Here is a 51499-nt window from a genome sequence, read left to right as displayed (position 1 = left end):
CCCCATGCCGAACTCAGAAGTGAAACAAAACAGCGTCGATGATAGTGTGGATTACCCATGTGAAAGTAGAACATCGCCAGGGCCAAATAAGAGAAACCCGTTGCAGAAATGCGACGGGTTTTTTGCTGTTTGGGGTATAGAGATTTGAGAGATATAAAACCTCGCAAGCCAATCAACACATCGCGAGGTTTTCTAAACCTAAGTAAATGCGCTCCTACTCCCACCACAGTATAAGCACAGTGCAACATGGTAGGAGGTTTACCCACCGATGGCTTGCAATTAAGGTTTCCAGTCGATGATAGTGTGGATTACCCATGTGACTCTCTATTTAAAAAATGAGAACATCCCACTTCGTAGCGAGCCAGGGCCAAATAAGAGGTTGATGAAAAGCGTTCATCCATGAACTTCATCGACATTCGAACATCCATGTACATCAAAACCCGTTGCAGTAATGCGACGGGTTTTTAGCTATTTGAGGTATAGAGATTTGAGATATAAAACCTCGCAAGCCAATCAACACATCGCGAGGTTTTCTAAACCTAAGTAAATGCGCTTATATGGACTCCTCCAATTGTACAAGCCACTTTTAGCATTATTAGTGTGATTGCGTGCTTATATCCGGGCTCTTGATGAGGTGCTACCTCGGCCTCTTTGATGTATTCGCGCCCTTGTGCCTTCTCTCCCACGCGGTATTTGTATACACCTGCGGTTTAACAGGCTCTCAAGGGTGGGTCTCACCGCTTAATGCTCTACCTTGGCTTGTTCAATACTGGGGGTAATCTCAGTATGCTTTATGCTTTATGCTTTATGCTTTATGCTTTTACGTTCTATTTATCTTGATTTTCTCTTTTGTTACTCAGTGCTATGCCGCTAAGATTTTTGGCTCGTATGTTGAGCCGTTTTTAAGTAAGGCATAGGCTGTTCTAACCGTTTTGTTGGCCAATGCAATGGCAACACATTTCACGCTTTTCTTGGCGAGTAGGTTTTTTATCCAGCGTTCTTTCTCTGTGGTCGCTTCTTTATGTTTTAGCCTGCTGACTACCGTTCTTGCACCGAGAAACAGGTTTTTCCTTAATGTATTGCCTCGTCTTTTGGGGATATGGCCTATCTTGGCTTTTCCGCCTGATGAGTGCTGGGTCGGTGTAACACCTGCACATGCCGCCGCCCCTCTGGCATCACTAAATTGTGAGGTATTGCCTAAAAAGGATAGCAGCTCTATCGCGGTAATAGGGCCAACACCTTCTAATGCCATTAAACGCTGGCAACTGTCATTTTGCTTGGTTATCGCTTCAACTTGTTTATGTAGCTGTGCTTTAGCGGCACATTGTGTTTTATATAGGTCATAACTCACCGCGAGTGCTTGTTTTAATGCGATGGGGAGCGCATTTTCAGCATCTTCTAAAATATCTGGAACGACTTGTGTTAACGCTGCATCGCCTTGATTAATGACAACACCAAACTCTAATAGCAAGCCACGTATTTGATTTGAAAGCTGAGTCTTTTGTTTATCTACTAAGGTTCTCGCTTGGTTCAATGATTGCAATGTTTGCTCTTCAACTGTCATGATTTTACAGGGCTTCACGTTGTATGCTTGGCTTGCACTGGCAATGGCGAGGACATCGTTCGCATCGGTTTTTTGGCCTTGCCTAAACGCTTTAACAAATTTAGGGGGAAGTAACATGACATCATGCCCCAGCGACAGCGCTTTGCGAGCAATATGCTGGGCACTACCACAAGCTTCCATCACAACCTTTGAACCCTCGGCTTTTGCTAGCAACTCAAGCATAGGTTCGCGTTTCATTGGCTTATTAAACTTGAGTTTATTGCCTTTCAACTGTGCTACTTGGAAAATGTTTTTTGCCAAGTCGATAGCAATTAAATTAGACTGTGTCATGTATGGACTCCTTATTTGGTAAAAGTGTTTTGCAATATCTTTATACCGTACTCTCCCGTTAAGGGGGAGGAGTCCATACATCTCCCACAAAACTATTTACACTGTGAATTATGAGGCACACTACGCAGATTGTTTTTGCAATACTTGCAAGCAGTTTAACTGCTAAAACCGTAGAAGATTTCATAAGCAGCTAATACCAATTGAATTAATTCTCTAATCAATTTGAAGGGTGAAATAGCATATTAGCTTCGTTAAAAATTTCTCATTTAGAACAACTAAATAGCAAAATTTTTGCCTTGCTACTAAAGCTATTTCCCCGCTTCAAGATAGATCATTTACTTAATACAACTGGTATAATTCCCCTTTCATCACACCTGAGAAGCATAAGCCGATATGCAATGCGCCGGCGGGATGTCGGTTGCTTTCCTATCCGTTTTTTGGGTTTAGGATTCAGTATGATGTCGGGGCGACGTTTTCTTGATTCGCTCAATTGCGTCGTTTCAAAAGAATGAACGAGGAGCGCATGGATGCGCTTTGATACTAACTGTGGAAGGCAGCTACAAAATACCTAGTAAATAAACGGGGATAAACAAGCAACCCCCACAAAAAACGCGCGTTGGGTAAATCCTAAAGTCTCACCCAACGCTTGTTAACACGCTTTATTTTAAGGACGGTACACCTTGACGTTAGCATAGCCATTTTCATGCAGAATAAGTGCTTGTAACTGGCTCATTACGCCTTTCGAACAGTACAAGTAGTATTCTTTGTCCTGTGGTAAGTCACCAAACTTAGTGGCTAATCTAAAGAAAGGTAAGTGGATCACTTGTGCACCATCTAGCTCTAGAGGGTTGGCATCTTCCTCTTCTGGAGAACGAATATCTAGTACCACCGCGTTGTCAGGTAATTCACTTACCGATTCCGCTTCTTTCACTTCTTCTTTTGCTTCAGCTTCAATATCACGAATATCTTTTACCGTCGCGTTCGCTACAACTGTGTTCAATACATCAAAGTCAAACTTTTCTTCTTCAGCTAATATCTTGTGAAGCTGTGCTTTTACCGTTGGTTTTTGAGAGATCACACCACAATATTCAGGCATTGCTTCTGCCATTTCATTGGTGCCAATCGCTCTGGCAATACGAATGATCTCTTCTTTATCGTGTTGAATAAGCGGTCGTAAGATCAGCATCTCTGTAACACGGTCAATCACGTTAAGGTTAGCCAAGGTTTGGCTTGATACCTGACCAATACTCTCACCAGTTACCAGTGCAGGGATCCCCAAACGCTCTGCGACCACAGCACCTGCACGCATCATCATGCGTTTTAGTACCACGCCCATTTGTCCGCTTTCGATATTCTCAAGAATTTCAGCGACAACTGGCTCAAAGTCAATCGTAATAAATTTAACTTTGTGGGTAGAGCTAAATTGTTTCCACAAGTAGTGGCTTACTTGCTTAACGCCAATTTCGTGGGCTGCGCCACCTAAGTTAAAGAACAAAAAGTGCGTACGCGCGCCTTTTCGCATCATTTGATAAGTCGCAACACCCGAGTCGAATCCGCCAGAAACCAAAGACAGCACGTCTTCTTGCGTTGGTAGTGGGAAGCCACCTAGACCAAAGTGCTGGTGACGAACGATGTAAGCTTTATTGTCTTTGACTTCGATTTTAACCGTCACATCAGGTTTTTTCAGCCTTACGCTGGCACCCTCTACATTTTGGTTTAAACCGCCACCAACATAACGCTCCACGTCGCTTGAAGTAAACTCATGCTTACCTTGGCGCTTTACGCGTACACAAAACGTTTTGCCCTTGAGCAATGGCTCAACCAAAGCAATCGTTTGTTGGTAGATATCATCAAGCGTATCGAACTGTGTTTCTTGCACCTCAATAAACTGCACAATACCTGGCGTGCGTTTAAGGTGGTCGATTAGACCAAGGCGGGTTTTCTCGTCACTTAGCTCGCTCGTCACTGAGATATTGTCCCAGTTATTTTTAACTTTTACGTTTTCGTCAACGCGAACCAACAGCATTTTGATGTTCTTCTCTAATACTTTGGTAAAACGCTTACGGACGGATTTGCTCTTAATAGCAATTTCGGGATGTAATTTGACGATAAATTTAAGCATAAAAGTCACTCTACTACAGATCGATTATCGGTTGCGATGACGCACTGATTTGACCTAAGCGGACTTTATCGTGGCGCACACTGACCGAGGACAGTTCGGGCGCGCGAGTATATCAAACTCAGAGCCGATTAGGAAATAAACAAACCTTTTCCCTTCGTGCTCTACAAAGCCTTTTGCCGTGCCCACCAAGGCAAAAGGCCGGCTTAATTATTTAAGGCTAAGCAATACTCGGTAAGCTCGCCTCTGCTAGTGCTTGATAATGCTGCTGAAGTTGTGCCACTTTCGGTGCGCTCATGGGCGTCGCGTAAGGTTTAAAAATCATCAGTACTTTAACAATGCCATTGTATATATCTTGTTGCTCAAGGACGCCAGTCATTCTTCTGGCTTTAACATAAGGAGTCCAGAAACTAACAGTCATTTTCAACATATGCGCAAGCTCTTTAGCATCGTCATCATCTATGGTGATCACGCCTGTATCTCTTAGGCCAATTACTACCGCTTTTACTTGCTCAAGTAAGCGTGACTGAAAAGCAATGTAGTTTTTTTTCAATTCATCATCACGAGCCAAAATGTCTGTCAGATTGTCGTAGAAAAAGTGATAACGCCACATCAGGTCGAACAAGGAGTCTAAATATTGAGTTAGCTGCTCAAGCGGTTCGTTGTGCTGCTCCAGTGGCTTAAAATGCGTATTTAAATGCTCGCTATAAAGCGCGAATATTTGCCGAATGATGTCTTCTTTATTTTTAAAATGATAGTACAAATTGCCAGGACTAATCCCCAAACTGGACGCTATATGGTTTGTCGTAATCGCGCGCTCTCCATGCAAATTAAATAACGCGATGCTGGTACGTATTATTTTTTCCTTGGTATTCATTACGATTCTCTATCTTTGTTGATAACGTGGTCGCGCTATTGCTAGTGTTACTAGGCTATTGCGCGCTCCATGTGAAAAAATAGCACTAATTTTACCTCTAGATAAGCTTAGATCCGACAAAGCTGACCAGTGTTTTTTCAAAAAAACCTTGTTACCATACAAAAAAATTCAACATAGTTACGCTTATGAAAGTCATCGCCCTCTACCCTGGCACATTTGATCCCCTCACTAATGGACATGAAGACTTAATCAAACGTGCAGCAAAAATGTTTGATACCGTGATCTTGGCAATTGCCCATAACCCAAATAAACAACCTTGTTTCTCACTAGAGCAACGTGTTGCTTTGGCTGAAGAAATTTTAAAGTCACATAAAAATGTAAAGGTGATTGGGTTTTCAGGATTACTCGTTGATTTAGCGAAAGAACAAAAAGCCAACGTGCTGATCCGCGGTATTCGCGCGGTGTCTGACTTTGACTATGAGTTCCAACTGGCCAATATGAATCGCCGTTTACATCCCGATTTGGAAAGCGTATTTTTAACGCCATCTGAAAAGAATTCATTTATCTCGTCAACTTTAGTAAAAGAAGTTGCGCTTCATAAAGGCAATGTCAGTGAATTTGTTCATCCGCTGGTTGCCAAAGCTTTAGAGGAAAAACTACACGGATGAAAAAGTGCCTATTATCCCTAGCCGTATTGGTTGGTACTTATGCGCACGCTTCACCTTGGATAGAGGTGTCGCAAAGTGAGCTTAAACACAGCATAGATTTACTGGTTGCAGAAGGCGTGATAAATCGCCCAGTTAATCAATATCCTCTGCTATGGAGCGGCATTGTTAATGACCTCGCCGCTATTGATGAAAGAAATCTCTCTGAAACCGCAGGCTTTGCATTGGCACATTTACGCCATGCGCTAAAACAAGCAAAAAGAGAAAGATACAGTAGTGTAAAAGCACATTTTAACGGTGCTGAAGAGCGCTCCACTGGCTTTGGTGAACGTCAAAATGAACGTTCAGGCTTGCGTACTTATGGCGTTATTACAGGTGGTGCTGTTAGCGCTAAAGTTGCGGTTAACTACGCAGATGAAGGCCAAGATGGAAAATACGTGAATCACCACGGCAGCCACCTCGCAGTGCTGTTTGGTAATTGGTCTCTCAGCGCTGAGCGGCTAAGCTACTGGTGGGGACCGAGCAACGAAAACGCGCTGATGCTTTCAAACAACGCAGCCCCAATGAAAGCGGTTCGTTTGAGTCGTGCCAATAACAACTACATTGGACCGAGCTTTCTCTCTTTCGTTGGTCCTTGGCAAGTGACGGCCATTATGGCAAAACAACGCCCAAGTATAGCCAGTAAAAAGGATGGTGATTTTTGGGGGTTTAGAGCGGCAGCTTTTCCAATTCAAGGGTTAGAACTTGGCTTTAGTACAACATCCAGCGACTTTGTTTATCAACAACAAAACCTTGAAAGCGAAAAGCAAACGCAACGCCTCACCAGCGTTGACTTCAAATATTCCACTAGGCTAGCTAATCAACCGCTCGCTTTATACGGTGAGTTTGCAGGCAATAACGACAGTGGTGCGTTACCAAGCAATCCAATGTACACCCTAGGTATTGAAAGTTATTGGGGTGGTAAAGACTATCGTCTTAAAAGCTTTATTGAATACTCAGATACAAGCATTGATTGTAAAGACGAGCTAAAGCTCGCGCTTTGCCCAAGAGACAATACCCTAGATTCAGCGAACTACAGTGAACGCGACCTTTGGCTTGGAGCAAGCTCGGGATTAGACGCTAAAAACCTCACTCTCGCGTTAGATTACTTCAGCACAGATGGCATTGGTACTTATGCCAAACTAAAACGAGTTGAATTTGACACACTAGACGTTGAACGAAATCAGCTCGAGCTCGGTTACCAACAAGGTGTGTTTGGCGCGCTTGCTAAAATTGGCCTAAAGGCATGGCAAGATAAGTCTCAGGAAGAAGACGAAAGCCACGCAGCACTCACGTTGAGCGTGGAATATCAGTTTTAACGAGCGGCCATCGCCGCTCTTTTATTATGGCGTATAATCCAAGAAAGTCCTTAGGAATAAGCAAAACGACAATTAAAAGCCAATCGGTTATATACATTCCGATAGTGTATAACCAGTAAACCCAATCACGATACTCTTTATCCACTCGGTGATTAGTAATAATATCCTCACTTATAATTAAAACAAAAAGAAATGAGTTTACTGTTAAAAAACCTATCACATAGGACTTCACTACTCTTGTCAGTCTAAATTCTGGAAACTTAAATAGCTTAACTAGCAAAAGTATTATAGAAATATCTAAGAATAAAAATATAAAGTAAATTGAAAGATCATAGAACCCCGCTGTACCAGTTAACCAGCCTTTTGACTCGCAAAAATAAAATGTAGGTATTGTGAGAAAATATGAACCTGCGAGGAGAAATGAAATGCCACTGAGCTGCTTAAATTTAGGGTTTTTAGTTGCTCGAACAAAGTTAAAGAGTGCAACAAACAGTAGAATCCATGAGTGCAAACTACTAAGAAACAAGTAAAACAAATAGTGAAAATCGACCACAACTTCAAGCTACCCTAGCTCTCACCTTACTTATAGCCCATTTAATACCTAACCAATCTTTATTGACTAATAGAGAAGTAACCATAATAAAGTCCACAGAAATCACTAAATATGAGTACAAATACCATAACAGCCAGCGCGTTACATTTTCATAAATATATGTATCAATATACATAAAGAAGAACATAACAGTATTAATAGCCAAACCTATCATAGTATATAAAACGCCCACTTCAAGCTTTTCATCTTTAAAAAAAGTATAAGTGGCAAGAAAAAGAGCTAATAAAGTAAAGAGATCAAATAAAGCAAATATGCCGTGAATAGCTGTGTTATAGCTATCAGAAACAATGATAAAATCGCTTACAAAGTAGGAGATAAATAACAGAGTAGAAGCAAGGAGTAGCTGTAAATTTTTCTGGACTTTTAGTATATAAAAAAATAGATGTAGCAGTGTGGCCATCAAGAAGCCCCATATAACAAGGGCTCCTATACTCATACCAAAAAAGTCATAAATTAACATTAATCATTAGTACGGTTCTTTAGACCCAGGCGGAGTAATTACACTTCCACGTGCGCCAGATACCATCTCAAGTTTACTTCCAGATTGAATTACCTTATCAGAAAGCGACTTTGTTTGACCAGCTGTTTTAGCTTGATTTTTTCTCGCTAGAATCATCTTTAGCATTGAATTTCCCTCAATATTTACAAATTAGTCTTAACTCTAAAAGTGAGTCACCTAAAAATTATCGAGATTTACATAGCACGAGACATGCCAACATTTATTAAATTAATTTCAATCGGTTGATTTACATACAGAAAGAGCGCTTACTAGCGCTCTTTTTGATTCTATAAAAGTTGGATGTTAAGCCACAAATTTACATGGAATACTTAAGCTAGATGTTTGTTTTATAATGAAATCCATCGCAATTTCATCACAGTTATCTTTACGCAAGCACAACTCACAGTCTTTCATCACTTTTTCAGGCAAGCTATCTTTGGTACAGTTGTTAAAGCCTTGTTTCATAAAGAAGCCTGGCACTCTAGTTAGCACAATAATACGATTGAGTGCCAATTTTTTGGCTTTCACCAGTAAATGCTCAACTAAAAGTTGCCCTTGTCCCTTTATTTCGCTTTCGGGATTTACACCCAAAGAGCGAATTTCCGCAAGCCCAGTGTCGTAAATATATAAAGATGCACATCCTGTCACTTTGCCATCGACCTCTGTCACCGCAAACTCGTTGATACTATGGATCATGTCACTTTTCGCTCGCGGTAGGTTCTCACCTACTTTAGCCCAATACTGGATCAGTCCGGCAATGGCTTCAACATCATCTAAATTGGCATCACGCACTAGGATTTTTTGCTTTTTTTTTGCCGTTTTAATGGCATTGGTCACTTGTGGCAATGAGGTGCCGCCTAATGCTTTACGAGCGGCAATACAAGCGTCAATTTCGAGTACCGGGTAGACATCCTCTGCAATTACTGCGCTGACTTGCTGGAATTCCTCTAAGCTCAGATCCTCGAGGTTTTGCCCCTTACTAATTGCTAACTGCACTAATTCACCGACGATGTGATGGCCTTCCCTAAACGGTATTCCCTTAGCAACGAGATAATCAGCAAGCTCTGTTGCATTGGCGTGACCACCTTTTGCCGCCGCTAACGTTTTATCATCATTAACCTTAATGCCTTTAACGCATGCTTCAGCCATATGAATACACGCAAGCCAAGTTGGCATGGCATCAAATAGGCCTTCTTTGTCTTCCTGCATGTCTTTGTTGTAGGCCAAAGGCAAAGCTTTAAGCGTCATCATCATGCCGCTAAAGGCGCCAAAAACTCGACCTGTTTTGCCACGGATCAACTCTAAGGCGTCAGGGTTCTTTTTCTGTGGCATCAAGGATGAACCGGATGTCACACTGTCGGCCAAATCAATAAATCCAGATTCACCAGAATTGTAAAAGATCAAATCTTCAGCAAAACGAGATAAATGCATCATAGAAATAGACGCACAACTGAGTAGCTCAACAACAAAGTCACGATCAGAGACCGCATCTAAACTATTACGAGAGGCTTCTCTAAAGCCAAGGTTAACGGCCAACACTTCACGATCGATAGGATAGGCAGTCCCCGCTAGCGCACCTGAGCCAAGTGGACACACATTTAACCTTTCAAGCGCATCATTTAAGCGCGACTCATCGCGCTCAATCATCTCAACGTAAGCCATACACCAATGACTAAAAAGTACAGGCTGAGCACGCTGTAAATGGGTGTAGCCTGGTAAAATAGTACCAAGCTCCTGCTCTGCAAGTGTCACTAGAGCTTGCTTTAGTGAGCTCAATGCCACAAGCAGTTGCTGCGCCGTTTTTCGACTCCACAGTCTAAAATCAGTGGCTACTTGGTCGTTACGGCTTCGACCTGTGTGCAGCTTTTTACCTAAGTCACCCACTTTGTCGATAAGTTTAGCTTCAACATAAGAATGAATATCCTCATGTCCCGCGGTTGCTACACTACGCGGATCAGCAATCACTTCATCCAAAAGCTGTTTCAGCGCTGAAATGATCTGCTGATGTTCGCTTTCAGTTAATACATCTACTTGCTTTAGCGCACCCGCCCAAGCGATAGAGCCAACAATATCTTGCTCTGCCAATTGATAATCAAATGGCAGAGAATCATTAAATTGCTTAAATGCCTCATCAGGACCTGATGAAAAACGGCCGCCCCATAATGCCATCTCGCTCTCCTACCTTAAGACTGCTTTTGCTTGTTTAACGCCGCTATCCGGCTAGATAATGAGAATAGACGAATGAATCCCTCCGCATGAGATTGGTCATATACGTCATCTTCACCAAATGTGGCAAAATCTTCGCTATATAAGCTATTGATTGATTGCTTTTGCACTGCATGTACATGGCCTTTATAAAGCTTAAGCACCACCTCGCCAGTTGCCTGCTGTGCGAAAGACTCTGCGGCAGCTAGAATTGAATCTTTCAGTGGGGTAAACCAGCGACCGTCATAAACTAAGTGCGCAAACTCTTCGCTAAGCGCGGTTTTCCATTTACGACAAGATTTGTCTAAGATCAGCTCATCAATCGCTTGTAACGCAGCCATCATCACAGTGCCTCCCGGCGTTTCATAACAGCCACGAGATTTCATGCCGACTAGGCGGTTTTCAACGATATCCACACGACCAACACCATGCGGTGCTGCAATCTCGTTTAACTTAACTAGACACTGATAAGGACTATAACGCTCACCGTTAACACCGGTGATTTCACCCTTTTCGATTAATACAGACACATATTCAGGCTGATCCGGAGCTGCTTCTGGAGAGTTAGTCATGGTCCAAACCTGATCGCTTGGCTCATTCCATGGATCTTCCAATTCACCACCTTCGTGGGAAATATGCCAAGCATTGGCATCACGACTGTAAATTTTGGTGGCGGAGGCTGCACAAGGGATATTACGCTCAGCCAAATAGTCAAGCAGCGATTCACGACTTGATAACGACCATTCACGCCATGGTGCAATCACTTTAAGATCAGGCGCAAGCGCTGAGAAGCAAGATTCAAAACGAACCTGATCGTTCCCCTTGCCAGTACAACCATGAGAAAGTGCATCCGCGCCAACTTTACGCGCGATTTCAACTTGTGCTTTGGCGATAATAGGACGCGCCATTGAAGTACCCAGTAAATATGTCCCTTCATAGATAGCGCCAGTTTTAAGAGTTGGATAAATGTAGTCGCTAACCATTTCCTCTTTTAAATCGACGATATAGCACTCAGAGGCACCCGATGCGATTGCCTTTTCTTCAACCCCAACCAATTCTTCTTCACCCTGACCTACATCGGCAACAAAGGCGACAACTTCACAACCGTAATTCTCTTTTAACCATGGTACAATCGCTGATGTGTCTAATCCACCAGAGTAAGCCAGTACCACTTTTTTAATCTTGCTCATGTTCTTTAACCTCAAACGTAATCTTTGTTTAACAGCGATACCAGCAATGCGTTTTGGGCATGCATGCGGTTTTCAGCTTGTTGAATAATCTTTGACTTTGGCCCGTCCATCACTTCGGAAGTAATTTCAAACTCACGATGTGCTGGCTGGCAATGCAAAATGGTTTGTGCGCCACACGCTTCAACCAATTGTTGGTTGATTTGATATGGCATAAAGGTGTCTTTCACCTGTTCAAGTGGCGTTTTATTCCCCATCGAAACCCAAGTATCAGCGTAGAGCACATTGGCGCCAGCCGCCGCTTCTACCCGATCACTGACCAGAACTGAGGCACCATTTACCGCTGCAATTTGTTCAGCCTGCTTTACAATTTGTGCATCTGGAGAATGGCCTTTAGGACAAACCGCCACAAAATCAGTGCCTAATGTTGCCGCAAGCAACATTAATGAATGTGTTACGTTATTGCCTTCGCCGAGGTAAGCGATTTTGATCTGGCTGACATCGTCGTAAGTTTCAAATAAGGTGAGAAAATCAGCCAACGCTTGGCAAGGGTGATATAAATCACATAGGCTATTCACAACAGGCACAGACGAAAACTCAGCGAGCGTTTCAAGCGTGCTATGGTGATTTACGCGAGCCACAAGGCCATCGGCCCAAGTCGAAATATTAAGCGCAAAATCTTTTACGGATTCACGCGCACCCATTGCACCGTTTTGCTGATCTAAATACACAGCATGGCCGCCTAATTTATGAATACCGATATCGAACGACAAACGTGTTCTTAAGCTCGGCTTTTCAAATAGCGTGACTATCGACTTGCCAGCTAAGGCTTGGTTGTATTCTTGCGGTTGATTTTTAATATTTTTTGCAAGCTTCAATAAGTTCAAAACTTTAGTTTGGTCTAATTCCAAACCTGTTAAAAAATGCTTAGTCATGATGTTTTCCTACGGCAGAATTTGTGTACCTACGTGCTCACCATTGAGCAACGCAATTAAATTTTCTGGCTTTTGCCAGCTAGAGATGTACACCCCTCGTCGTAAGTGTTGGGCAGCGTGAAGACTGGTCTTAACTTTGACCTCCATCCCGCCCACAATGACCTTTTGCGCGATTAACGTTGAAATCTGTTCCGCGTTAAGTTGATTTAATGGCTGTTTATCGCCATCAAGTACCGCCTCAACGTCAGTCATAAAAATAAGTTCTGCACCAAGTTTACTGGCGATAGCAGCTGCTGCTTCATCCGCATTCACATTGTATAAATGGCCGTCAGCGCCAATACCAACTGAACTAACAACAGGCAACCTATCAAACTCCAACACAGCTTCAAGCATGCCACCCTCACTCGCTTCACAGCTACCTACACGGCCAAGCGCTTTAAGCTTTTGAGTTGTGGAAAACCCAGCATCATATAAGCACAATCCAACGGGCTTGAGCGTGGCGGTAATAGCGTCCGCCATCAGTTGCTTATTAGCACAGCCTGCAAGTGCACCAACAATATAGGGCATTTGCTCTTGTGGACTGATCCGCAATCCTTGATGTTTTGCAGTAGCAAAACCGGCATCGGTCAGCCACTTATCAACCAGCGCCCCGCCACCATGAACAATCACAAACTGCTTGTGTGGTGCATCCTGTTGAATTTGCTTGATAGCTGAAAACAATGCTTGCGCTGCACCCTCTTGATTCAACACCGCACCACCTAGTTTTATCACCCAAGTTTGTTTGCTCATGCTACTACTCCTAAACCTTGATAATGCTCAAGTCCCGCCGCCAAGTTCATACACTGTAATGCTTGGCCTGCAGCCCCTTTAAGCAAGTTATCAATCGCGACCACTACAATCAGTTGATTGCCCTTTTGCTGCCAACCAATATCAACAAAAGGCTGATTTTCAACGGCTTTGATTGATGGGAGTTGACTCCCCTTTAATCTGATCAGCGGCTCATCGGCAAGCACCTGGTAAGCGGCATCAACTTGATTTGGTGTGATATTTTCTTTCAGAGTGACGTAGATCGTTTCCAAGATACCACGCTTAAAGTTCCCTAAATGCGGCGTAAACAACACTGGGTGTTCAAGGTATTTTTCTATTTCTGGACTATGTCTGTGCGTAAACAAACCGTATGGTGCAAGAGATACTTCGCAAAAGTGTGTGGCGACATTCGCTTTTCTACCTGCGCCGGTAACACCAGAAACAGCATTAATGATAACTGGCTGCTCTGTTATCAGATCAGCTTGTTGTAATGGCTTAAGTGCATTGAGTGCCGCAGTCGGATAGCAGCCCGCGACCGCCACTAACTTTGCCGTTTTAATAGCATCGCCATACCATTCAGCTAACCCGTATTGCGCTTGCGCTAACCAGTCTTGATGTGGGTGAGAAAAACCGTAGTAAGTTTCGTAGTCTTCATTGCTAGATAAACGGTAACCTCCAGATAGGTCAAAAACCCGTTTGCCCATCTGTAAAAATACCGGTGCAAGTTCTACGCTAACTTTGTGATCCGTGCATAAACACACATAGTCCGATGATTGCTCTATCAACGAAAAAGCTTGCTCATTTAAGGGTTGCAGCTCAATATCTAGCAAGCCCGAATATTCTGGATATAAATCGCTGATGAATTTGTGTTTGTCTAAGCTTTGCTCAGATACAAAGCAATGCGCAAGTGTGAAGGCAGGATGCTTGGCAACCAGCTTAGCAAGCTCAGCGCCACTGTAGCCGCTCGCTCCGATTATAGATACTTTCAACATAGTGTTCTCAAGATTAAAAAAGTTTGATTAGGATTGGTTCTGCTAGTTGTTGAAGTCAAATCGTCGCATTGCTGTCCCAAAATATATTTATGCTAAAAAAGTGAATTGATATTCACTCTAAACATCTTTATATTTTTATGCAAGAACTTTGAATAAGTATTTTAGGAATTTTTATGAAATTGCCCGCTTTTATGGAAATGTATCAGCAACTGATCGCCGCGCCATCTATCAGTGCATTAGAAGACAGTCTCAACATGAGTAATCAGAATGTGATCCACCTACTCGCACAGTGGTGCGAAACGTTAGGATTTACTGTCGAAGTAACAGAGCTTGAACATGCAAAAGGAAAATATAATCTAATTGCAAGACGAGGTAATGGCGATGGTGGATTAATGTTGGCCGGCCACACGGATACCGTTCCCTTCGACGATAGCCGCTGGCAATTTGATCCTTTTAAATTAAGCGAGCAAGATAATAAATTATATGGTCTTGGAAGTATTGATATGAAAGGTTTTTTTGCTTTCGTATTGAATGCAATCTCAGAGCTTGATGAATTACAGCAAAATGCACCTATCATGATTTTAGCCACCGCCGATGAAGAAACCACTATGGCTGGTGCTCAGGAAATCGCAAAACATCCAAGCTTGAAGCCGGCGCGCTGCATTATTGGTGAACCCACTGATATGGTGCCGGTATTTACCCACAAAGGCCATATGACGACCGCCATCCGCATCGTTGGTCGTTCAGGTCATAGCTCAGATCCAGAGCGCGGCTTAAATGCCATTGAAATCATGCATCAGGTGATTGCAAATTTATTAAAGTTAAGAGAAGAATTAAAGAATAAATATTCAACTCCACATTTTGCTATTCCTTACCCAACCTTAAACCTTGGACACATTCATGGCGGCGACAACGCCAACCGTATTTGTGGCTGTTGTGAACTGCATATTGATATGCGCCCTTTGCCTGGTTTGAGCATCAAAGAACTACAAGCCATGCTCACGGCAGCAATGGCACCCATCAATACACATTATCCGAATAGTGTCTCGGTTATAGATATGCACGAACCCATTCCGGCATTTACCGGCTCAACTGACTCTGCTTTGGTGAAAATGGCTGAACGCCTGTCAGGACAACAAGCAATTGCTGTAAACTACTGTACCGAAGCACCCTTTCTACAACAGCTAGGCTGCGAAACTATCGTTATGGGGCCAGGTTCTATTAATCAAGCTCACCAACCCAACGAGTTTTTAGCAATGGAAAAAATCCAGCCAAGTCAGGATATTATTAAGCAGCTAATAAGAGAAAGTTGCTTTGCTTAATTATAACTAAAAAGGGCGCTCACTCGAGCGCCCTTTTTCAGGCTAGATTGGTGAGCCTGGCGGCATTTCAAGCGCCTTAAAGCTTTCAGGCCACTCTCCTGAATCTAGATAGTGATTAATTTGCTGTGCGAGCATATGTTTAAACGCTTGCTCAAAAGCAACATCGCTAAATACCGACGACTGATTAAAGTCTTTCGCAACTTTTGCTAAATAGAACTTTAACTGCGCTTGCACTTCAGGTGCGACTTTATCGTTGTTACTCAGTTTTACAAGCTGAGTTGCACTTAGGTATTGCACTCGTTGCTGTAGCTTTTGAGCCATACCTTTGCTGCCGGATTGGGCAAATACCTGCAGATATAAAGCCTCTAAAAGTGCCTGTGTACCAAAATATTGGGTATCGCGTGCGTGCTGCTGTGCAAGACGATTTAATCGCTGTGGATTAAGCAGCAAGTCAAGGCTATGCTGTGCGGCGACTTCTGGTAATGCCATCGCATCGAGGGTTAGCCCAGTTCTCCCTTTAATACTTTCGCGAGTTTTGTACTCACCGTAAGCCTTAGGAGGTATTAACGCCAAAATAGAGTCAGGAATAGTCAACGCCGCAGGCGACAGCGTACTCAAAAGCGCATTGGTCGCATTTTGCTGCGTCTCTTTAGCCACGACTTTCGCCCCTTTTATCGCCTCGTCACCGCGAACTTCATAGTCGTAGTCCACGCCACCAATCAATTTTACTGCGGCTTCAACCTGATAACGATGGAAAAGATACAGTGGGACCAGTTTCTCCTCTAGCTGCGACAGAGCAACTCCTTTTTGAATGCTGTGAATACCAAAGCTATTCAACGCCTGCTTGCGAACATCCAGCACACGCAGTAATTCGGCAGCAGGATCCGCACCGTTATCCCAAAGGTGCGCCGTTGGGTGTGCACCACCCTGTGCTCTGGCGTCAGAATCAGAGATAAATTCAAGCCCTAGCGCCTTATTCTCAGCAAGAATAGCTGCAAGCTCAGTGGCTTCATCAGCACCAGCGAAATCACTATAACCATATTTAATCACTTGCGTATCCCACACGCCCATGCCTTTTGCGTAGCCCTTAGTGATATCCAGTTGGCCATTTTCAAATCCCACCAGCGGATGAGGATAGTCCATGACTGACGCGCGATCCTTTACCGACGCTGAGAAGTTGTGTGCAATGCCCAACGTGTGGCCAATTTCATGTGCACTCAACTGACGAATGCGGTCTAGCGCCATAGCATGAAGTCGCTCAGTCACCTCATTACCCTCAACAAATGGCGCAGAAAGTGCTTCGGCGATAAGAATATCTTGACGGACACGCAGCGAACCTAGCGTCACGTGACCTTTTAAAATTTCACCGCTACGTGGATCTATCACCGACGCGCCGTATGACCACCCTCGAGTAGCGCGATGCACCCATTGGATCACGTTATAGCGAATATCCATAGGGTCGGCATTTTCAGGAAGTACTTTGACTTGAAACGCATTTTTGTAGCCAGCAGCTTCAAAAGCTTGATCCCACCATTTAGCACCATCAAGTAATGCAGTTTTGACCGGTTCAGGTACGCCAGGATCAAGATAGTAAATGATTGGATCTACGGCCTCCGAGACTTGTGCAGTTGGGTCTTTTTTCTGTAAACGGTGGCGTGGGATGTAACGCACAAACATTGACTGTCCAAGCGGTGCTGAGTAGTCCTTATGCTCGATACTCCAATAACCCGATTGCGGATGAAATGCACGTGGCTGGTAGTTATCGTCAGGCAGCTCAATTAAAGAATGGTGCTGATGTACCGTAAGCGCATAAGGATCTGCACTCACCTGGCGCACGTATTCACCAGGCTTTGTCCCTTTGAAAGTCAACACGGCTTCAAGTTCTGTGTTTTTAACAAATGCCTTTGAACGCGACATAAACACAGCGCTGCGGCTTGAGTCTAAGCTAAAACTACCTTGATTACGATTTGCCAACGTGCGAGAAACACCATGCACATCGCTGAGTAGATAAGGCGTGTAGTCAATCAAAACACTGTCTTTATCTTCTGCAACCACGTTGAACCCGTGTAGAATGCTTGAAGCAAAAGCCTCTTTAACGCTTTGCTTTTCGGCCATATTATTCGCACTTGCGCGATAATACGTGTTGATAGCACGCAGCATTACCTTATCACCAAAACGTTCAAACTGAACTAAGTGCGTACCGCCTAGCTGACCGCGGTCTAAACCTATATCATTCGAACCTACACCATAAGGTAAACTATGCTGTAACAAGAAAGGGGCGTCTAGTTTGTCGATGTCTAAGTACAATTTGCCGCTCGAATCATCGCTATAGAAGGCGTAAAAACCGGGATGATGATTAAAACTGGCAGTAAATTCATCAATAGACTTAATTGCTGCGTGTGCTTGGGTTATCATACACAGTAGCAAAGCGGATACAGTTTGAGTGAAGCACGTTATTTTTCTCATGGCTGCTCTTTGTTATTTATGGTTTTGAGGCTTAACCCCAGTTGTATATGAAATCGTATACAATTTACAGTCTTTCAAGACGAATTACAGCGCTGTTTATGGCACCTCTCACACTATTTATTGTCATAAACACAAGGTGATCAGGATTTAAAAAATGCGTAGACTCCCTCCGGTGTTAATTGAAGATGGTTGTTCTCGTGAGTTGGTTTCTCTAATCCGAACCATTCTCGCGGCATGTAAAGAAATATCGTTCCGTGTTGGCCAAGGTGCACTTTCAGGTGTATTAGGTTCAACCTTAGATGAGAACATTCAAGGTGAAACGCAAAAGAAGCTCGATGTACTTTCAAACCAGCTATTGAAAGATATTTTACTTGAATCTGGCTATGTCAAAGCCATCGCTTCTGAAGAAGAAGATTACACCGTCGCCGGCAATCCAAAAGCGAACTATATTGTCGCTTTCGATCCGTTGGATGGTTCATCCAATACTGACATTAACTCACTAGTTGGTACTATTTTCTCTATTATGGAAGCCCCTGAAGGTTCAGATCCTAGCGATCCTGCGATCTTTATGCAGCCAGGTCATAAACAAGTAGCAGCGGGCTATGTGTTATATGGCCCATCAACCATGTTAGCACTATCAACAGGCAAGGGAACTCGCTTGTTTACCCTGGACAAAACACACGGTAGCTTCCTACTCACGCAAGACTTTGCTGCCATTCCTGAAGACACCAAAGAGTTTGCCATCAACGCTTCAAACCAACGCCACTGGACCCCAGCAATGCAAAACTACATTGCCGATCTACTTGAAGGTGAAACCGGGCCGCGTGGTAAAAACTTCAATATGCGCTGGATAGCGGCAATGGTTGGCGATGTTCACCGCGTATTATGCCGTGGCGGACTATTCACTTATCCAGAAGACCGTAAAGATCCAAACAAGCCATTTAAACTTCGCCTACTTTACGAAGCCAATCCAATGGCGATGCTTATCGAGCAAGCTGGCGGTATTGCCCACACTGGTCGTGAACGCATTTTGGATATTCAACCTGAAGAAATACATCAACGCGTTGGTGTTATTTTAGGTTCAAAGCACGAAGTTGAAGCGTGCCTTGCTTATCATAAGTGATCTCTTTTGAAGCGAGAAAATAGCTCGCTTCACAAATGAAAAAGGTGCCATTGGCACCTTTTTCACATTAAATAGTGGTATAACTCGTCTCAACGGGCACATCGGGATCAGCGCCCCATTCACTCCACGAGCCGTCATATACCGTCAACTGTTTATAACCTAGCTCGTCAGCCACCAGCGCTAAAATACAAGCTGTGACACCTGAGCCACAAGAGAATATCAGAGGCTTAGTTTTATCCTTTGATAAGTCGCTATACAGCACTTCAAGCTCGGTGAGTGGTTTAAAGCAGCCATCGGCGTTTAACAAACTCGTGTATGGCAGATTTTTACTTTTAGGCACATGGCCGCTGCGCATATCTGCACGAGGCTCTTGCTCTTCACCAGTAAAGCGCTTTGCACCTCTAGCATCAAATAGATAACTCAGTTCGGCGTCAATATTACTAAGCACAGCGGCTTTATCTACAAATGCTGTTTCATCATATGCAGCGACAAAGTTTCCTGCTTGTTGGACTTGCGCGTACGCTTGACTCAAAGGGTATTGTTTTTCACACCAAGCAGGTAATCCGCCATCCAGTACATAGACTTGTTTATGACCCATCATTTTGAGCATATACCAAGCTCTGGCAGCGCTAAACATACCCTTATCATCGTAAGCGACTAACACATCATGTTGGTTGATACCAAGCTGTCGCATTTCTGCTTGAAATTGAGCTGGACTGCAGCACATATTGGGTGATGTAGCATGGGGATTAGCTAGCGCACCACTAATATCAAAACGCAGCGCGTCTTGAATGATTGCTGGGGCGTTATAAGGGCCTGACTGACCCGGTTTCACAATACCAGCATCCAATACTTTCACTTTGCCAAGGTTTGCAAAGAGCCATTCCCTATCGACCACGTGCTTCATGCTATTATTTTCCTTCGGGTCTGCGTACGACCTCTATTATTTCCGTTGTTGAAATTGATGGGGTGCGCTCTAAATAAACCACATCACAGATATCTTTATATATATCGAACTTGTCTTTCCAATCATCACCCATCACCAGAACATCAGCATCAAAGTCTTTGATATATTGCGCTTTTAGCTCCAGAGATTCTTCCACAAACACCTCATCTACAAATCGCAATGAGCTAATAATTTTTAGGCGATCTGCTATTGAGTATATTGGATTTCTACCTTTTTTCGAAAAGTTAAGTTCATCCGACGAGATCCCCACAATGAGATAATCACCCAGTGCTTTCGCTCGCTCTAAAATATTGACATGACCAACGTGGAATACATCAAAGGTTCCAAATGTGATAACTTTTTTCAACTTGGCTCTCTTTCTAATCAGCACGGTTTGAGCTGTAACCCACTATGGCATTTGTTTGTTGCTAAAACCGTGACGAACTTTACGACAATTTGGCTATTAGATTACAGAATTAAGCATCAAAATTCAGCTTATACTTTACTCTTTTGGATTAAGAACAGTAATTCCAATAAACAACACAATTTATCTGCAAGGACAAGTTTACTAACAAAATACAAACAAACCTCTGTGCAAGCTTTTTGCTATCGAGCCTACAACTTGATAACTTCACTTCGCATCGGTGCTAGGCGGGCCAGAACTTGATTTTGTAGAGAGTGAGCAATCCCAACCTCATTCATTGCGTTGATCAAGAGATCAACCACTCGATTAAAGTCAGACTCACTAATGGCCATGCCGGTGTGGATCTGCACCATGCTATCACCTTCATAATCACAAGGGCCATCTAAGGTATCGCACAGATGAGTGATAAACCCTTCACGAAAGTGCCTAACATTGGACTCTCTAAAGTACGGTAAAATAACGTCATCATTGCCAATCTGTTTAATAAACGCGTCTACTAGCTTTTCTGCGCCGGCGTTGCCCCCTATTTGCTCATATAGGGAGGTTTGTGGAGTTGAAGCACTACACGCCACGAGGAAAAGCAAGATTGCCGTTAGTGATAGCCATTTCATTTAAAAATACCCCGTAACAGATAGATACCAACCCGTTTGAGAAGGCTGCCCTGCGATTTTGCCAAGGTCTAGCCATGCCGCCGTCACACTCACTGACTTATTCGGGATCCAAGCGACAAAAACATCTTTCCAATCTGACTCACCAAGTCCAAGGTTGTTGGGTTTTTGGCGGTATTCTGCACCGACAGCCCAATGCCTCGATAAAAACACTGCGCTGCTGGCTTCTAGTTGCCAAGGCGCACTGTCGTTAGCACCACCATAACCTAGTATGCCAAGTTGATTCGCCCGAGAGTGTCTCATCGTAATATTCCAGAACCAGTTATAACCGCCTACAGCACCCAAATGCAGTTTGCTTGCAGCTAAGTAATAATCCGTTCCAGAGTTATCTTCAGCGCCGAGCAAATTGGCAACCGTAGCATCATCCAAGGACTTATGCTGAATGCCAAAGCTCAATTGTGGATATTTACTGTAGACGATATCGCCATATAGCCGCACCTTGGCACCGACAATATCTTGCTCAATATCAAGATTAAGCGCATCCACATCGAAGTTTTGTCGAGCGAAACTTAACTCTACGCGATTGAATAAGTTGGCTTGAACGCCACACACATCGAGCTGGTAGTCTTTTAGGCTAGCTCGGCTACAAAACCCGCTGGCGGACCATTCATCTTCCGATGCATATCCAGCAAGCTGCGCCCACGGCACAATGCCACCACCTGCACTTCCCTCAACCTGTGACACTCCGGGAGTCGCTAGTAACTTTCCTGTTGCGGCGTAAGTTGGTCCGCATACCATTAAGCACACAGCAAAAACATTAGCCCACTTCATTATATCTCCCCAGCCACAGGTCAAAGTCTGCGGCTTTGAGTGGCTTACTTAGATAGTAACCTTGTGCATAATCACACTGCATTGACTCAAGTAGTTCAAGCGATGCTTTGTCTTCAACGCCTTCCGCGACCACGCTAAAACCAAGTTGGTGACCAAGCGTGATGGTGGAGCGCACAATAAACTGGTCTTTTTCCGATTGTGCGAGCTTTAAAATAAATACCTTGTCGAGCTTCAGCTCATCAATAGGTAACATTTTTAATCGACCAAGGGAGGTTTGACCCACACCATAATCATCAAGCGAGACCTGCACGCCAAGCTGTTTGAGCGCTTGGAGAACCGCAATGCCTTTTTCCTCATTCTCAATCATGTCTCGCTCAGTAAGCTCTATGGTGATCAACTCAGGTTTGACGTTATGTGTGTCTAGTAGCATCTTAAGATGAGACAAGAAATTTTTATCTGCGATGTCTTGTGCCGACACATTAATAGCTGCCTTGATGCGTTCACCTTGACGTACCCAATTAGCAACTTGAGACACCACAGTTTTTACTACCCACTGAGTTAACTCAACAATCAAACCTGATTGCTCGGCAAGATCGATAAATAGTTCGGGCGACACCCATTCACCATTTTTACGTTGCCAACGAATAAGAGACTCAACCTTATCAATACGATTGGTTTTCATATTTAGCTTTGGTTGGTAGGTCATAAAAAGCTGACCATCATCGTTGGCAATAGCGTGTTTTAGTTCATCAATAATTTGCAGGCGCTCTAGATGGGCTTCATCTTCACCTGATTGGTAGTAGTAAACATCATGACCATCGTGCGCTGCAGTATCAACTGCGATCAAAGCCCGGCGAACGACATCCTCGGGAGTATGTGCCTGTTTGGGGTAATGCACTACGCCGATACTAAAGTGAAGCGAAATATCTAATCCCTGCACAGTGTAAGGCTTACTCAGACCTTGATTTAGCATCTCAGCACATTCAACAATACCAAGCACAGCACTTTGCGGATCGGCACACGCACTCGCTGGATGTGCAACTAAAAACTCATCACCACCAAGCCTCACATTCAATCCGCCTTCTGCTGTATTGATCTCCGCTATCCGTTTCGCCACGGCTTTAATGCAATCATCTCCTACCCGAGGGCCGAGCTTGTCATTGATATGGCGTAATCCCTTTATGTCTATGGCAATAAAGTAATACTCTGCACCACTGCTGAGCATACTATGTAGTTTATCCAATGCCGCATTACGATTAAAAAACCCAGTCAAATGGTCATGACTGGCTTGAAAGCGGATCTGCTCTTCACGCTCTTGAATGTCTTCGCCCATATCATTAAAAGCGTCAACAAGCTGGCAAATTTCTTGGGTCGGTCGAGCCTCTTCCAATTTGGCTGAGTAATCCCCTTTAGCAAAGCGTTTTGCCAACTCTGTAAGCTTACTAAGCGGTGTCGTAAGATTCTTGGCAACAATACCACTGGTGATAAAACCAATAAGGATAGTACCGAGGGAGAGTAAAATAATGGTCAACACCATTTTATCGAATTCTTGATACTGAGTAGTTAAATCCGCACTGAGTACCAAACTCACCGGGTTACTTGCAAGAGAAGGTAAACTCACCTCAGCACTTTCATATACCGGATACTGGCTAAGCCACCGTGTCGTTTTTTGCGCCGCTAGGAAAGTAAATAAATCACCACCAAGTGCAAGAGCAGTCAGCGAGCTTGCTTTTAGGTTATCAGCGGCACCAACAAAGCTTGTTTCCATTCCTGTCAGCTCTTTGAGCTCTAACGCCACAGCAGATCCAACCTCAAAGCCAATAATTGAGTATGCAATCGTCCTAGGTGCGCGCACAGGCAAAATAATCACTTGATACAACTGCTCACTAAGCACCACAAAAGCTGAGTGGTCGGTGTGGCTTTGCAACGCTTGCATCCAAGTTCTGGTGTCACTCGGGAAGTCGAGTCCTTCTCTGTTAGCGGAGATCAGGTCGCCTTTCACATCCAGCAACAGCATTAAGTCGGCATCAATACGGCGGGAGTGATTAAGCAACACACTACTGATGGTTTGTGCGTCTCTTGTCGCGACCGCCTGTTTAAAGCCAAAGTCAGCGGTCAGTACAGTCGCCGCGGTAACCAATAGCTGCTCTCGCGCTTTTAAATATTGTTGATAAACATTTTGTGCCACTTGAATTTTTCTTTGCACTTGCGCTTCATTGAATTTACTTGTGGACCACCAAAAACTTGCCAAGCTCATCCCCGCCGTGACTAGGATAAGCAAAATACAGAGACTAATTATTTTATTTTTAAAGCTGTTATTCATTCATGTTGTCCAAAGCGCTCGCCAAAGGTATTACGCGGCGCTGGATAAGTTGTTTTTATTGTTACGGACATCGGCTCCATAGTGTTCACTATTTGCACGGTTTGCCGACTATCTATGTCATTATCTTGATAAGGATGCCATACCGTTACTTGTTTCGTAGAATTCGGCAAAGTTACTAATCCATTCGCATCAGATACCAATACTTGCTTGTCATCTGCAATGTAAATATAGCCCACCATAGAGTCGTGAATGTTACAACCTAACACCACTACACCAGCGTTTTCAAACTTAAGCGGTTGATTTGGCGTGCCAGCGTATAGCTTTAGCTCAAAAGGTTTTACCGCAGAAAACGAATAAACGTGATGACGGATATCATCGCTATTGGGAAAATTAACCAATTGTCCTTTTTGAATCGTGAGGATGAAAGGAACAAACTGTTTATTGATTTGATCCATAACCGCCACTGCTTTTGCTGCTGACTCAACAGGCTCGTCCGTCAATTCAACAACGGCGTGCTGCAAGGGCTTGCCGCTGCCATCTAGCACTGTTAATTGCCCAGCATTTGCGCAGCTTGAATCTAAAAGGAATAAAAAACAAAAACTTAGTAGGAGTAGAACAGACGTTCGCATATCTGACTCTATTTTTTGCAACAATTAGGTTAAGTAAAAGAGACCTTGCAATGAAAAGCAAGTGAATTGAGGAAATTGCCCTAATAAACTTGTCTATAAGGGCAATTGAAAAAGAATTAATCTATTAAACCGTACTGCTTATCAAGAATATCAATAACTTCTTGGCGAGGATCAGCAGGGATCGTTAGTTCACGGCCAACGATTTTACTTGCGATCCCAACGTAAGTTTCGCTTACTGACATCATCACAGCTTCTGGCAAAAGATAATCGCGAGCAAGCGCTTCTCGCTCAGGCATGCGGTCTTTATTCAGCAGCACATCGCTATCTGGTACGTTGTTTATCAATAGCTGGCGGAAACCTTCTTTTGAGTTTTCAACAATCTTACCATCACGATAAGCAGGGCCATCCCAAATACGTGACGAGTCAGGCGTACCGACTTCATCAATGTAAATTAGGCGCTCTTGGCCGTCTTTATCTTCAACGTAACCAAACTCAAATTTAGTATCAACAAAGATCTGATCAAGCTTTTCAAGCTCTTTACTGATCAGGGCAAAACCCTCGGTTAGCAACTGCTCGTACTTATCCACATCTGCCGCAGATTTAAAGTTGAACGCTGCAAGGTTATCTTCGATGTTTTTACGAGAGATGTTTACGTCATCCACTTCTGGTACGTCTGCTAAACCTTTGATGATCCCTTTGGTTGATGGTGTGATTAAGACATTATCTAGCTTTTGATTGGCCTCTAAACCTGCTGGTAGTTGCAAGCCACAAAACTCCCTTACGCCCTTTGCGTAATCGCGCCACATGCTGCCGGTAATATATTGACGCGCAATCGCTTCAACTCTTACCGTACTGGCTTTGCGCACAATCCAAACATAAGGGTGTGGAATATCAACAATGTGATTACCTGCAAGGCCAGCTTTATCAAAAAGTGAAAACCAATGTGAAGCAACGCTGTTAAGCGCAATGCCCTTACCCGGTACACCGTTAAGACCATTTTCACCTTGCCAAATACAATCAAACGCTGAAATACGGTCTGAAATGACCATAATTGCCAGCTCTGTACCAACCGGGACTTGATAGCCTTTTTCTTCAATTAAACGTGCACTGTCGGCGTCGGTTAACCAATAAACTGAACGTACTTTACCACTGTGAACCGCACCTTTAGTGCGAATTGGAAGATCGTCATTAACGTCTAAAACTTTGTAGCTACTCATTGTTACTCCAATGACAGGATGCGCCTTGCTAAAGGGCACAAAATAATGAGGGGGTTAGGGTCGCTATAATAGTCGAGCTGAACAAAAATCACAATTTAACTTACACGCTTGTTGTTGAGCTTAACTTAGTTTTGCTTTAGTCATTATTGTTATACCATCACAACATTATTTGCCAGCGTTGAGGCGTTATGCTTACGATATCTCAATTACAGTTTACATGGCCTAAGTCGAGCACCCCGGTGCTAACCATACCTAAGCTACATATCGCCCGGGGTGAACACGTGTTTTTACATGGTCCAAGCGGCAGCGGTAAATCGACTTTGCTTGGATTGATTGCCGGCACCTTGGATTGCCAGCAGGGAGAAATTGAAATTGCAGGTACAAACGCGAGCGCACTGAGCCGTGGCCAACGAGATAAGTTTAGAGCCGACCATATAGGTACTATTTTTCAGAACTTTAATTTGTTGCCCTATTTGTCGCCTATTGAAAACGTTACCCTTGGCTGTGAATTTTCCAAAAAGCGCAGGCAAAACATCTCCTCACAGAATAAATCGCTTGAGCAGGAAGCCAAACTTCTGCTCTCTGATCTTGGCATAGACGAGCACACTCAGCAGCGCAGTGTCGCGGAGTTAAGTATTGGCCAACAGCAGCGCGTAGCCGCCGCTCGCGCATTTATTGGCAGGCCCGAAGTCATTATTGCCGATGAGCCAACCTCAGCCCTAGATGCCGACAGCCGTGATGGATTTATTAAATTACTCTTTAGCCAAGCCGCGGTTTACAGTGCGTCTATTCTCTTTGTCAGTCACGATAAAAGCTTAGCGCCGTTATTTGATAGGCAAGTAAGCTTGCCTGATTTACAACAAGGAGCACCGCTATGCTAATCAAACTTGCGTGGAAAAGTACGCTAAACCGAAAAGCCAGCGTTGCCCTAACTCTAGTGACCATTGCAATTAGTGTCATGTTACTGCTGTCGGTTGAGCGTGTACGCCAAGACGCAAAATCCAGCTTTGCGAATACTATTTCTGGCACTGACTTGATTGTCGGCGCACGTACTGGTGATATTCAGCTTTTGCTTTCAAGCGTATTTAGAATTGGTCACGCCAATAATGCCGTACAATGGCAAAGTTACGAGTACATCAAGGCACAACGCGGTGTTGCGTGGAGTATTCCCATTAGCTTAGGCGATAGCCATAAAGGCTTTGCTGTGCTGGGTACAGATGCAAGTTACTTCAGTCATTATCAATACGCTAAAAAACAACACCTCACCTTTGCCGCTGGTCGACCATTTCACAATGGCCAAGAAGTCGTGCTTGGGGCTATGGTCGCAAAAAAGCTGGGTTATCAGCTGGGACAAAAAATCGTCATTTCTCACGGTATGGGCAATACCAGTTTCCATCATCATGATGACAATCCGCTGGTTATTTCTGGCATTTTGGCAGCCACAGGAACGCCTGTAGATAAAACGCTACATGTGCCGTTAAGTGCCATCGAGAGTATGCATAGCTCAGGGCACAACAAGCCATCTCGAATGGTTGCACGAAAACAAGATGCAACGCAGCATGAACATGAACATGAACATGAACATGAGCATGAGCATGAGCATGAGCATGAGCATGAGCATGACAGTAAAAACAATAGTGCCCTACTTCACAACCTCGACTCTAAGCCCGGTGATTTAATCGGTTCAACAACACAAATCACTGCATTTTTACTTGGTTTTGAGTCACCACTTTATACCCTACAGGTGCGCAGAAATATTAATCAGTATAAAGGTGAACCTTTACTGGCAATTATGCCGGGGGTGACATTGAGGGAATTGTGGGAAATGCTAGATATTGTCGAAAAAATCTTGCTTCTCATTACCCTTGCAGTGGTGTTGATAAGCTTGCTTGGCATGCTAACCTCATTGCTCGCCACGCTGAATCAAAGGCGCCGAGAACTTGCTATCCTACGCTCCGTTGGTGCGCGGCCTTGGCATATTTTTACGCTTCTCATTAGCGAAGCGATTTTTATCACCGTGTTAGGATGTGCTTTCGGTGTAGCGCTTTTTTATGCCTTGCTCATTGCTGCCCAATCCGGCTTACAAAGTCAATTTGGCGTAGTCCTCAGTATCTCAGCGCTCTCAACCTATGAACTCACGCTACTAAGCGTTATTATAGGCGCAGGTACTTTGATCGGCGCCATTCCTGCCGCCCGTGCTTATTTTTACTCGCTTGCCGATGGCATGCAAATTAAAACCTAAGAGGATCAAGATGCAGTTAACCGCACGAACTCACGTTTTTTACTTCATTGCATTCATCACTGCGATGGTATTCAGTGGTATCGCAAATGCGGCACCACCTAAAGAGATATTCTGGGAAGATTTAATTCCAAAAGGGCATGTCCAGATCAGCAATCAAGACGCAGCAAGCCATGATGGCGCCGAACAAAATTGGGTGCAACCTGATTTAGACGCCCCAGTCGTCAAAGAGTTAGACGGCCAATTAGTCAGCTTACCCGGCTTTGTAGTGCCACTTGAAGGTGACAGTGAAGTGATCACCGAATTTTTGTTGGTTCCCTACTTTGGCGCTTGTATTCACGTGCCGCCGCCGCCACCGAACCAAATTGTTCATGTCAAAATCAAAGGCGGTGTTCCGATTGAGAGCCTGTATGATGCAATCACAGTCAGTGGCACGATTAAGGTTTCTACTTGGAAGGGCGACATCGCGCAAACAGGTTATATGATGGAAGCCAAAGGCGTCGCGCCATTTGAGCTCTAAAAGCCATGTAAATCAATAAAAAAGAGTGCCAATACTTAATCGAGCTTGATTGGCACTCTTACCACTGCAAAACATACAATTTTATTTCTGCTATTTGCCCTACTCAGTGGTAGGAACACTGGCATACACCAGTTCGATAAGATTATTCATGGTTCGTGACTTTTGCATATACGCCTTTTCCATATACGCCAGCTCCTGAAGCTCAAATAAGGTACTCTCTACAAGAGAAAACCACTTAGTGGTCGTCTCTGCTATCTCAACCTCTCCGCGACTCGATTTTTTAAGTGCTTCATAGAGAATATTTAAGTCGTTATATTGACGTAGATAATCCATATCACCCTCAGTCAGTTGTTACCCTTGCTTGCATTTCACACTACAGTAACAAAAGCCTCGCTAAAAAATCTTGTCGAACCAATTTTTCTATTAAAATGATGAAAATAAAGTGAAAAGTATACGTATATTCTCAAGCGATATATCCATAATTGACTAATTTAATTTCCTCTTGCAGAAACATTTTTATTGATTACAATTACAAGTTAACAAAGATTACACATAAAAATAACTTAGATAGAGTGAACATACTCTCCCATACAAGAAAGGATTAAATTGGTGGGCAATCCCAATTTTAAATATAACGGTGATGACCTTAGAAGAATGCGCCTTGCAGCCCAAAAAACCACGCAGCAAATGGCCGACCTTGTTGGTATTACTCGCCAAACATACGAAAACTATGAAAATGGTGTAAGCCGTATACCTTGGGATCACTTTCAAGTTTGGTGTAACTACTGTGATATTGACCTTTCTCCCATCATTAAACAGTTTCAAGCGCTACGGAGCTTAATTAGTGATACCCAATTAAGACGTAAAAGCCCGACCTCTCCTGATGCAAAGAAAGTGGAAGAGTAAGTATCCTAATTTGTAGATGAAACTGTTACTAAAAGGAAAAATACTGATGACGACAAGCCAAAGAAATATGAAAAAAGCAGGGATAACAAATATAACAACAATCACTAATAATATTGCTCACAAATATTTGCACCACAGCGAAGTAAAACGAGCAGAAGGTGAAAGTCGTGGCAAAGCATTAAAATGCCACAGACTAGAACTTAACACTCAACCAGCGCAGCTCTCGCAAATATTTAACCTTCAGCAGTTACGCGCTATAGCTGGAGGAAGTGATGGTCTTCTAAAAAAAGAGCCTAAAACCAAATAATTACAGTTACTTTCAATGATTGATTTTACAGGTACCGTATTAATAATTTAGCCATCGAAAAAGCTTATGAAGGATATGGATATGATGTTATCTATAACACCGAAAAGAATAGATTTTAAGAAATTTGGTTACCTTAAATCAAAACATGGAGTAAGGGGCAGTCACATTTTAGGCAATTTGGTATTTTACTAATAAAAATAAATCCGAAACCAAGTGGGTAGACCACATTTGGCTTTACAAGTTGTTCTCAATATGTGCTTTCCAGAGTACAGTATTAACAACTTTAACCACTGCAAAGCCTATAAGGAATAAGAATGACAACCCGGAATAAAATCCAATTAAAAGCAATAACTGTTAACTTATCACTGCCCATTTATCAACTAAATCGGGTGAAAGGAGGGAGTGGTGGTTTAACAAAAGATGACCCTAGAGGAACGGGAAGTAGCGCTATAAGCTCCACCCCTACAGTACTCCAATATCGAAAAGGCGAGTAAATGAATAAGTCATTTAGCTTTCTGCTACTTTTAACTTTCATAGCAACAGGCCTAGCTTATATACTTACAGTACTAAATCAGGAAATCTATCTGCCAATGCTTGTTAGTGTTCTGTTAATCGCATTGTGTGTGAAAAACCAGTTGAATATCATCCACCTCTCGACTCTTCTATCTATTTTAATTTTTTTAGAAATTATTACGATATTTTTCTTGGATCTTTACGCGTCGGACTTCCCTGCATATAAAGCTAATGCGTACATTTATGCAGTACATTTTTCCTTTGATTTAGCGTCATTTTTCGCAATAAAACATAGAGTAAAAATCTCCTTATTAATAGTAAAACGCTTTCAACCGAGTAAAAGGGAATATGTCTATATGACCCATGCAGATATCCTTCTAGTCGGTATATTCTTCCTTTTCATGATCGTAGATATTAGCGCATTCATTGAAAACTTAATTCGCAATATGGACTATATATTTGGTATTGCAGAGGAAACTGCTAAGCCATTTTGGAGTTGGAATTGGGTATATCAAAGTTATCCGTACGCTAAAGCAATTTTGCTTGCAGCAGTTGTTACAGTACTCCTAGCAACAGTTTACGTTGAACGTTTTCGTCCTGCGCCAATTAAAGAAAGTGAAGAAGACTCAACGCTTAAAAAATCCGAGCCACAGCATAGGTCATAGTGACCTGTGCTGCTTTTACCCTAAATCAATTGAAGGAATAAACGATGGATTTAAAACTGAACAAAAAGCAATTGAAGTCATTAGCAGGTAGTAAGCTAATTTTGGATAACAACAAGACCCGTGAAATTGGCGGTGGTTGTTCCTACTATTGTAGTCGCGACTTAAACTGTGACACCGATGGCCCAACGATGGTCTGCCCATCTAAGGCGTTAGCGTGTGTTCCTGAGCCAAATACATTACATTGTGATTGCCCAACTAATATGTGCTAGTCACTAACCTGTCGCGACGCTATGTCGCGACAACAACCGTGTTATTCTCCGTTCAACTTATACCAATCGTATTAAGCATAGACCTCTGCTTGATACTGCTGAAAACGCATAAAGGCCTGACGAGCGCCGGTGATCAATGCATCTTCTTGCGTACTAGTTAACTCAACCGTATCGATAAATTGAATTAAGTGACGCCACGCACTGCCGCGCCCGGAACCTGGGCCTGCTAAGTAACGCGCACCATACTCACCTGTGACAGGCAAACGCGCCTGCACTTGGCGCCCAAGCATCGCGGCCCCAACCTTAGAGCCTTCAACGACATAAAGCGCTCCCAAAGCAGTAGCAAACTCGGTTGAAGTTGTGATAAACGGCGACAAAGACGGCACAGGTAATGTGTGCTGTAAGTCAGCAAAGTCCTGCTCCAACAACCCAAGCCGTCGGCGCGATTTGAGATCGTCAATATGCATAGAGAGTTCACGGTGATCATATAATGCAGCGACATCTTTAAGAAACAGGTACTGAAGAGTCAAAAACTGGAGATAACGCTCAATGCTGGCGAACGGGTCTTTTGCCATAATGCTGCTATCTATACTGTCATGAAGATCAGCAGTACTTGCTTTTAATTTCAATGCACGGCTAGTAAGTGCGCTGGCTGCGGTCATGGGACTTCCTGTAATGTAAAGCGAGGGGAAAATGAGTGGACTGTGTTGGCTTTTTGAAAAGCCGCTCCAGCGATTGACACTGGAGCGAAGAAATATATCTAACTATTAGTTAACCTGAGGTTAGTTAGTTGAAGGTAACTCCATAATGCCATCAATCTCAACTTGTGCGCCTTTTGGTAGTTCTTTTACACCAATTGCAGCACGAGCTGGATATGGCTTTCTAAAATACTGAGCCATGATCTCGTTGACCGTTGCAAAGTTACTCAAATCAGTTAGGAAGATATTAACCTTAACCATATCTTGTAACTCGCCACCAGCCTCTTCACATACCGCGATAAGGTTTTTGAACACTTGGTGCGTTTGCTCTGCAAAATCTTCAGAAATAAATTCCATCGTCTCTGGTACCAATGGAATTTGGCCAGATAAATAGACCGCAGTACCAACTTTTACCGCTTGGTTGTAAGTGCCAATTGCTGCTGGCGCTTTATCTGTTGAAATAATAGCTTTGTTCATTAATGTTCCTTTATTTTTTACGATACACGCGTTGTACATCTGGCATCACTCGAATTCGGCGCATAATATCAGCGACATGAATTCGGTTTTTCACGGTAATACCTAAATCAATCACGTATAAATTACTTTCTTTTTCGTCCGTTGCGATTTCGACAATGTTAGCTTGAGTCGTCGCAACCACATTGGTTAATTTAGCCAATGCACCTTGGTGGTTAATAATTTCCACACGCAGCGCTGCTATATATTCTTTCTCAGGGTTGTCTTCCCACTTCACGACAAAGTACTTCGAACGCTCGTTGCGCCAACCCTTAATATTTTTACACTCTTGGCGGTGAACCATTAGGCCTTTGCCTTGGCTCATATATGCTGTGATAGCATCACCCGGCACAGGACGACAACATTTAGCATAGGTTACCAACATGCCTTCTGTTCCGATTATCGCGGCTTTAGCACGTTTAGCAATATCTTCTACCGCATTATCATCTTGCAGTAAACGCTTCGCTATCAATACGCTCATAATATTGCCACAGCCAATCTCAACCAGCAGCTCCAACAAGGTATTGAGGTTATGCTCTTCAAGTACGTTGTCAATTTGCTCTTGAGCAATATCGTCTAGCTTATACTCACCCAATGCCGAGTCGAGCAAACGACGGCCTAATTGGATCGCCTCTTCTTCTTGTTGGCTCTTGAGGTAATTGCGGATCCCAAGGCGTGCTTTACCCGTTACCACAAAGTTCAGCCAAGTAGCGTTAGGGTGTGCACCTGAGCTAGTAATAACCTCGACAGTTTGACCAGTATCCAACGCTTTACTCAATGGATAAGGCTTACGGTTTACACGAGCACCTACACAGGTATTACCCACATCGGTATGCACGGCATAGGCAAAGTCAACTGCCGTCGCCCCCATTGGTAACTCGACAATACGGCCATCTGGCGTAAAGACGTAAATTTCTTCTGGGAATAATTCGGTTTTAACGTTTTCCACAAATTCAAAAGACGAGCCTGCACTTTGCTGTAGCTCAAGCAAGCTTTGCATCCACTGACGCGCACGCTGCTGCGCGGTATGGCCGGCATTATCACCTGACTTTTTATACATCCAGTGCGCTGCTACCCCTTTATCCGCCATATGATCCATATCATGAGTACGAATTTGGATTTCTACCGGAATACCGTGCGGACCTACCAACGACGTATGAAGCGACTGGTAACCGTTGGTTTTCGGTACGGCAATATAGTCTTTAAAGCGAGTTTCAATTGGCTTATATAAATTATGCGCAACGCCTAGCACACGGTAGCAAGTATCCAGGTTGTCGACATTGATCCTAAAGGCGTAAATGTCCATTACCTCGTTAAACATCAACTCTTTATTCAGCATCTTGCGGTAAATACTGTATAAGTGCTTTTCACGGCCTTTTACTGAGCCTTGAATACCCGCTTCTTCCAGTCTAGATTCAATCTCAGACTGAATATTGCTGATCACTTCTTTACGATTACCACGTGCTTTTGCGACTTCTGAGCGTAACGCACGATAGCGCATTGGATATAACGCCTGAAACCCGAGATCTTCTAACTCATTTTTAATATCATGAATACCAAGGCGGTTTGCAATTGGTGCATAAATCTCTAATGTTTCGCGGGCAATTCGACGGCGCTTATCAGGACGCAAAGCGCCTAGCGTTCGCATATTGTGCGTTCTGTCTGCAAGCTTAATAAGGATGACACGAATATCCTGCGTCATCGCCATGATCATCTTACGATAGTTTTCGGCTTGGAACTCTTTTTTATCTTTGAAGCTCAGTTTATCGAGCTTTGACACCCCTTCCACCAACTCAGCGACCGTATCACCAAAGATCTCCGCTAAGTCGTCTTGGCTAAAGTCAGTGTCTTCAATAACGTCATGCATAAGCGCAGCCATGAGTGTTTCATGATCAAGCCTCATGCTCGCAAGGATCTGGGTTACTTCTACTGGGTGAGTGATATAGGGCTCACCGCTAGAGCGCGTCTGTCCCTCGTGTGCCTCACGGGCCACGACATAGGCTTTTTGCACCAAATCGACGTCTTCTGGTGACAAATATTCTGAGATTTTCTTTTTGAGGCCTTCAAACAGATACATTCACACTCCAATGTTTCAGAGAAGCTATACTCGGCGAGTATAAAACGGGTTACAAGCTAGTTACTTAAGAATATACGATGAAACACCAGCAATGCCAATGAACAATTTATGCTACTTGTTAGGAAATTAAAGGCGTTACGCGTTGTGTAATGTGCTGGCGATTTATACCAATTTGCTTAATTTCAATTGCTATAAAACAATAATGCCAGCAAAAAAGCTGGCATTATTGAATCTAGACAGTGGTTGGATTAGCGATTGCCACCAACGATTGCAGCTACTGCAGCAAGCTCTGCAGCTTCTTGGTGTTGCTGCTCTTCACGGTCGATAATATCAAGCGAGTCAGTTGTGACAAAACCTTGCTCAATTTCACGTAGCGCGATTACGGTTGGCTTGTCGTTTTCAGCATCAACCATAGGATCTTTACCGCCTACAGAAATTTGGCGAGCGCGACGCGCTGCTACTAAAATCAAGTCAAAGCGGTTACCAATTTTATCTACTGCATCTTCTACAGTTACGCGAGCCATCGAAGCACTCCAAATTCAGTTCATTATGCAAAAGGCTAGTTTACTGTATGTCTAGCCTTTCGCCAAGTATTGATGGTTAAAAAGTAATTATTTTAGCAAGTCGGCGATAAGCGCTTGATGACGGATAGACTGTGCTTGTTGCTCAAGTCTTGCGGCAATAACAATATGTTCAAGTTCACCGCGTGCTTGCTCAAAGTCATCATTGACAAGAATATAGTCAAACTCGTTATAGTGTGAGCTTTCTGATTTCGCTTCAGCCATGCGACCTGCAATTACTTCTTGAGAGTCTTGACCACGACCATTTAAGCGCTTTTCTAGCTCCGCAGTTGAAGGAGGTAAAATAAAGATAGTCTTTACTTCAGGCATCAACCCACGCACCTGACGCGCACCCTGCCAGTCGATATCTAAAAACACATCAATACCAGCGGCAAGCTGATCTTCTATCGCTTGTTTTGAAGTGCCGTAGTAATTTTCGAATACTTGTGCCCACTCAAAGAAATCGCCTTTATCGATCAGCTGCTTAAATTCATCAACCGAGACAAAGTGGTAATGTACGCCATTTTCTTCGCCTGGACGAGGAGTACGCGTAGTGTGAGACACCGACACTTTAATATCGTCGTGCTTTTCCAATAACGCTTTGATTAAACTTGATTTACCCGCACCAGAAGGCGCAGAAAGGATAAACAGATTACCGCGTGTAGGTGATGTCATAGTCATTCTCAACAATTAGTACCGGCCGAGTGGTATTGGTTTACTCAAGTCTGCCGCAGAGCTAAAAGCGGGCATTATACCGAGTAACGTATAAGAATACACTAGGGATGAGAATAAGGAAAAGTCGAGGAATAAATTCAGCGCTGTGAGTAACCCAGAAACCTATCACTGTGCTAAATTTATTCCTCTAAAACAGAATGTTATTTTGTCGTGTAAAGCAGCGCCTACCAAGGCATTCACCCAGTAGGAGCGAGTTCATCTCGCGATCTCTTAACCGCTCGCCGCGTAAAGCATCTCCTACCAAAGTATTCACCCAGTAGGAGCGAGTTCACCCTCGCGATCTGTTTAAAGCAAATCGGCTACGCTGCTACGTACTTCTTCAGGCCATACCCCAACTTGTACCTGACCAATGTGCTGCTTTTGCAACAGCAACATCACTAAACGCGATTGGCCAATACCACCTCCTATGGTTTGTGGTAATTCACCCGCAACTAACTGTTGGTGCCAATCTAAGCTCAAGCGTGTTTCGTCATCGGTTAATTTAAGCTGTCTTGCTAGCGAATCAGGACAAACACGAATGCCCATTGACGAGATCTCAAATGCGTCTTCTAGCACCGGGTTCCACACCAAAATATCACCGTTAAGCCCTTGATATTTATCGCACGTTGGCGTTGACCAGTCGTCGTAATCCGGTGCGCGAACGTCATGAATCTTACCGTCCCCAAGCTCACCACCAATGCCAATTAAAAATACCGCGCCATATTCTTGGGCAATCGCTTTTTCACGTTGCTTGGCTGTGAAATCTGGATACATAGTGCGTAACTCTTCGCTGTGCACAAAGGTAATTTTCTCAGGGAGGAATGCCGCAATGCCAAACTCATCCTCAACCACTTTTTCCGTTGCTTTAATTGAGCGATAAAGGGTTTCTACCGTTTCTTTTAGTTTTGCCAGCGAACGCTCACTGTTTTCGCAAATCACCTTTTCCCAGTCCCACTGATCCACATAGACAGAATGGATTGGCGATAGCTTATCTTCGTCTGGACGTAGCGCTTTCATGTGCGTATAGAGGCCTTCACCTTTAGCAAAACCATAATCGCCTAGTGTTTTGCGCTTCCACTTAGCAAGTGAATGCACTACCTCAAACTGCGCATCTGGTAGCGTTTTCACTTTTACCTGTACCGCCTGCTCGTGGCCACTTAAGTTGTCTTGAATACCGTCGCCCAAACGCGCCAAAATAGGTGCTTGTACTTCAACTAAACCCAATTGCTCGGTTAGCTGTGCTGAAAATACTTGTTTTACTTGTGCTATCTGTTTTTGTGTCTCTTGATACTTGCTCAACATGGTTAGGTCCTCATTCCCGAATTTGTCGTTTTGTTGAGTCTATATTTAAAGAAACCGACACAAACATCAATAACCCGCAACAAAAACACCTTTACATAATTATTTTCATCAAAAATATGCTATAAATTTTATATAAACGACAATTGTTAATGGATATTTACATGGAAAATTATGAGATCGACAATCTGGATAGATCCATCCTTCATGCTTTAAAAGAAAATGCACGAACGCCCTACGCGGAATTAGCAAAAAGATTTGCTGTTAGCGCCGGTACCATCCATGTTCGGGTCGAAAAAATGAAGCAAGCAGGGATCATTGAGGGGACTCAAGTGAGCATTAATGCCAAACGACTTGGTTATGATGTCTGCTGTTTTATCGGAATAAACTTAAAACATGCTGGCGACTATCCGGGAGCCATTGCACGTTTAAAAGAATTTGAAGAAGTTGTTGAGGCTTACTACACCACAGGCAATTACAGCATTTTTATCAAAGTAATGGCGCGCTCCATCGACCACCTTCAAGATGTGCTTATCAATAAAGTGCAAACCATTGAGTCTATCCAGTCAACCGAAACACTAATCTCACTGCAAAACCCAATTCAGCGCACCGTTATGCCCTAGCTTCTTTTTTGTTATAATCGCGGGAATTTTTTGATTAGAGTAGTAAGTAGATGGCTGAGAATAGATTCCATCGTGTAAAAAGCGTATTAGATAGACGCCAAACCGACCTCACAGTATGCCTAGATGAAGTACATAAGCACCATAATCTGTCAGCGATTGTGCGCACCGCAGACGCGGTTGGCTGTCACCACGTACACGCGGTATGGCCACAAGATCAAAGACGGTTAACAAACAATACCTCTGGCGGCAGCAAAAATTGGGTTGAAACCCATATGCATGAGCATATCGACCAAGCTGTTGCGACAATTCGTGAACAAAACCCAGGTGTACAATTATTAGCTACAAATCTTAGCGATAGCGCCGTTGATTTTCGTGAAATTGATTACACCAAACCTACCGCTATTATTGTCGGGCAAGAGCGTTTAGGGATCTCAGAGCGCGCACTTGAGCATGCGGATCAGCACATCGTGATCCCAATGCAAGGTATGGTGCAATCACTCAATGTGTCTGTTGCTGCAGCGCTTATTTTATACGAAGCGCAGCGCCAAAGAGATGCAGCAGGACTGTACAAACGTACAGATATGATGGATCCTGTGGTAAAACATAAGTTACTATTTGAAGGATGTCATCCAATCATTGCAACCCGCTGTCGCGAAAAAGGGCTACCTTACCCGGCACTTGATGAGCACGGTGAAATCGTTGCAGACGACGCTTTTTGGGACATTCTTAAGTTTACGCAGAAGAAATAAATAACGCGGATCGCGCTAGAGGATTAGCATGTCGACACCAAATTTGGCCACTTATCCAATCACCGAATTAAAAGGCGTAGGCCCAAAAGCGGCCGAGCGTTTGGCCAAACTTGGCATTCAATCGGTGCAAGACATGTTATTTCACCTTCCGCTGCGCTATGAAGACCGTGCGCGCACCTATCCTATCTGCGAGCTGCAAGCGCATAGCCATGTCAGTATTGAAGCCGAGATTGAACGCAGCGAAATCACGCAAGGCAAACGCCGCATGTTGGTGTGTTATGTTAATGATGGGACGGGGCGGATCGCGTTGCGCTTTTTCAACTTTAATGCGGCACAAAAAAATGCCATGCAAGCGGGCAAAGTGATCCGCTGTTTTGGTGAAGTTCGCCGCGGTCATTATGGCTTTGAAATGGCGCATCCAGAATACAGCATCAAAGAGACTCGCTCTGCACCGAGCGATCCGAGTCTAGCGACGCTTACCCCAGTTTATCCTACCACCGAAGGATTAAAGCAACTGAGCATTCGTGCAATTGCCGATCAAGCCGTTGAGTTACTGCGCAAATATGATGTACCAGACTATTTACCAGCTCAATATCGACCATCGCAGCAAAGTGTAAAAGAAGCGCTGTTATTACTCCACCGCCCACCACAGGAAGTGGATTTAGCGCAATTAGAGCTTGGGCAACACCCCGCGCAAGCACGCTTAGCGTTTGAAGAGTTATTGGCACAAAACCTCAGCTTGCTTAAGCTTAGGCAAAAAGGCCAAGCGGTAAAAGCGGTTGCACTAGTGCCCACCAATCCACTTGAAGCCCAGTTTTTGTCATCCTTGCCATTTGCCCCCACCAATGCCCAAAGTCGAGTAGTGGCAGAGATCAAAGGTGATTTACAACATCCCTACCCCATGATGCGATTGGTGCAAGGGGATGTTGGCTCAGGAAAAACGCTTGTGGCAGCGCTTAGTGCGTTAACGGCTATCGCGCAGGGTTACCAAGTAGCACTGATGGCACCCACTGAGATCCTATCCGAGCAACACGGCATCAACTTCCTTAATTGGTTTGAACCTATGGGCATAGAAACCGTATGGCTGGGTGGTAAAACCAAAGGCAAGGAACGCACTCATGCGCTTGAGCGTATTGCTTCAGGGCAAGCACAGATGGTGGTTGGCACCCATGCGTTATTCCAAGAGCAAGTACAGTTTTCTAACCTTGCGCTTATCATCATCGACGAACAACATCGTTTTGGTGTGCATCAGCGCCTAGCGCTGAGAGAAAAGGGTAAGTTTGGCGATTGCTATCCGCATCAGTTAGTGATGACCGCAACCCCAATCCCGAGAACCTTGGCAATGACGGCCTATGCAGATCTTGAAACCTCAATTATCGACGAGCTACCACCGGGCAGAACACCAATCACGACTGTCGCCGTGCCAGACACCAGACGCAATGAAGTGATCAAAAAAGTACAAAAAGCCTGTGTTGAAGATAAGCGTCAAGTTTACTGGGTATGTACGCTGATAGATGAGTCGGAGGCGTTACAATGCCAGGCCGCAGAAGACACCGCCAAAGCACTTGCCGAAGCCTTGCCAGAACTTAATATTGCGCTGGTACATGGTCGCATGAAAGCCCAAGAAAAGCAGACCATCATGGACGAATTTAAACAAGGTCATACCCATGTGCTGGTTGCCACAACCGTGATTGAAGTTGGCGTGGATGTACCCAACGCTAGCCTTATCATCATTGAAAACCCTGAGCGCTTGGGTCTGGCACAACTTCACCAATTGCGCGGCCGTGTTGGTCGCGGACAAATCGCATCACATTGTTTACTGCTTTACCATGCACCGCTGTCGGTCACTGCGCAAAAGCGTTTAGGAGTGCTTAGAGAAAGTAACGACGGCTTTGTCATCGCCGAGCGCGACCTTGAGATCCGCGGCCCGGGTGAAGTACTTGGTACAAAACAAACTGGATTGGCGGAGCTAAAAATTGCCGATCTTAGCCGTGATAAACATTTATTACCGCAAGTGAGAAGCCTCGCTTTTACCGTGCTAAAAAACCACAGCGATATTGTTGACCCGATTATCTGGCGCTGGATGGGTGATAAGAGCGAGCTGGCAATGGCGTAAGCCTGAAGCGTAATTATTACTGTGTGTAGATGAGCTCAATTTCACCATCAAGCCTTCTTCCTGTCGGAGTAAAACCTAATGCTTGATAAAAGTTCAACGCGTTTTCGGCCTCTGTATCCATGGTTGTAAGCGACAAACCAACTAACCCTATTAACTCAGCATACTGTTTGGCAAAACACATAGCGGCTTTACCATAGCCTTTAGATTGTGACGCTTCATCAATCATCAAACGCCATATGTATAAGTGTTGTGCCTGAAAGTGCTCATTGTCATCCCCAACCAAGCGAGGATCAATAAGCGCAATCATACCAACAGGCAAGTCATCATCGTACATACCAAAACACACGCTATCTTCATTAAAGCTATCCTCAATGATCCACTCGGCGTTTGATGCAATTAGATGTTGTTGTGAGTCACGCACTTTTAACTTGAGCATGTCATCTGCTACATCACTATTTACTTTCAAAAACTGTAATCTACTCATTCGATTTACCCTATTACCTGTTTCGCTAGTTAGTGTACCTACTATAGAAATATCTGCATACTTTATTTGGCCTTCACCTCAATACCCAACGATGGTCGCGCTACGCTTGCTTCTTTTATCAAAGCTTGGCTACCATCTCGCTACATCAACTAAAAAGACTCAAAAATGAATCCTTTACTACGCGCTGCATGCGCCTCCTTTGCCGCTTGCGTGGCATCAATCGCCTCTGCAAAAGCAGTTTTCCCAGATATACCTGAGCAGATTAATCCATCTGCCAAATATGTTTTTTACTCTCATGGCTATATCGTTGAAGGTGATAATGAAACGCCTATTCATAAGCGCTGGGGGAAATATGACTTTCCAGCCATCAAACAAGCTTTAAGTGATGATGCCTATACGCTAATTGCTGAGCACCGCCCTAAAGGCGTCGCACCAGACGCGTATACAAAAACCTTGGTTAGCAAGGTTCACAAATTACTGGACGCGGGCGTCAGTGCTAGCAACATTACACTCGTGGGGTTTTCTCGCGGTGGCGCGTTAACGATAATGGCAAGTGATGCATTAAAAAACGATGCTATTCACTACGTGGTACTAGCAGGCTGCGCTGGACTTATCAAAAGTAAAACCGAGATTCAACTCTATGGCAAGGTGTTGTCCGTTTACGAAACCTCAGATCAAGTGGGTTCTTGCGATTTTGTGAAAGCACGCTCTGCAAACCTCAAAAGCTTTACAGAGCTTTCGATTTCAACCGGTAAGGAACACGGCGCTTTTTATCTCCCGAGAGACGAGTGGTTAAAGCCCGTTAAAAGCTGGATTTTAAACCACTAAACTATTAGCACGTCGCTATAACAATGACGCGCCGTGCTGAGCCTTCCTTCAGAACCAATCTATACACAAAATTCCTATTTTGAAAACCAAACTCTGTTTACTTATTGCACTTTTAAAAATGCTCTCTATAATTGAACCTTATTCGAATATCATTCGAATAAGGTTCAACCTCTAAGGAGAAACGATGGCACCGGCACCTAAATATGATAAAGAAACCCAGCAACGCATGATTTTAAACGCTGCGGAACAATGCATTAATGAGTCTTCAGTCACTGACTTTACAATGGCAAAAGTCTCTTTGCTTGCAGGGTTGTCTATGGGCTCAATCTATAAATTTGTGCAGACCAAAGAAGACCTAGTAATGGCGCTGGCCTATGAGTCTTTTACCCATACATCCAGTGTTTTTAAGCAAGTGTTATCCTTACCACTTAGCACGCCAGAACGCATGCTCGCAGTGTGTCTTATCTCGCCACAAAAACTAAAACGCTTCTCTTTTGATTATGAATTGCAGTCCTACTCTACCAATGAGGCAGTGATTAAAAGGGCTTCTGAGTTTTGGACTAATAAAATTATCGAATCCTGTGGTGGCTGTGAAAACGTGTTTAAACAAGCGCTGATTGATGGCATTGAAGCAGGTGAGTTGCAAGCTACACCAGATCTACACGACATGGTGGAAGAAATCATCATCACCGGATGGGCGCTTACCGTAGGATATGAGCAAGTACTGCGCTTGCAACAAACTAAGCAAATTGTTGAGGGCACGGCTTCATTGCTCGCACCACTTGAGCTTAATGACCCTGTTATTCGCAGTACCGTGCGATTACTTAACAGTTATCCATGGCAACAGCCTATCACTCAAGATTCGCTGGTACGCATAGAGAAAGAATTGCAAGCGCTCGAGCTTCGTTAACTTAAGGAAATCACAATGAACATCAAACGTTGGCTTATGGCCGTTGTCATCATTCTCATCGTTATTACCAGCCTTGGATTTGTGAAGTTTACACAAATCCAAGCGGCAATCGCCTTTGGGGAATCTTTCCCAGAGCCCTCGGCTTCGGTCAAAAGCACGTATGTATCAACCACTGAGCATATTAAATCGGTTAAGGTTGTAGGTCAGCTCCATGCCAAGCGCACCGTTACCATTAGTAACGAGTATCCCGGTCTTATCACTTACGTCGGTTTTCAGCCCGGTGAGCAAGTAGCAGCAAACCAAGTATTACTGCGCTTAGATAGCAGCATTGATGAGGCGAATCTATTAGCGGCTAAAGCTCGAGTAAAGCTTGCTAAATCAACCTATCAACGGGTTGCCAAATTACTAGAACAAAAACGGATCAGCCCAGATGAGGTAGACAAAGCCGAGGCTGAAGTTGCAATTAATCAGGCAGACGTAAAACGACTAACCACATTAATCGAGAAAAAAACCATCCGAGCACCTTACCCGGGTCAAACGGGGTTAGAGCAATATCAGGTTGGTCAATTACTTGATGCCAATAGCGAAATCACTTTCCTGGTTGGGTTAGACGACAGCATTTGGGTGGATTTCAAAATTCCACAAACCTTACCACAACCTGACTTAGGCGAAGACGTTAACGTAGCAATTTCTAATACCAGCGGCCAAAAGCCTGCTCGCGTATCAGCCAAAATGCCAATGGTCGATGTCGCATCGCGTCAACAAAGTTATCGTGCTGAGCTACAAAACAGCGATGGCACACTCAGCCACAACCAAATGGTGTTAGTCAATGTACCAACCGAGGTCGTGAGCGCCGCAGTAGTGCCAACCAATGCGATTACTCGTAATCACTTTGGGGAATTTGTTTATGTACTTGAAAAGGACGACAGCCAAAATTGGCGGGCAAAACCGGTAAAAATCACATTAGGCGATAAGGTCAACGATCAGCAACTTGTGCTATCAGGCCTTAGCGGTGGTGAATTTATTGCTGCTGAAGGCGCATTTAAGCTACAAGAAAACTTACTGGTTTATACCGATCAGGTTGCCGCTGTTGATGGCAATAACGGAGGCCAGTAATGAGCGCATTACACGAAAATAAGCCGTCTATCATGGATATTTTTGTTAACCGGCCGGTACTGGCGATCGTGGTGTCATTGCTTATTGTACTAGCGGGTTTTAATGCCGCCCGAGATATATCGGTGCAGCAATATCCAAAAATAGAAAGTGCCTCACTGGTGATCAACACTGTCTATACGGGCGCTGCCGCAGACGTCGTAAAAGGCTATGTTACTGAGCCTATCGAGCGAGTGGCCTCTACCGTTCCGGGTGTCGACTATGTAGACTCGATAACTACCTCGGGACTTAGCAAAGTTACCGCTTGGCTTGAACTTAATCACAGTACCACCGACGCCTTGGCTGAGCTGACTACCCGATTAAACCAGATTAAATTTGAGTTACCCAGCGGAGCGGAAGATCCAGCCATTCAAATCGTACGTGCCGACAGCCCATATGCGGTATTCTATCTCGATGTAGAATCTCAAGGTCTGCCACGTAATAACGTGAGTGATTATTTGATCCGTAATGTTGTCCCTTCTATGTCTGATATTCCCGGTGTCCAAAAAGTGACGCTGGAAGGTGGCCGCGATCCCGCTATGCGAATTTGGCTCGATACCGAAAAACTCGCTATCTATGGCGTAAGTGCCAGCGATGTATTTACCGCGCTACAAGCAAACAACACCATTGCCACCTTAGGTTACAGTGAAAATAACAGACAACGCATCGACCTGATGGCCAATACCTCGTTAAAAACGGTAGCTGATTTTAACAACCTAGTGGTAAAAGAAATCGATGGCACGCAACTCAAGCTTGGTAACATCGCCACGGTAGAACTCGGTGAAGCCGAAGGCATGGTAACCGCACGCCTTGATGACCACGATACGGTATTCTTAGCGGTGTGGGCATTACCGGGTGCCAATGAAATCGATATTGGTGATGCGCTGTATAAAAAGATTGATGAGATTAATACCATCTTACCCGACGGCATGCATCTAAGAATTGGCTACGATGGCACGCTTTATATGCGTGATTCCATAAAAGAAATCTTCACCACGCTTGGGGAAACCGTCCTACTTGTGGGGATTGTTGTACTCGCGATGATGGGCTCGTTTAGAACCGCCATGGTGCCGCTGGTGACTATTCCTATCTCTATTTTAGGCGCAATCGCGGTGATCTCAGCAATGGGCTTTTCACTCAACCTACTGACCATTTTGGCTATCGTGCTTTCTGTTGGTTTAGTGGTGGATGATGCCATCGTGGTGGTTGAAAACGTTGCACGTCATATGCGCGAAGGCAAACCCAGATTACAAGCCGCGCTTATCAGTTCACGTCAATTACTCGTCCCAATAATTGCCATGACGCTGACCCTTGCTGCGGTCTACGCGCCAATCGGATTTTTAACAGGTTTAACGGGGTTCTTATTCAGAGAATTCGCGTTCACCCTAGCCATTGCGGTATTAATTTCTGGACTGGTTGCTATTACCTTATCGCCCATCATGAGTGCTTACGTTAATCCCGAAGGCGGTAAAGAAGGTAAATTAACGCAAAAGGTCAATGGCTATTTTGATCGATTACAAGCGTTCTACTTTCGAGCACTCGATACCTTGTTTAAGTGGCGTCCACAGGTCTTTTTTGTCGCTATCGTGTTCTCTTTATTGTCGGTGCCGTTTTACCTGTTATCACAAAAAGAGCTAGCGCCCATCGAAGATCAAAGCAGTATCCAAGTCGTAGTGGAAGCACCACCTGAGTCTTCTCAAGCTTATACTTCAGCGAAAATGAATGACACAGCCGAAGTCATGAACGCCACTGAAGGCGCTGAGTTTACTTGGCAGATTATTACGGCGGCAGCAGGTTTTGGTGGTGTAGAGCTTGCACCATTTGATGAGCGAGAAAATTCAGTACACGACTTACTATACGATCTATACGGCCGGTTAGGCAGCGTGACTGGACTAAGTTTATTTCCTATTCTACCAGCATCGCTTCCTACCGCAGGACAGTTTGATGTTGAAGTAGTATTCCGTGCCAGTGACGACCCAACTGCGATGAAGCAGTACGCTGATGAGATTATTCAACGCGCTACCGCCAGTGGCAGCTTTATGTTCGTCAATACCGACCTAAAAATCGACCTGCCGCAAGCCGAGCTTGAAATCGACCGAGAGCTGGTTGCTGACTTAGGTCTCAGTTTGTCGTCGGTAAACGAGCAACTTAGTATTTATATGTCGAATAATTTTGCCAACTACTTCAACAAAGAAGGTAAAGCCTACCGCGTCATTCCCATTGTGGGCGATGGCGAAAGGTACAATCCTGAGAACATTCTTAATATGCAAGTAAGAACCGATGCTGGCGATCTTATTCCGATTTCAGCGTTTGCTACCTTGCGCACCTTTACAAGCCCTAGAGTGCTAGGCTCATTCAACCAGCAAAACTCGTTTAGAATATTGGCAGGCACACTACCACACATTACCAAAGAGCAAGCGCTCACACAGGTAGAGGAAATTGCAGCAGACGTTTTACCTAGTCACTACTCAATTGACTACGCTGGCGAATCAAGACAGCTAAGAAAAGAAGGCAATACCATGGTTGGCGTACTTTTGTTTGCCATGATAGTGGTGTTTTTCTTACTGACGATCCAGTTCAACAGCTTTAGAGATCCGCTCGTGGTACTACTCGGCTGCGCACCGCTGGCACTCGCAGGTGCATTGATGCTACCGTTTTTATCACTCACAACAGTCAATATTTACAGTCAAATCGGCCTAATTACGCTCATCGGTTTAATCGCCAAAAATGGCATCTTGATTGTTGAATTTGCGAACCATTTACAACTTGAAGGTAAATCGAAATTTGAGGCGGTAAAAGGGGCAGCGGCCACACGTCTAAGACCTATACTGATGACTACAGGTGCAACCGTGCTTGGTCACTTCCCGTTGGTCTTAGTAACTGGCGCAGGCGCAGAAGCGCGCAACAGTATAGGTATTATCTTAGTCGCAGGCATGCTCATTGGTACTTTCTTCACTTTGATTGTCTTACCGCTGCTTTATGAAAAGCTAGCCAGCGATCACCGTGGCGAAGCCGAAACTATTGAAACCTATCCTGAAGCACCGTTAGTAGGCAAAGTCAGTATGACGTGATAACTGGCTAACAATCAAAAGGACACTAAGTGCCATACTTAGTGTCCTTTTTAATTGGTAAAACCTTTCTTTTGATAAGCTACAATTAATATCAATCTATAGCCGCTTTTGAGCGTTATTTGGGCTAACAAACCTGTCCGCATGCCCAGCCGGAGCTCCATGCATATTGGAAGTTATAGCCCCCGAGCCATCCAGTGACATCGGTTACTTCGCCGATAAAGTACAGGCCTTTTTGTTTTTTAGCTTCGAAGGTTTTTGAACTTAGTTCGTCGGTATCTACACCGCCTAACGTAACCTCTGCGGTGCGATAACCCTCTGTACCATTTGGTTTTATTTTCCAGCTGGTGAGAGTTTCAGTGAGCTTTTCAATCTCAGTGTGGCTGAGTTGGTTGGCGTTTTTATCTGGGATGCTACCGTCGCTGATTAGGGCTTCAATAAAGCGCTTTGGTAAAATGGTCGAAAGCAAGTTCTTGAGGCTCTTTTGCCCTTGCTCACTGCGCCAATCATGGAGTTGTGCTTGCACATCTAAGTCAGGTAGTAAATTGATGCTAACAAACTCGCCTGCTTTCCAAAATGAGCTGATCTGCAAAATTGCAGGGCCAGATAAGCCTCTGTGAGTAAAGAGAATATTTTCTCTAAATTGGATACCGCTTGCGCTGGTCACTAGGCTATCTACGCTAATACCAGACAAACCATCAAAGCGTGCTTTGTCGTGATCATGGAGTGTAAATGGTACAAGCGCTGCCGTGGTTGGTAACACCGTTAAACCAAATTGCTCCGCTATTTTGTAGCCGATTGGCGTTGCGCCAAGTTTTGGCATGGTTAGGCCACCAGCGGCGATCACCACTGACTCGCAGTTAAAGGTTTGAGTCGTGGTTTTGACTAAGTAGCGACCATCAGCTTGGTGTTCAACCGCAAGGACTTCTTGACGTAAGTGAAGTGACACGCCCGCCCAGTCACATTCTGTAAGAAGAATATCCACAATGTCTTGCGCGCTATTGTCACAAAACAACTGCCCAAGTGTTTTGTGGTGGTATGCAAGACCGTGGCGGTCTACCAGTTCAATAAAATCATGCTGGGTATAGCGGCTCAAACACGACTTTACAAAGTGTGGATTTTTACATAGATAGTTAGCAGGTGAAGCATTTTCGTTGGTAAAATTACAGCGGCCACCGCCACTGATCAAAATTTTACGACCAGGCTTTTTTCCCATATCAACCACTGCAACTTGTCGCCCTCGGTATCCAGCCTGTGCAGCACACATCAATCCTGCAGCGCCTGCGCCGATAACGACTACCTCTATTTGTTGCATAAACTCACTCAACTTTTTATCTAAGATTTCTACACTTACCGCTTTGCCAACAGTTTAGCTTTTAACGGCAAAATCGCGACCAAGCGAAAATTATACCTAGATTCTTTATCCAATCACAGCTGCGAATATCAATAGCCACTCGCATACCTTTTAAACACTTGTAAACATTATGTCAGCGCTATCATTTCTCACACCTTCAAAAACAAGAAAATACAACTAGCACATCCCAGAAAACCCACCCTTTAATACTAAAAAAGTATCCACTCTATTGGCTACAAAAGCTTCACAAAGTTAAAAACACTATTTTGTTTACAGTCATTTACAATGTAACTGAAATTTATTCGCCCTCTCACAAAAGTGAAAAATATCGATTAAAAACAATACAGTAAGAATTTTTTATAGCCATTTATCCATCCACATATAACTAAAAAATTAGTGCAAATAACAAAACAGCGCTTTCTTTTTTTTAACTAGGAGTTTACTTTCACTGACCATCAGCTTTTTATTAACAGCTGAACAACAAGTTAGAAACTAGGGAAACATTATGACAATCAATAAAAACTTTAAGCGCGCTGCACTAAGCGTCGCAGTGAGCGCATTATTCACTGCAACAGCAGTTACAGCCGCACCAGCACAATCAATCGGCCAAGATGCAGCGCTTGCAGCAACGGCACAAAAACTATCATCACAAAGCACGCTTGGTACACAGTTCATCATCAAGTACAAAGATGCGGGTTCGCAAATGATGGGCCTTTCAGCTGCGGATCTTGCTCCAGCTAAAATGCAACAACGTGCAGAAAGCTTTGTACAAGGCTTTAAGAGCAGTAAAGCGAGTGCTCGCGCTCAATACGTACGCCCAATGGCACTTAGCAATCACCACGTTATGCGTGCTGACAAAAAGCTATCAGCAAAAGAAGCACAAGCATTCATGAACGAAGTGATGGCTTCTGGTAATGTTGAATACATCGAAATTGACCAAATGCTAAAGCCATTTGCAACGCCTAACGATCCTCGTTATAACGATCAATGGCATTACTACGAAGCTGCTGCTGGTATTAATGCCCCAGCTGCGTGGGATAAAGCAACAGGTCAGGGCGTTGTTGTTGCTGTACTCGATACAGGTTATCGTCCGCACCTAGATTTGAATGCGAATATTTTACCTGGCTACGATATGATTTCTGATACTTTTGTCGCGAATGACGGTGGCGGTCGCGATAGCGATGCTCGAGATCCTGGTGATGCAATTTCAGCAAATGAGTGTGGCTATACTCACGGTGCACAAGGTTCAAGCTGGCATGGTACGCATGTAGCAGGCACCGTTGCAGCAGTATCAAACAACGGTGAAGGTGTTGCCGGTGTTGCGTATGACGCTAAAGTAGTACCAGTACGTGTTCTTGGTAAATGTGGTGGTTTAACTTCTGACATCGCTGATGGTATTATCTGGGCGTCAGGTGGCTCAGTATCAGGCATTCCAGCAAATGCTAACCCTGCCGATGTTATTAATATGAGTTTAGGTGGCTCGGGTGCATGTAGCTCGACGACGCAAAACGCAATTAACCAAGCACGTAACAACGGTACAGTCATTGTTATTGCGGCAGGTAACGACAACGATAACTCAGCAAACTACAACCCTGGTAACTGTAATGGCGTGGTAAACGTAGCATCTGTGGGTCGTGATGGTAGCCGTGCTTATTACTCAAACTATGGCGCAAACATTGATGTTGCAGCTCCAGGTGGCGCGCAAAGTTTTGCGAATGACCCTGAAGGTATCCTATCTACTCACAACTCAGGTTCTGGTTCACCTTCGAATGATACTTACCACTACTCACAAGGTACATCGATGGCAGCACCTCATGTTGCAGGTATTGCTGCGCTTATCAAGCAAGCTAAACCATCAGCGACACCTGATGAAGTAGAGTCAATCTTAAAAAATACGACTCGCAGTTTCGCTGGTAGCTGTTCAAATTGTGGTACCGGTTTAGTTGATGCTTCAGCAGCTGTCAACGCAGCACTAGGCGATGTTGTTACACCTCCTACAGGCAATGCGCTCGAAGATGGTGTAGCGAAAACAGGCTTAAGTGGTGCAGCTGGTAGTGATCAGTTCTTCACTTTCGACGTGCCTGCAGGTAAAACCAATGTTACTTTCACCATGAGCGGTGGTACTGGTGATGCTGACCTTTATGTAAAACTTGGCAGTCAACCAACTTCAAGCAGCTATGATTGTCGTCCTTATGAAGGTGGTAATGCCGAAGTTTGTAGCTTTGACGCACCTCAAGCTGGTACATACCATGTAATGATTAACGGCTATAAAGCTTATTCAGGCGTAAGTTTAGTTGCGGCAACTTCAGGTTCTAGCACAGGTGGCCCTCAAGCGGGTGGCGGTACCGTTGAAGATATTTCAGCTTCAAGTGGCCAGTGGGTTCACTACACAATCGAAGTGCCTGAGGGTATGAGCGACTTCACCGTGAAAACATTTGGTGGCTCAGGTGACGCTGACTTATTCGTTAAGTTTGGCTCTCAGCCTACAGCAAGCAGCTATGACTGTCGTCCATATGAAAATGGTAATACCGAGACTTGTGTAATCACTAATCCGCAAGCGGGTACATGGCACCTAAGTGTTAATGCTTACCGTACGTTCTCTGGCCTAACGTTAGACGCGCAGTACAAGCCATAAGCAAAATTTAGTAGGCTCTGATTGAGTCTTCTTTCCCCAACGAGAGGCCGCATTTGCGGCCTTTTTTAATAATTTTGTAGAGCGGTTCAGCTTACAGTAGTCGAGATAAATCTCAACCTACAAAACACGCTGATGGGAGATGTATGGACTCCTCCCCCTTAACGGGAGAGTACGGTATAAAGATATTGCAAAACACTTTTACCAAATAAGGAGTCCATACATGACACAGTCTAATTTAATTGCTATCGACTTGGCAAAAA

Annotated in this window: 45 protein-coding genes; 19 read left to right on the top strand and 26 right to left on the bottom strand. The window is 44.1% G+C overall.

The annotated features are described in order from the left end of the window. Positions 1 to 862 precede the first annotated feature (862 nt). The 3 genes from MHN30_RS23055 to MHN30_RS23045 all read right to left on the bottom strand — a co-directional run bounded on the left by MHN30_RS23055 (position 863) and on the right by MHN30_RS23045 (position 4890). Entirely contained in the window at positions 863 to 1894 is a 1032-nt protein-coding gene (locus tag MHN30_RS23055) for an IS110 family transposase (RefSeq protein ID WP_239361231.1), read from the bottom strand. 664 nt (positions 1895 to 2558) lie between these two features. Then, positions 2559 to 4016 carry a tRNA uracil 4-sulfurtransferase ThiI gene (gene thiI / locus MHN30_RS23050; RefSeq protein WP_239361229.1) on the bottom strand — a complete coding sequence of 486 codons (1458 nt, stop codon included), beginning with the start codon at positions 4014 to 4016 and terminating at the stop codon, positions 2559 to 2561. A gap of 217 nt (positions 4017 to 4233) precedes the next feature. Continuing rightward, positions 4234 to 4890 carry a TetR/AcrR family transcriptional regulator gene (locus MHN30_RS23045; protein ID WP_010374241.1) on the bottom strand — a complete coding sequence of 219 codons (657 nt, stop codon included), beginning with the start codon at positions 4888 to 4890 and terminating at the stop codon, positions 4234 to 4236. A gap of 185 nt (positions 4891 to 5075) precedes the next feature. Between MHN30_RS23045 and coaD the strand changes: the two genes are divergently transcribed. Beyond that, positions 5076 to 5558, top strand: a complete 483-nt coding sequence (gene coaD, locus MHN30_RS23040; protein WP_010374242.1) for a pantetheine-phosphate adenylyltransferase — start codon at positions 5076 to 5078, stop codon at positions 5556 to 5558. Next, positions 5555 to 6913: a capsule assembly Wzi family protein gene (locus tag MHN30_RS23035; RefSeq protein ID WP_239361228.1), complete on the top strand. Its 1359-nt coding sequence runs from the start codon at positions 5555 to 5557 to the stop codon at positions 6911 to 6913. The genes coaD and MHN30_RS23035 overlap by 4 nt, the downstream gene beginning before the upstream one ends. A 557-nt stretch (positions 6914 to 7470) precedes the next feature. On the opposite strand, the gene MHN30_RS23030 is transcribed toward MHN30_RS23035, so the two are convergent. The 6 genes from MHN30_RS23030 to argC form a co-directional block, all read right to left on the bottom strand. Continuing rightward, positions 7471 to 7926: a hypothetical protein gene (locus MHN30_RS23030; protein ID WP_223193776.1), complete on the bottom strand. Its 456-nt coding sequence runs from the start codon at positions 7924 to 7926 to the stop codon at positions 7471 to 7473. Positions 7927 to 8328: 402 nt separating this feature from the next. Next, entirely contained in the window at positions 8329 to 10194 is a 1866-nt protein-coding gene (argH, locus tag MHN30_RS23025; RefSeq protein WP_239361227.1) for an argininosuccinate lyase, read from the bottom strand. Between the two features lie 14 nt (positions 10195 to 10208). Then, complete coding sequence (locus MHN30_RS23020) at positions 10209 to 11420, bottom strand: argininosuccinate synthase (RefSeq protein WP_010374248.1); 1212 nt, start codon at positions 11418 to 11420, stop codon at positions 10209 to 10211. An 11-nt stretch (positions 11421 to 11431) separates the two neighbouring features. Then, the gene (locus tag MHN30_RS23015) at positions 11432 to 12352 is read right to left on the bottom strand and encodes an ornithine carbamoyltransferase (RefSeq protein WP_099030412.1); all 921 of its coding nucleotides are present in this window, start codon (positions 12350 to 12352) and stop codon (positions 11432 to 11434) included. 9 nt (positions 12353 to 12361) lie between these two features. Beyond that, entirely contained in the window at positions 12362 to 13141 is a 780-nt protein-coding gene (gene argB / locus MHN30_RS23010; RefSeq protein ID WP_130165017.1) for an acetylglutamate kinase, read from the bottom strand. Further along, positions 13138 to 14148, bottom strand: coding sequence for an N-acetyl-gamma-glutamyl-phosphate reductase (gene argC / locus MHN30_RS23005; RefSeq protein WP_239361233.1), 1011 nt, complete (start codon positions 14146 to 14148; stop codon positions 13138 to 13140). Before argC ends, argB begins: the two co-directional genes overlap by 4 nt. Before the next feature lie 176 nt (positions 14149 to 14324). Here argC and argE point away from each other — a divergent pair, with 176 nt between their 5' ends. Continuing rightward, the gene (argE, locus tag MHN30_RS23000) at positions 14325 to 15473 is read left to right on the top strand and encodes an acetylornithine deacetylase (protein ID WP_239361226.1); all 1149 of its coding nucleotides are present in this window, start codon (positions 14325 to 14327) and stop codon (positions 15471 to 15473) included. Between the two features lie 42 nt (positions 15474 to 15515). On the opposite strand, the gene MHN30_RS22995 is transcribed toward argE, so the two are convergent. Further along, the gene (locus tag MHN30_RS22995) at positions 15516 to 17939 is read right to left on the bottom strand and encodes a zinc-dependent metalloprotease (RefSeq protein WP_239361225.1); all 2424 of its coding nucleotides are present in this window, start codon (positions 17937 to 17939) and stop codon (positions 15516 to 15518) included. Between the two features lie 154 nt (positions 17940 to 18093). On the opposite strand from MHN30_RS22995, the gene MHN30_RS22990 reads away from it, so the two are divergent. Beyond that, entirely contained in the window at positions 18094 to 19062 is a 969-nt protein-coding gene (locus MHN30_RS22990) for a class 1 fructose-bisphosphatase (protein ID WP_010374260.1), read from the top strand. Between the two features lie 67 nt (positions 19063 to 19129). Here the strand turns inward: MHN30_RS22990 and MHN30_RS22985 are convergent, their stop codons facing one another. The 7 genes from MHN30_RS22985 to MHN30_RS22955 form a co-directional block, all read right to left on the bottom strand. After that, positions 19130 to 19969, bottom strand: a complete 840-nt coding sequence (locus MHN30_RS22985) for a sulfurtransferase (protein ID WP_239361224.1) — start codon at positions 19967 to 19969, stop codon at positions 19130 to 19132. A gap of 4 nt (positions 19970 to 19973) precedes the next feature. Further along, positions 19974 to 20375: an adenylyltransferase/cytidyltransferase family protein gene (locus tag MHN30_RS22980; protein ID WP_010605851.1), complete on the bottom strand. Its 402-nt coding sequence runs from the start codon at positions 20373 to 20375 to the stop codon at positions 19974 to 19976. A gap of 248 nt (positions 20376 to 20623) precedes the next feature. Beyond that, complete coding sequence (locus MHN30_RS22975; RefSeq protein ID WP_069020563.1) at positions 20624 to 21043, bottom strand: group 1 truncated hemoglobin; 420 nt, start codon at positions 21041 to 21043, stop codon at positions 20624 to 20626. Beyond that, positions 21044 to 21871 (bottom strand): DUF3034 family protein, encoded by an 828-nt coding sequence (locus tag MHN30_RS22970; protein WP_239361222.1) that lies wholly within the window; start codon positions 21869 to 21871, stop codon positions 21044 to 21046. Continuing rightward, the gene (locus MHN30_RS22965) at positions 21858 to 24194 is read right to left on the bottom strand and encodes an EAL domain-containing protein (protein WP_239361220.1); all 2337 of its coding nucleotides are present in this window, start codon (positions 24192 to 24194) and stop codon (positions 21858 to 21860) included. Before MHN30_RS22965 ends, MHN30_RS22970 begins: the two co-directional genes overlap by 14 nt. Next, positions 24191 to 24823, bottom strand: coding sequence for a methylamine utilization protein (locus tag MHN30_RS22960; protein ID WP_174170468.1), 633 nt, complete (start codon positions 24821 to 24823; stop codon positions 24191 to 24193). Before MHN30_RS22960 ends, MHN30_RS22965 begins: the two co-directional genes overlap by 4 nt. A 116-nt stretch (positions 24824 to 24939) precedes the next feature. Then, positions 24940 to 26040 (bottom strand): phosphoribosylaminoimidazolesuccinocarboxamide synthase, encoded by a 1101-nt coding sequence (locus tag MHN30_RS22955; protein WP_130127049.1) that lies wholly within the window; start codon positions 26038 to 26040, stop codon positions 24940 to 24942. Positions 26041 to 26228: 188 nt separating this feature from the next. Here MHN30_RS22955 and MHN30_RS22950 point away from each other — a divergent pair, with 188 nt between their 5' ends. Genes MHN30_RS22950 through MHN30_RS22940 form a run of 3 tightly spaced genes read left to right on the top strand, consistent with a single transcriptional unit; the run spans position 26229 to position 28799 of the window. Further along, the gene (locus MHN30_RS22950; protein ID WP_239361218.1) at positions 26229 to 26921 is read left to right on the top strand and encodes an ABC transporter ATP-binding protein; all 693 of its coding nucleotides are present in this window, start codon (positions 26229 to 26231) and stop codon (positions 26919 to 26921) included. Continuing rightward, positions 26915 to 28282: an ABC transporter permease gene (locus MHN30_RS22945; RefSeq protein WP_239361215.1), complete on the top strand. Its 1368-nt coding sequence runs from the start codon at positions 26915 to 26917 to the stop codon at positions 28280 to 28282. The genes MHN30_RS22950 and MHN30_RS22945 overlap by 7 nt, the downstream gene beginning before the upstream one ends. Positions 28283 to 28292: 10 nt before the next feature. Continuing rightward, on the top strand, positions 28293 to 28799 hold the full coding sequence (locus MHN30_RS22940; RefSeq protein ID WP_010605860.1) for a DUF3299 domain-containing protein: 507 nt from the start codon (positions 28293 to 28295) through the stop codon (positions 28797 to 28799). Positions 28800 to 28898: 99 nt separating this feature from the next. Here the strand turns inward: MHN30_RS22940 and MHN30_RS22935 are convergent, their stop codons facing one another. Beyond that, complete coding sequence (locus MHN30_RS22935; RefSeq protein ID WP_069020569.1) at positions 28899 to 29132, bottom strand: hypothetical protein; 234 nt, start codon at positions 29130 to 29132, stop codon at positions 28899 to 28901. Between the two features lie 255 nt (positions 29133 to 29387). Between MHN30_RS22935 and MHN30_RS22930 the strand changes: the two genes are divergently transcribed. The 4 genes from MHN30_RS22930 to MHN30_RS22915 all read left to right on the top strand — a co-directional run bounded on the left by MHN30_RS22930 (position 29388) and on the right by MHN30_RS22915 (position 31459). Further along, positions 29388 to 29705 carry a helix-turn-helix transcriptional regulator gene (locus MHN30_RS22930; RefSeq protein ID WP_130127052.1) on the top strand — a complete coding sequence of 106 codons (318 nt, stop codon included), beginning with the start codon at positions 29388 to 29390 and terminating at the stop codon, positions 29703 to 29705. 46 nt (positions 29706 to 29751) lie between these two features. Beyond that, positions 29752 to 30012 carry a hypothetical protein gene (locus MHN30_RS22925; protein WP_239361212.1) on the top strand — a complete coding sequence of 87 codons (261 nt, stop codon included), beginning with the start codon at positions 29752 to 29754 and terminating at the stop codon, positions 30010 to 30012. Between the two features lie 494 nt (positions 30013 to 30506). Next, on the top strand, positions 30507 to 31190 hold the full coding sequence (locus MHN30_RS22920; protein ID WP_239361211.1) for a hypothetical protein: 684 nt from the start codon (positions 30507 to 30509) through the stop codon (positions 31188 to 31190). 44 nt (positions 31191 to 31234) lie between these two features. Next, positions 31235 to 31459 carry a hypothetical protein gene (locus MHN30_RS22915; RefSeq protein ID WP_193521847.1) on the top strand — a complete coding sequence of 75 codons (225 nt, stop codon included), beginning with the start codon at positions 31235 to 31237 and terminating at the stop codon, positions 31457 to 31459. A gap of 71 nt (positions 31460 to 31530) precedes the next feature. Here MHN30_RS22915 and MHN30_RS22910 read toward each other — a convergent pair whose 3' ends face one another. From MHN30_RS22910 to asnA, 6 genes are all read right to left on the bottom strand, one after another. Then, positions 31531 to 32121, bottom strand: coding sequence for a biliverdin-producing heme oxygenase (locus tag MHN30_RS22910; protein ID WP_239361210.1), 591 nt, complete (start codon positions 32119 to 32121; stop codon positions 31531 to 31533). Positions 32122 to 32241: 120 nt separating this feature from the next. Continuing rightward, positions 32242 to 32634, bottom strand: a complete 393-nt coding sequence (locus MHN30_RS22905; protein WP_010374286.1) for a RidA family protein — start codon at positions 32632 to 32634, stop codon at positions 32242 to 32244. Between the two features lie 10 nt (positions 32635 to 32644). Then, entirely contained in the window at positions 32645 to 34747 is a 2103-nt protein-coding gene (gene spoT, locus MHN30_RS22900) for a bifunctional GTP diphosphokinase/guanosine-3',5'-bis pyrophosphate 3'-pyrophosphohydrolase (RefSeq protein ID WP_010605866.1), read from the bottom strand. 248 nt (positions 34748 to 34995) lie between these two features. After that, the gene (rpoZ, locus tag MHN30_RS22895) at positions 34996 to 35271 is read right to left on the bottom strand and encodes a DNA-directed RNA polymerase subunit omega (RefSeq protein ID WP_010374289.1); all 276 of its coding nucleotides are present in this window, start codon (positions 35269 to 35271) and stop codon (positions 34996 to 34998) included. Positions 35272 to 35358: 87 nt separating this feature from the next. Then, complete coding sequence (gene gmk, locus MHN30_RS22890; RefSeq protein WP_239361209.1) at positions 35359 to 35982, bottom strand: guanylate kinase; 624 nt, start codon at positions 35980 to 35982, stop codon at positions 35359 to 35361. 345 nt (positions 35983 to 36327) lie between these two features. Continuing rightward, entirely contained in the window at positions 36328 to 37323 is a 996-nt protein-coding gene (asnA, locus tag MHN30_RS22885) for an aspartate--ammonia ligase (RefSeq protein ID WP_239361208.1), read from the bottom strand. Positions 37324 to 37484: 161 nt separating this feature from the next. On the opposite strand from asnA, the gene asnC reads away from it, so the two are divergent. The 3 genes from asnC to recG are packed head-to-tail and all read left to right on the top strand — an operon-like array spanning position 37485 to position 40808. Then, entirely contained in the window at positions 37485 to 37943 is a 459-nt protein-coding gene (asnC, locus tag MHN30_RS22880; protein WP_010374296.1) for a transcriptional regulator AsnC, read from the top strand. 50 nt (positions 37944 to 37993) lie between these two features. After that, positions 37994 to 38692, top strand: a complete 699-nt coding sequence (gene trmH, locus MHN30_RS22875; protein ID WP_017218399.1) for a tRNA (guanosine(18)-2'-O)-methyltransferase TrmH — start codon at positions 37994 to 37996, stop codon at positions 38690 to 38692. Between the two features lie 28 nt (positions 38693 to 38720). Beyond that, complete coding sequence (gene recG / locus MHN30_RS22870) at positions 38721 to 40808, top strand: ATP-dependent DNA helicase RecG (protein ID WP_239361207.1); 2088 nt, start codon at positions 38721 to 38723, stop codon at positions 40806 to 40808. A 16-nt stretch (positions 40809 to 40824) separates the two neighbouring features. Here recG and MHN30_RS22865 read toward each other — a convergent pair whose 3' ends face one another. Beyond that, a complete protein-coding gene (locus MHN30_RS22865) occupies positions 40825 to 41292 on the bottom strand; it encodes a GNAT family N-acetyltransferase (RefSeq protein ID WP_239361206.1) in 468 nt (155 codons plus the stop codon). Positions 41293 to 41457: 165 nt separating this feature from the next. Here MHN30_RS22865 and MHN30_RS22860 point away from each other — a divergent pair, with 165 nt between their 5' ends. The 4 genes from MHN30_RS22860 to MHN30_RS22845 all read left to right on the top strand — a co-directional run bounded on the left by MHN30_RS22860 (position 41458) and on the right by MHN30_RS22845 (position 47253). After that, entirely contained in the window at positions 41458 to 42120 is a 663-nt protein-coding gene (locus tag MHN30_RS22860; RefSeq protein ID WP_239361205.1) for an alpha/beta hydrolase, read from the top strand. 184 nt (positions 42121 to 42304) lie between these two features. Further along, on the top strand, positions 42305 to 43030 hold the full coding sequence (locus MHN30_RS22855) for a TetR/AcrR family transcriptional regulator (RefSeq protein ID WP_130165036.1): 726 nt from the start codon (positions 42305 to 42307) through the stop codon (positions 43028 to 43030). A gap of 15 nt (positions 43031 to 43045) precedes the next feature. Next, a complete protein-coding gene (locus MHN30_RS22850; RefSeq protein ID WP_130165037.1) occupies positions 43046 to 44146 on the top strand; it encodes an efflux RND transporter periplasmic adaptor subunit in 1101 nt (366 codons plus the stop codon). Continuing rightward, a complete protein-coding gene (locus MHN30_RS22845) occupies positions 44146 to 47253 on the top strand; it encodes an efflux RND transporter permease subunit (protein ID WP_130165038.1) in 3108 nt (1035 codons plus the stop codon). Before MHN30_RS22850 ends, MHN30_RS22845 begins: the two co-directional genes overlap by 1 nt. Before the next feature lie 124 nt (positions 47254 to 47377). Here the strand turns inward: MHN30_RS22845 and MHN30_RS22840 are convergent, their stop codons facing one another. Beyond that, the gene (locus MHN30_RS22840) at positions 47378 to 48565 is read right to left on the bottom strand and encodes an NAD(P)/FAD-dependent oxidoreductase (protein ID WP_130165039.1); all 1188 of its coding nucleotides are present in this window, start codon (positions 48563 to 48565) and stop codon (positions 47378 to 47380) included. Between the two features lie 544 nt (positions 48566 to 49109). Between MHN30_RS22840 and MHN30_RS22835 the strand changes: the two genes are divergently transcribed. Then, positions 49110 to 51239 (top strand): S8 family peptidase, encoded by a 2130-nt coding sequence (locus MHN30_RS22835; protein ID WP_239361204.1) that lies wholly within the window; start codon positions 49110 to 49112, stop codon positions 51237 to 51239. The last annotated feature ends 260 nt before the right edge of the window (positions 51240 to 51499 follow it).

Source organism: Pseudoalteromonas sp. OF7H-1 (genome assembly GCF_022347825.1).
Taxonomy (GTDB): Bacteria; Pseudomonadota; Gammaproteobacteria; order Enterobacterales; family Alteromonadaceae; genus Pseudoalteromonas; species Pseudoalteromonas maricaloris.
Note: the sequence above shows the minus strand (reverse complement) of the source record. Positions and strands in the feature narration are given on the sequence as shown.

Coding starts and splice junctions, on each gene's coding strand:
- MHN30_RS22835 (WP_239361204.1), top strand. CDS start 49,110: ATGACAATCAATAAAAACTTTAAGCGCGCTGCACTAAGCGTCGCAGTG.
- coaD (WP_010374242.1), top strand. CDS start 5,076: ATGAAAGTCATCGCCCTCTACCCTGGCACATTTGATCCCCTCACTAAT.
- recG (WP_239361207.1), top strand. CDS start 38,721: ATGTCGACACCAAATTTGGCCACTTATCCAATCACCGAATTAAAAGGC.
- MHN30_RS22955 (WP_130127049.1), bottom strand. CDS start 26,040: ATGAGTAGCTACAAAGTTTTAGACGTTAATGACGATCTTCCAATTCGC.
- MHN30_RS22935 (WP_069020569.1), bottom strand. CDS start 29,132: ATGGATTATCTACGTCAATATAACGACTTAAATATTCTCTATGAAGCA.
- MHN30_RS22915 (WP_193521847.1), top strand. CDS start 31,235: ATGGATTTAAAACTGAACAAAAAGCAATTGAAGTCATTAGCAGGTAGT.
- MHN30_RS23045 (WP_010374241.1), bottom strand. CDS start 4,890: ATGAATACCAAGGAAAAAATAATACGTACCAGCATCGCGTTATTTAAT.
- MHN30_RS23020 (WP_010374248.1), bottom strand. CDS start 11,420: ATGAGCAAGATTAAAAAAGTGGTACTGGCTTACTCTGGTGGATTAGAC.
- MHN30_RS22960 (WP_174170468.1), bottom strand. CDS start 24,823: ATGCGAACGTCTGTTCTACTCCTACTAAGTTTTTGTTTTTTATTCCTT.
- MHN30_RS22855 (WP_130165036.1), top strand. CDS start 42,305: ATGGCACCGGCACCTAAATATGATAAAGAAACCCAGCAACGCATGATT.
- argE (WP_239361226.1), top strand. CDS start 14,325: ATGAAATTGCCCGCTTTTATGGAAATGTATCAGCAACTGATCGCCGCG.
- MHN30_RS22950 (WP_239361218.1), top strand. CDS start 26,229: ATGCTTACGATATCTCAATTACAGTTTACATGGCCTAAGTCGAGCACC.
- argB (WP_130165017.1), bottom strand. CDS start 13,141: ATGAGCAAACAAACTTGGGTGATAAAACTAGGTGGTGCGGTGTTGAAT.
- MHN30_RS22840 (WP_130165039.1), bottom strand. CDS start 48,565: ATGCAACAAATAGAGGTAGTCGTTATCGGCGCAGGCGCTGCAGGATTG.
- MHN30_RS22975 (WP_069020563.1), bottom strand. CDS start 21,043: ATGAAATGGCTATCACTAACGGCAATCTTGCTTTTCCTCGTGGCGTGT.
- spoT (WP_010605866.1), bottom strand. CDS start 34,747: ATGTATCTGTTTGAAGGCCTCAAAAAGAAAATCTCAGAATATTTGTCA.
- asnC (WP_010374296.1), top strand. CDS start 37,485: ATGGAAAATTATGAGATCGACAATCTGGATAGATCCATCCTTCATGCT.
- trmH (WP_017218399.1), top strand. CDS start 37,994: ATGGCTGAGAATAGATTCCATCGTGTAAAAAGCGTATTAGATAGACGC.
- MHN30_RS22945 (WP_239361215.1), top strand. CDS start 26,915: ATGCTAATCAAACTTGCGTGGAAAAGTACGCTAAACCGAAAAGCCAGC.
- MHN30_RS22990 (WP_010374260.1), top strand. CDS start 18,094: ATGCGTAGACTCCCTCCGGTGTTAATTGAAGATGGTTGTTCTCGTGAG.
- argH (WP_239361227.1), bottom strand. CDS start 10,194: ATGGCATTATGGGGCGGCCGTTTTTCATCAGGTCCTGATGAGGCATTT.
- MHN30_RS22845 (WP_130165038.1), top strand. CDS start 44,146: ATGAGCGCATTACACGAAAATAAGCCGTCTATCATGGATATTTTTGTT.
- MHN30_RS23030 (WP_223193776.1), bottom strand. CDS start 7,926: ATGGCCACACTGCTACATCTATTTTTTTATATACTAAAAGTCCAGAAA.
- rpoZ (WP_010374289.1), bottom strand. CDS start 35,271: ATGGCTCGCGTAACTGTAGAAGATGCAGTAGATAAAATTGGTAACCGC.
- MHN30_RS23055 (WP_239361231.1), bottom strand. CDS start 1,894: ATGACACAGTCTAATTTAATTGCTATCGACTTGGCAAAAAACATTTTC.
- gmk (WP_239361209.1), bottom strand. CDS start 35,982: ATGACATCACCTACACGCGGTAATCTGTTTATCCTTTCTGCGCCTTCT.
- MHN30_RS22850 (WP_130165037.1), top strand. CDS start 43,046: ATGAACATCAAACGTTGGCTTATGGCCGTTGTCATCATTCTCATCGTT.
- MHN30_RS22865 (WP_239361206.1), bottom strand. CDS start 41,292: ATGAGTAGATTACAGTTTTTGAAAGTAAATAGTGATGTAGCAGATGAC.
- MHN30_RS22910 (WP_239361210.1), bottom strand. CDS start 32,121: ATGACCGCAGCCAGCGCACTTACTAGCCGTGCATTGAAATTAAAAGCA.
- MHN30_RS23015 (WP_099030412.1), bottom strand. CDS start 12,352: ATGACTAAGCATTTTTTAACAGGTTTGGAATTAGACCAAACTAAAGTT.
- thiI (WP_239361229.1), bottom strand. CDS start 4,016: ATGCTTAAATTTATCGTCAAATTACATCCCGAAATTGCTATTAAGAGC.
- MHN30_RS22905 (WP_010374286.1), bottom strand. CDS start 32,634: ATGAACAAAGCTATTATTTCAACAGATAAAGCGCCAGCAGCAATTGGC.
- asnA (WP_239361208.1), bottom strand. CDS start 37,323: ATGTTGAGCAAGTATCAAGAGACACAAAAACAGATAGCACAAGTAAAA.
- MHN30_RS22965 (WP_239361220.1), bottom strand. CDS start 24,194: ATGAATAACAGCTTTAAAAATAAAATAATTAGTCTCTGTATTTTGCTT.
- MHN30_RS23035 (WP_239361228.1), top strand. CDS start 5,555: ATGAAAAAGTGCCTATTATCCCTAGCCGTATTGGTTGGTACTTATGCG.
- MHN30_RS22925 (WP_239361212.1), top strand. CDS start 29,752: ATGACGACAAGCCAAAGAAATATGAAAAAAGCAGGGATAACAAATATA.
- MHN30_RS22920 (WP_239361211.1), top strand. CDS start 30,507: ATGAATAAGTCATTTAGCTTTCTGCTACTTTTAACTTTCATAGCAACA.
- MHN30_RS22995 (WP_239361225.1), bottom strand. CDS start 17,939: ATGAGAAAAATAACGTGCTTCACTCAAACTGTATCCGCTTTGCTACTG.
- MHN30_RS22940 (WP_010605860.1), top strand. CDS start 28,293: ATGCAGTTAACCGCACGAACTCACGTTTTTTACTTCATTGCATTCATC.
- MHN30_RS22860 (WP_239361205.1), top strand. CDS start 41,458: ATGAATCCTTTACTACGCGCTGCATGCGCCTCCTTTGCCGCTTGCGTG.
- MHN30_RS22970 (WP_239361222.1), bottom strand. CDS start 21,871: ATGAAGTGGGCTAATGTTTTTGCTGTGTGCTTAATGGTATGCGGACCA.
- MHN30_RS22985 (WP_239361224.1), bottom strand. CDS start 19,969: ATGAAGCACGTGGTCGATAGGGAATGGCTCTTTGCAAACCTTGGCAAA.